This window comes from Comamonas sp. BIGb0124 (assembly GCF_003752175.1).
In the GTDB taxonomy this organism is placed as follows: domain Bacteria; phylum Pseudomonadota; class Gammaproteobacteria; order Burkholderiales; family Burkholderiaceae_C; genus Comamonas_F.
Genome location: NZ_RJVF01000011.1, coordinates 228,418 through 284,309, shown reverse-complemented (window position 1 = coordinate 284,309; position 55,892 = coordinate 228,418). Strand labels below are relative to the sequence as shown.

Annotated in this window: 54 protein-coding genes and 1 pseudogene (2 of these 55 only partly in view); 25 read left to right on the top strand and 30 right to left on the bottom strand. The window is 66.9% G+C overall.

The genetic code is table 11. The features are described 5' to 3' along the window. Window positions 1–60, bottom strand: partial view of a gamma-glutamyltransferase family protein gene (locus EC845_RS13885; protein WP_123298689.1) — the 5' end (the start) only. 1,569 nt of this gene lie to the left of the window's left edge; only the first 60 of its 1,629 coding nucleotides appear in the window; it begins with the start codon at window positions 58–60; the stop codon falls past the left edge of the window. Between the two features lie 109 nt (window positions 61–169). On the opposite strand from EC845_RS13885, the gene EC845_RS13880 reads away from it, so the two are divergent. Further along, entirely contained in the window at window positions 170–1,063 is an 894-nt protein-coding gene (locus tag EC845_RS13880; protein ID WP_123298688.1) for a LysR substrate-binding domain-containing protein, read from the top strand. A gap of 21 nt (window positions 1,064–1,084) precedes the next feature. Here EC845_RS13880 and EC845_RS13875 read toward each other — a convergent pair whose 3' ends face one another. From EC845_RS13875 to EC845_RS13850, 6 genes are all read right to left on the bottom strand, one after another. Further along, on the bottom strand, window positions 1,085–2,233 hold the full coding sequence (locus tag EC845_RS13875) for a Gfo/Idh/MocA family protein (RefSeq protein ID WP_233598063.1): 1,149 nt from the start codon (window positions 2,231–2,233) through the stop codon (window positions 1,085–1,087). After that, entirely contained in the window at window positions 2,230–3,243 is a 1,014-nt protein-coding gene (locus EC845_RS13870) for a sugar phosphate isomerase/epimerase (protein ID WP_123298854.1), read from the bottom strand. The genes EC845_RS13875 and EC845_RS13870 overlap by 4 nt, the downstream gene beginning before the upstream one ends. Window positions 3,244–3,345: 102 nt before the next feature. Then, window positions 3,346–4,317, bottom strand: coding sequence for a substrate-binding domain-containing protein (locus tag EC845_RS13865; RefSeq protein ID WP_123298686.1), 972 nt, complete (start codon window positions 4,315–4,317; stop codon window positions 3,346–3,348). A gap of 64 nt (window positions 4,318–4,381) precedes the next feature. Continuing rightward, entirely contained in the window at window positions 4,382–5,332 is a 951-nt protein-coding gene (locus EC845_RS13860) for an ABC transporter permease (protein ID WP_233598087.1), read from the bottom strand. Window positions 5,333–5,399: 67 nt separating this feature from the next. Beyond that, entirely contained in the window at window positions 5,400–6,941 is a 1,542-nt protein-coding gene (locus EC845_RS13855) for a sugar ABC transporter ATP-binding protein (RefSeq protein WP_123298853.1), read from the bottom strand. 5 nt (window positions 6,942–6,946) lie between these two features. Continuing rightward, window positions 6,947–8,152, bottom strand: a complete 1,206-nt coding sequence (locus EC845_RS13850) for an ROK family protein (RefSeq protein ID WP_370451316.1) — start codon at window positions 8,150–8,152, stop codon at window positions 6,947–6,949. Between the two features lie 329 nt (window positions 8,153–8,481). Between EC845_RS13850 and queA the strand changes: the two genes are divergently transcribed. The 3 genes from queA (at window position 8,482) to EC845_RS13835 (ending at window position 11,798) form a co-directional block, all read left to right on the top strand. Next, entirely contained in the window at window positions 8,482–9,621 is a 1,140-nt protein-coding gene (queA, locus tag EC845_RS13845) for a tRNA preQ1(34) S-adenosylmethionine ribosyltransferase-isomerase QueA (RefSeq protein ID WP_123298851.1), read from the top strand. Window positions 9,622–9,706: 85 nt separating this feature from the next. After that, window positions 9,707–10,879 (top strand): tRNA guanosine(34) transglycosylase Tgt, encoded by a 1,173-nt coding sequence (gene tgt, locus EC845_RS13840; RefSeq protein ID WP_123298684.1) that lies wholly within the window; start codon window positions 9,707–9,709, stop codon window positions 10,877–10,879. Between the two features lie 178 nt (window positions 10,880–11,057). Continuing rightward, on the top strand, window positions 11,058–11,798 hold the full coding sequence (locus tag EC845_RS13835; protein ID WP_123298683.1) for a glycine zipper 2TM domain-containing protein: 741 nt from the start codon (window positions 11,058–11,060) through the stop codon (window positions 11,796–11,798). Between the two features lie 43 nt (window positions 11,799–11,841). Here EC845_RS13835 and EC845_RS13830 read toward each other — a convergent pair whose 3' ends face one another. Beyond that, a complete protein-coding gene (locus tag EC845_RS13830; RefSeq protein ID WP_123298682.1) occupies window positions 11,842–12,984 on the bottom strand; it encodes a DNA alkylation repair protein in 1,143 nt (380 codons plus the stop codon). Window positions 12,985–13,034: 50 nt separating this feature from the next. Between EC845_RS13830 and arfB the strand changes: the two genes are divergently transcribed. Further along, the gene (gene arfB / locus EC845_RS13825; protein WP_123298681.1) at window positions 13,035–13,481 is read left to right on the top strand and encodes an alternative ribosome rescue aminoacyl-tRNA hydrolase ArfB; all 447 of its coding nucleotides are present in this window, start codon (window positions 13,035–13,037) and stop codon (window positions 13,479–13,481) included. A 231-nt stretch (window positions 13,482–13,712) separates the two neighbouring features. After that, window positions 13,713–13,919 carry a dodecin gene (locus EC845_RS13820; RefSeq protein WP_123298680.1) on the top strand — a complete coding sequence of 69 codons (207 nt, stop codon included), beginning with the start codon at window positions 13,713–13,715 and terminating at the stop codon, window positions 13,917–13,919. A gap of 119 nt (window positions 13,920–14,038) precedes the next feature. Here EC845_RS13820 and EC845_RS13815 read toward each other — a convergent pair whose 3' ends face one another. Beyond that, window positions 14,039–14,221, bottom strand: a complete 183-nt coding sequence (locus EC845_RS13815; protein WP_123298679.1) for a hypothetical protein — start codon at window positions 14,219–14,221, stop codon at window positions 14,039–14,041. Between the two features lie 422 nt (window positions 14,222–14,643). After that, the gene (locus EC845_RS13810) at window positions 14,644–15,744 is read right to left on the bottom strand and encodes a zinc ribbon domain-containing protein (RefSeq protein WP_123298678.1); all 1,101 of its coding nucleotides are present in this window, start codon (window positions 15,742–15,744) and stop codon (window positions 14,644–14,646) included. A 194-nt stretch (window positions 15,745–15,938) separates the two neighbouring features. Here EC845_RS13810 and EC845_RS13805 point away from each other — a divergent pair, with 194 nt between their 5' ends. Further along, complete coding sequence (locus EC845_RS13805; RefSeq protein WP_123298677.1) at window positions 15,939–17,363, top strand: FAD-binding oxidoreductase; 1,425 nt, start codon at window positions 15,939–15,941, stop codon at window positions 17,361–17,363. On the opposite strand, the gene EC845_RS13800 is transcribed toward EC845_RS13805, so the two are convergent. Continuing rightward, window positions 17,353–18,447 (bottom strand): PHB depolymerase family esterase, encoded by a 1,095-nt coding sequence (locus EC845_RS13800; protein ID WP_123298676.1) that lies wholly within the window; start codon window positions 18,445–18,447, stop codon window positions 17,353–17,355. The genes EC845_RS13805 and EC845_RS13800 overlap by 11 nt on opposite strands. Before the next feature lie 145 nt (window positions 18,448–18,592). Between EC845_RS13800 and EC845_RS13795 the strand changes: the two genes are divergently transcribed. Then, window positions 18,593–19,297, top strand: a complete 705-nt coding sequence (locus EC845_RS13795; RefSeq protein ID WP_123298850.1) for an alpha/beta fold hydrolase — start codon at window positions 18,593–18,595, stop codon at window positions 19,295–19,297. A gap of 30 nt (window positions 19,298–19,327) precedes the next feature. Here EC845_RS13795 and crcB read toward each other — a convergent pair whose 3' ends face one another. Further along, complete coding sequence (gene crcB / locus EC845_RS13790) at window positions 19,328–19,720, bottom strand: fluoride efflux transporter CrcB (RefSeq protein ID WP_199739802.1); 393 nt, start codon at window positions 19,718–19,720, stop codon at window positions 19,328–19,330. A gap of 43 nt (window positions 19,721–19,763) precedes the next feature. Beyond that, window positions 19,764–20,474, bottom strand: a complete 711-nt coding sequence (locus EC845_RS13785) for a Crp/Fnr family transcriptional regulator (protein WP_123298675.1) — start codon at window positions 20,472–20,474, stop codon at window positions 19,764–19,766. Between the two features lie 81 nt (window positions 20,475–20,555). Between EC845_RS13785 and EC845_RS13780 the strand changes: the two genes are divergently transcribed. Together EC845_RS13780 and EC845_RS13775 are read left to right on the top strand one after the other, a co-directional pair. Then, on the top strand, window positions 20,556–22,232 hold the full coding sequence (locus EC845_RS13780) for an adenylate/guanylate cyclase domain-containing protein (RefSeq protein WP_123298674.1): 1,677 nt from the start codon (window positions 20,556–20,558) through the stop codon (window positions 22,230–22,232). 118 nt (window positions 22,233–22,350) lie between these two features. Continuing rightward, window positions 22,351–22,803, top strand: a complete 453-nt coding sequence (locus EC845_RS13775; protein ID WP_123298673.1) for a DoxX family protein — start codon at window positions 22,351–22,353, stop codon at window positions 22,801–22,803. Window positions 22,804–22,843: 40 nt separating this feature from the next. On the opposite strand, the gene EC845_RS13770 is transcribed toward EC845_RS13775, so the two are convergent. Continuing rightward, on the bottom strand, window positions 22,844–24,538 hold the full coding sequence (locus EC845_RS13770) for a long-chain-fatty-acid--CoA ligase (RefSeq protein ID WP_123298672.1): 1,695 nt from the start codon (window positions 24,536–24,538) through the stop codon (window positions 22,844–22,846). 204 nt (window positions 24,539–24,742) lie between these two features. On the opposite strand from EC845_RS13770, the gene EC845_RS13765 reads away from it, so the two are divergent. The 10 genes from EC845_RS13765 to mnmA all read left to right on the top strand — a co-directional run bounded on the left by EC845_RS13765 (window position 24,743) and on the right by mnmA (window position 34,297). Then, window positions 24,743–25,807: a LacI family DNA-binding transcriptional regulator gene (locus EC845_RS13765; RefSeq protein WP_123298671.1), complete on the top strand. Its 1,065-nt coding sequence runs from the start codon at window positions 24,743–24,745 to the stop codon at window positions 25,805–25,807. 203 nt (window positions 25,808–26,010) lie between these two features. Then, entirely contained in the window at window positions 26,011–26,682 is a 672-nt protein-coding gene (locus tag EC845_RS13760) for an amino acid ABC transporter permease (RefSeq protein WP_123298670.1), read from the top strand. 27 nt (window positions 26,683–26,709) lie between these two features. Then, window positions 26,710–27,363 (top strand): amino acid ABC transporter permease, encoded by a 654-nt coding sequence (locus EC845_RS13755; protein WP_123298848.1) that lies wholly within the window; start codon window positions 26,710–26,712, stop codon window positions 27,361–27,363. Window positions 27,364–27,431: 68 nt separating this feature from the next. Next, window positions 27,432–28,235: a transporter substrate-binding domain-containing protein gene (locus EC845_RS13750; protein WP_123298669.1), complete on the top strand. Its 804-nt coding sequence runs from the start codon at window positions 27,432–27,434 to the stop codon at window positions 28,233–28,235. 61 nt (window positions 28,236–28,296) lie between these two features. Next, complete coding sequence (locus EC845_RS13745; RefSeq protein WP_123298668.1) at window positions 28,297–29,055, top strand: amino acid ABC transporter ATP-binding protein; 759 nt, start codon at window positions 28,297–28,299, stop codon at window positions 29,053–29,055. 37 nt (window positions 29,056–29,092) lie between these two features. Further along, window positions 29,093–29,902: a sugar phosphate isomerase/epimerase gene (locus EC845_RS13740; protein ID WP_123298667.1), complete on the top strand. Its 810-nt coding sequence runs from the start codon at window positions 29,093–29,095 to the stop codon at window positions 29,900–29,902. 13 nt (window positions 29,903–29,915) lie between these two features. Next, a complete protein-coding gene (locus tag EC845_RS13735; protein ID WP_123298666.1) occupies window positions 29,916–30,929 on the top strand; it encodes a sugar kinase in 1,014 nt (337 codons plus the stop codon). 8 nt (window positions 30,930–30,937) lie between these two features. Next, window positions 30,938–31,981 (top strand): D-glycerate dehydrogenase, encoded by a 1,044-nt coding sequence (locus tag EC845_RS13730; RefSeq protein ID WP_123298665.1) that lies wholly within the window; start codon window positions 30,938–30,940, stop codon window positions 31,979–31,981. A 114-nt stretch (window positions 31,982–32,095) separates the two neighbouring features. Continuing rightward, window positions 32,096–32,659, top strand: a complete 564-nt coding sequence (locus EC845_RS13725; protein WP_123298664.1) for an NUDIX hydrolase — start codon at window positions 32,096–32,098, stop codon at window positions 32,657–32,659. A gap of 465 nt (window positions 32,660–33,124) precedes the next feature. Beyond that, the gene (mnmA, locus tag EC845_RS13720; protein ID WP_123298663.1) at window positions 33,125–34,297 is read left to right on the top strand and encodes a tRNA 2-thiouridine(34) synthase MnmA; all 1,173 of its coding nucleotides are present in this window, start codon (window positions 33,125–33,127) and stop codon (window positions 34,295–34,297) included. A gap of 51 nt (window positions 34,298–34,348) precedes the next feature. On the opposite strand, the gene EC845_RS13715 is transcribed toward mnmA, so the two are convergent. Together EC845_RS13715 and EC845_RS22505 are read right to left on the bottom strand one after the other, a co-directional pair. Beyond that, window positions 34,349–35,170, bottom strand: coding sequence for a DUF2076 domain-containing protein (locus EC845_RS13715; RefSeq protein WP_123298662.1), 822 nt, complete (start codon window positions 35,168–35,170; stop codon window positions 34,349–34,351). Window positions 35,171–35,423: 253 nt separating this feature from the next. Continuing rightward, the gene (locus tag EC845_RS22505; protein WP_199739801.1) at window positions 35,424–35,594 is read right to left on the bottom strand and encodes a hypothetical protein; all 171 of its coding nucleotides are present in this window, start codon (window positions 35,592–35,594) and stop codon (window positions 35,424–35,426) included. Window positions 35,595–35,827: 233 nt separating this feature from the next. On the opposite strand from EC845_RS22505, the gene EC845_RS13710 reads away from it, so the two are divergent. The 3 genes from EC845_RS13710 (at window position 35,828) to EC845_RS13700 (ending at window position 38,433) form a co-directional block, all read left to right on the top strand. Then, the gene (locus EC845_RS13710; protein WP_123298661.1) at window positions 35,828–36,556 is read left to right on the top strand and encodes a 16S rRNA (uracil(1498)-N(3))-methyltransferase; all 729 of its coding nucleotides are present in this window, start codon (window positions 35,828–35,830) and stop codon (window positions 36,554–36,556) included. A 132-nt stretch (window positions 36,557–36,688) separates the two neighbouring features. Beyond that, window positions 36,689–37,114 carry a YidB family protein gene (locus EC845_RS13705; RefSeq protein WP_123298660.1) on the top strand — a complete coding sequence of 142 codons (426 nt, stop codon included), beginning with the start codon at window positions 36,689–36,691 and terminating at the stop codon, window positions 37,112–37,114. A 149-nt stretch (window positions 37,115–37,263) separates the two neighbouring features. Beyond that, window positions 37,264–38,433 carry an MFS transporter gene (locus tag EC845_RS13700; protein WP_123298847.1) on the top strand — a complete coding sequence of 390 codons (1,170 nt, stop codon included), beginning with the start codon at window positions 37,264–37,266 and terminating at the stop codon, window positions 38,431–38,433. Window positions 38,434–38,515: 82 nt separating this feature from the next. Here the strand turns inward: EC845_RS13700 and EC845_RS13695 are convergent, their stop codons facing one another. From EC845_RS13695 to EC845_RS13645, 12 genes and pseudogenes are all read right to left on the bottom strand, one after another. Next, entirely contained in the window at window positions 38,516–39,154 is a 639-nt protein-coding gene (locus EC845_RS13695) for an OmpA family protein (RefSeq protein ID WP_123298659.1), read from the bottom strand. 180 nt (window positions 39,155–39,334) lie between these two features. Continuing rightward, a complete protein-coding gene (locus tag EC845_RS13690) occupies window positions 39,335–40,084 on the bottom strand; it encodes a GntR family transcriptional regulator (protein ID WP_123298658.1) in 750 nt (249 codons plus the stop codon). After that, window positions 40,077–40,859 (bottom strand): aspartate/glutamate racemase family protein, encoded by a 783-nt coding sequence (locus EC845_RS13685; protein ID WP_123298657.1) that lies wholly within the window; start codon window positions 40,857–40,859, stop codon window positions 40,077–40,079. Before EC845_RS13685 ends, EC845_RS13690 begins: the two co-directional genes overlap by 8 nt. 89 nt (window positions 40,860–40,948) lie before the next feature. Next, window positions 40,949–41,863: an ABC transporter permease gene (locus EC845_RS13680; RefSeq protein WP_123298656.1), complete on the bottom strand. Its 915-nt coding sequence runs from the start codon at window positions 41,861–41,863 to the stop codon at window positions 40,949–40,951. Then, window positions 41,863–42,768 (bottom strand): ABC transporter permease, encoded by a 906-nt coding sequence (locus EC845_RS13675; RefSeq protein ID WP_123298846.1) that lies wholly within the window; start codon window positions 42,766–42,768, stop codon window positions 41,863–41,865. Before EC845_RS13675 ends, EC845_RS13680 begins: the two co-directional genes overlap by 1 nt. A 142-nt stretch (window positions 42,769–42,910) precedes the next feature. Continuing rightward, the gene (locus tag EC845_RS13670; protein WP_123298655.1) at window positions 42,911–44,206 is read right to left on the bottom strand and encodes a PotD/PotF family extracellular solute-binding protein; all 1,296 of its coding nucleotides are present in this window, start codon (window positions 44,204–44,206) and stop codon (window positions 42,911–42,913) included. Between the two features lie 122 nt (window positions 44,207–44,328). Then, on the bottom strand, window positions 44,329–45,399 hold the full coding sequence (locus EC845_RS13665; protein ID WP_370451324.1) for an ABC transporter ATP-binding protein: 1,071 nt from the start codon (window positions 45,397–45,399) through the stop codon (window positions 44,329–44,331). Between the two features lie 672 nt (window positions 45,400–46,071). Beyond that, the gene (locus EC845_RS13660; RefSeq protein ID WP_370451323.1) at window positions 46,072–46,602 is read right to left on the bottom strand and encodes a pseudouridine synthase; all 531 of its coding nucleotides are present in this window, start codon (window positions 46,600–46,602) and stop codon (window positions 46,072–46,074) included. Between the two features lie 276 nt (window positions 46,603–46,878). Then, complete coding sequence (locus tag EC845_RS22370) at window positions 46,879–47,040, bottom strand: hypothetical protein (RefSeq protein WP_158615697.1); 162 nt, start codon at window positions 47,038–47,040, stop codon at window positions 46,879–46,881. Window positions 47,041–47,666: 626 nt separating this feature from the next. Next, window positions 47,667–48,515, bottom strand: a pseudogene (asd, locus tag EC845_RS13655) (archaetidylserine decarboxylase); the annotation flags it as partial. A gap of 705 nt (window positions 48,516–49,220) precedes the next feature. Then, window positions 49,221–49,655 carry a Cu(I)-responsive transcriptional regulator gene (gene cueR / locus EC845_RS13650; protein WP_255416908.1) on the bottom strand — a complete coding sequence of 145 codons (435 nt, stop codon included), beginning with the start codon at window positions 49,653–49,655 and terminating at the stop codon, window positions 49,221–49,223. Beyond that, entirely contained in the window at window positions 49,652–49,852 is a 201-nt protein-coding gene (locus EC845_RS13645; protein WP_123298652.1) for a heavy-metal-associated domain-containing protein, read from the bottom strand. The genes cueR and EC845_RS13645 overlap by 4 nt, the downstream gene beginning before the upstream one ends. Before the next feature lie 341 nt (window positions 49,853–50,193). Here EC845_RS13645 and EC845_RS13640 point away from each other — a divergent pair, with 341 nt between their 5' ends. Next, window positions 50,194–52,476: a heavy metal translocating P-type ATPase gene (locus EC845_RS13640; RefSeq protein ID WP_370451313.1), complete on the top strand. Its 2,283-nt coding sequence runs from the start codon at window positions 50,194–50,196 to the stop codon at window positions 52,474–52,476. Window positions 52,477–52,595: 119 nt separating this feature from the next. Here the strand turns inward: EC845_RS13640 and EC845_RS13635 are convergent, their stop codons facing one another. Further along, the gene (locus EC845_RS13635) at window positions 52,596–53,720 is read right to left on the bottom strand and encodes an alkene reductase (RefSeq protein WP_123298651.1); all 1,125 of its coding nucleotides are present in this window, start codon (window positions 53,718–53,720) and stop codon (window positions 52,596–52,598) included. 191 nt (window positions 53,721–53,911) lie between these two features. On the opposite strand from EC845_RS13635, the gene ubiM reads away from it, so the two are divergent. After that, complete coding sequence (gene ubiM, locus EC845_RS13630) at window positions 53,912–55,252, top strand: 5-demethoxyubiquinol-8 5-hydroxylase UbiM (RefSeq protein ID WP_123298650.1); 1,341 nt, start codon at window positions 53,912–53,914, stop codon at window positions 55,250–55,252. 63 nt (window positions 55,253–55,315) lie between these two features. Here the strand turns inward: ubiM and gstA are convergent, their stop codons facing one another. Next, window positions 55,316–55,892, bottom strand: the 3' portion of a protein-coding gene (gene gstA / locus EC845_RS13625) for a glutathione transferase GstA (RefSeq protein WP_123298649.1). 32 nt of this gene lie beyond the right edge of the window; the window shows 577 of its 609 coding nt (coding positions 33–609); the start codon falls outside the window, past its right edge — the gene reads right to left on this strand; the stop codon is at window positions 55,316–55,318.

The window sequence follows — 55,892 nt, the reverse complement described above, 5'->3', positions numbered from 1 at the left end:
GCGCGCAAACAGCGGAATGCGGTGGCTCGGATAAGGGTTGCTCCAATTGAACGATTTCATGAGGAATGAGTGTCTGCGGGCGATGAACGGGCAATGAGTCCGCCCAATCTACCGGCAATAAGCCCCAGAATCAAACCGAACCTCTTTGTTTTTAAGACAAACTCTTTTTATGGATGGCTTGCGTTTTTTCCGGACTTTCCTGGCGGTGGCCCGGCACGGCTCGTTTTCCGAGGCCGCCCAACACGTGGGCCTGACGCAGGCGGCGGTGAGCTTCCAGATGCGCACGCTCGAGACCGAGCTGGCACGCAAGCTGTTCGATCGCAGCGGCCGCATCGCGCGGCTCAATGCCGAGGGACGCGAGCTCGTGCCCGAGGTCGAGGCGCTGCTCGGCGCCTACGACCGCATCCGGCAGCCGCGTGCGCGGCAGGGCGAACTGGCCGGTTCGGTCACCATCGGGGCGCTGGTGTCGTGCATGCACACCCTGCTGCGCGTGACCTCGCGGCTCAAGCAGGAGCACCCGGCGCTCGACATCCGCATCCAGCACGGGCAGTCGCATGGGCTGGCCGCGCGGGTCATGGCGGGCGACATCGATGCGGCCTTCGTGGTCGAGAGCAACCACCTCTCGCCCGCCCTGCGCTGGTCGCCGATGTATGCCGAGGCCCTGGTGGTGCTCACGCATGCCCAGGCCGGCGGGACCTGCGCGGCCGAGGTGCTTGCGCTGAATCCCTATCTGCGCTTCGATCCGACCCAGCGCACCGGGGCCCTGGCGGAAAAGGTGCTGCGCGAACTCGGCCTGAACATCGAGCCGTTCATGGAGCTCAACTCCATCGGCGAACTCACCTCGCTCATCGAGCAGGGCGTGGGCGCCACCCTGGTGCCCCGGCTGCGCGACGGCGGCTGGCTCGGCAACCCCCGGCTGCGTGTCCTGCCGCTGCCCCACCCGGTCGAAGCCCCGGCGCGCCACATCGGCATGGTCGAACGCAACGACCACGCGCGCCGGGCCATCACCGACGTCATCCGCGAGCGCTGCGCGCAAGCCTGGCGCGAATCGCCGCCGAACTGAGTGCGGGAACGCGGCGCCGGTTCAGAACGCCGTCCATTTCTCCCGGCTGCGCGCCGACAGCACCGCCCGCTCGATGAAACGCACGCCGCGGGCGCCGTCCTCGAGCGTGGGGTAATCGCCCTGCCCCGGGGTCAGTGCGACACCGTCCCGGCGCGCCCGAAGATCCTGCGCCACGCCCAGGTAGATGTTGGCGAAGGCCTCGAGAAAGCCTTCGGGATGGCCGGGCGGCAGGCGCGACGCGGCGATGGCATGGGGATGCAGCCATGGACTGTGGCGCGTCAGCATCTGCCGCGGCGCATCGAGCGGCAGGTGGTGCAGGATGTTGGGGTCTTCCTGCCGCCACTCCAGCGAGCCGAGCGTGCCCGAGACCCGCAGCCGGATGTCGTTCTCGTAGCCGGTCGCGACCTGCGTGGCCAGCAGCGCACCCCGCGCACCGCCCTGGTAACGCAGCAGCACGCTGCCGTCGTCGTCGAGCGCGCGGCCGGCGACCACCGCATCGAGGTCGGCGCAGATCTGCTCGATTTCCAGACCCGTCACGCTGTGCACCAGGTTCTCGGCGTGCGAGCCGATGTCGCCCAGCGCGCCCGCCAGGCCGCTGCGCGCGGGGTCGGTGCGCCAACTGGCCTGCTTGTTGCGGTCGGCCTCGATCTTCGTCGCCAGCCAGCCCTGGTGGTATTCGACGACCACCTTGCGCACCGTGCCGATGGCGCCGGCCTTCACCATCTCGCGCGCCTGCCGAACCATGGGATAACCGCTGTAGTTGTAGGTCACCGCAAACAGCACGCCGCTGCGCAGCACCGCTTCGCGCAACTGGCTGGCCTGTCCGCTGTCGTGGACCAGCGGCTTGTCGCAGACCACATGGATGCCGGCCTGCGCAAAGGCATGCGCGACGTCGAAATGCAGGTCGTTGGGCGTCACCACCGTCACGAAGTCGATGCGTTCGTCGGCCGGCCGGCGCAGCTCGTCGTCGAGCAGATCCTGCCAGCGGGCATGCGTGCGTGCCGGCTCCAGTCCCAGCGCGGCACCCGATTCGCGTGCCCGCTCGGACGTCGACGACAAGGCGCCGGCCACCAGTTCGATCTGGCCGTCGAGCGCTGCCGCATGGCGGTGGATGGCGCCGACGAACGCGCCCAGCCCACCGCCGACCATGGCATACCTCAGTCGTTTCATGATGCTTGTTTCTTTCTGTCGAAGACGGCGTCGAAAGCGCCCTGCGCAGGCGGGAAATCCAGCTGCCGGCAGAATGCCGCGCTTTCGCTGGCCCCGTGCACCCGGTCCATGCGGCTGTCTTCCCACTCCACGCTCAGCGGCCCGGCATAGCCGATGTCGTTGAGCGCCACGGCGATCGACTCGAAGTCCACCAGGCCGCGGCCCACGCTGCGGAAATCCCAGTGCCGGCGGGCGTCGCCAAAGCTGGTGTGCCCGCCGAAGATACCGACGCTGCCGTCGCCGCGGCCCCACCAGACGTCCTTCATGTGCACGTGATAGATGCGGTCGGCGAACCGGCGCAGGAAGGCCACGTAGTCGACGCCCTGGTAGGCCAGGTGGCTGGGGTCGTAGTTGAAGCCGAAGCGGCGGTGCTGCCCCACGGCCTCGAGCGCACGCGCCGACGTGGCGGCATCGAAGGCGATCTCGGTGGGATGCACCTCGAGCGCGAAATTGACGCCGTGGGTCTCGAAGCTTTCGAGAATCGGCTGGAAACGCCGGCCGAAATCCTCGAAGCCGCGATCCCAATAGGCCTGCGAAGTCGGCGGAAAGGCATAGGCCGTGTGCCAGATCGACGAACCGGTGAAACCCGTGACCGTGCCGACACCCAGGCGCGCCGCAGCCGCCGCCGTGTCGGCCAGTTCACGCGCGGCACGCCGGCGCACACCCTCCGGATCGCCGTCGCCCCAGACATGGTCGGGCAGGATGGCGCGGTGCCGCTCGTCGATCAGGTCGCACACGGCCTGGCCCACGAGATGGTTGCTGATGGCATGGCACTGCAACCCGTGGTCGGCCAGCAGCTCGCGCTGGCGGCGTGCATAACCGGCGTCGGCCAGCGCCTTCTGCACATCGAAATGATCGCCGGAGCATGCCAGCTCCAGGCCGTCGTACCCCATGCGGCGGGCCAGCGGCGCCAGCTCCTGCAAGGGCAGATCGGCCCACTGGCCGGTGAACAGGGTGATCGGTCTGGACATAGGCACAACCCAATGAAGCGACATGCCGACCCGTTCCTCCAGGCCGGCGAACAAACCGGGCATGCTGTCCTGAAAGGTTGCATGCCCGTTTACCGGACAGGATCAGAACGGCGAATCGGGGTGGTAGAAGTCCTTGGCGTTCTGGGGCGTGATCAGCACCGAGGGCACGATGGTCGTGGCCGGCAGCTTCTCGCCCTTCAGCCGGGCCTCGGCGGTGAGCTTGATGGCGTCGTAGATGAACTTGGGCGAATACGACACGTTGGCCTGGATCCGCGGGTCCTTGCCGTCCATGATGGTCTTGACCATGCTCTTGGCGCCGGCACCGCCGAAGACCACCTTGATGTCGGTGCGCTTGGCCTGGTCGATGGCCCGCAGCACGCCCACGGCCATGTCGTCGTCGGCGGCCCAGATCGCGTCGATGTCCTTGAAGCGCGTGAGGTAGTCCTGCGTCACCTTGAAGGCATCGTCCCGGTTCCAGTTGGCGTATTTCGCATCCAGCAGCTGCACGCCCGGGTTCTGCTTGAGCACGGCATTGAAGGCCTCCCAGCGTTCGTTGTCCAGCGTGGTGGGAATGCCGCGCAGCGCCACCACATTGCCCTTGCCGCCCAGCTTCTGCACGATGTATTCGGCGGGAATGCGGCCGAACGCGGTGTTGTCGCCGGCCACGTAGGCGTCCTGCGCGCTGGTGTCGCTCAGGCCGCGGTCGACCACCGTCACATACACGCCCTTGGATTTCACCTGCTGCACGGGTCGCGTGAGCGCCGCCGATTCGAACGGGAAGATCACCAGCGCATTGATGCGTGTCACGGTCGACAGATCCTGCAGCTGATTGGCCTGCTCGGGCGCGTTGGCGGCCGTACGGATGGTGATCTTCAGATCCTTGTGTTCCTTTTCCAGGTCCTTCTTGGCCTGGTTGGCCCAGTAGTTGATGCCGCCCATGAAGCTGTGCGTGGCGGCCGGAATGGACACGCCCAGGCGGACCGGTTCGGCGGCCTGAACCTGGACGCCGGCAGCCAGCAGGGCACTGGCGAAGGCCAGCGTGCGCAACGTGGCGCGGCGATTGAAACGGGTCATGTCTTGTCTCCTTGTGTCGAGGGTGCTGAACCGATAGCCATGAAATGCAAGGCGGGGCGCGGGTTCAGCGCCGACCCCGCTGCAGGAACGCCACGATGATGATCACGAAGCCCTGGACGGCTGCGTTGAGGTACACGCTGATGATGCTGGTGAGGTTGAGCACGTTGCTGATCACCGACAGCAGGATCGCCCCGACCACCGTGCCCGTGATGGTGCCGGCGCCGCCGCGCAGCGCCGTGCCGCCCACGATCACGGCGGCGATCGCCTCGAGCTCCCACAGCAGCCCCGTGGTGGGCGAGGCCGAGCCCAGGCGCGGCACATACAGCAGCGTGGCGATGCCCACGCACACGCCCAGCAGCATGTAGGTCAGGATCTTGACGCGGTCGACATCCACCGCCGCATAACGCGCCACCTGCTCGTTCGAGCCGATCGCCTGCACATACCGGCCATAGGCCGTGCGATTGAGTATGAGCGCGCCCGCCAGCGCCACCGCCAGAAAGACCCACACCGGCACGGGCACGCCCAGCCAGTTGGCGTAGTAGACGGGGCTGTACAGGTCGGCCAGGTCGTTGTCGAGCGTCAGCGCGCCGCCGTCAGCAAAGTAGGTGAGGTAGGCGCGGTAGATGCCGAGCGTGCCCAGCGTCACGATGAAAGGCTCGATGCGGCCCTTGGCCACCAGCAACCCGTGCGCCGTGCCGAACACCGCACCGAGCAGCACCGCCAAGCCCGCCCCCAGCACCACGGCCAGCAGCGGCGAGCCCAGCGCCGGACTCGCACTGTTGATGAACATGATCACCGCGCCGGCAATCAGCGCGGCCATCGAGCCCACCGACAGGTCGATGCCGCCCGAGATGATGACAAAACACATGCCCACCGCGATGATGCCGATGAAGGCGGTGCGCGTGAGCACGTTCATCACGTTGTCGAGCGTGGCGAAGTCGCTGTTGAGCGCGGTCGCCGCCAGGCACAGCAGCACCAGCCCGACCACGGGGCCCAGGCTGTAGAAGCGCTCCATGCGGCGCGCGCGCGCCTCGCTGCGCAGGGCAGCGGCGTGCTGCGAGGATTCGTTGGCAGGGGTCATGTCAGCTCGCACCTGTTGTTCCGGTTGCATGGGCAATCAACTCCTCTTCCGTCAATCCGTCGGCGTCCAGCCGGGCCACCAGGCGCCCCCCGCGCATCACCGCGACGCGGTGGCACAGGCCGATCAGCTCCATCAGTTCCGACGAGATCACCACCACCGCCAGCCCCTGCTGGGCCAGTCGCTGGATCATGAAATAAATGTCGCGCTTGGCCCCGACGTCGACGCCGCGCGTCGGTTCGTCGAGCACCACCACGCGCGGCTCGGGCTGCAGCACCTTGGCCAGCGCCAGCTTTTGCTGGTTGCCGCCCGACAGCGCCGAGGCCCGCACATGCACCGACCCGGTACGGATGCCGTGTTCCTGCACCGCCGAGGTCAGCGCCCGCTCCTCGGCCGCTAGGTCGAGCAGCGGCCGCGCATACTGCTGCAGCGACATCAGCGTGAGGTTCGGCCGCAATGCGAAATCCACGTGCAGGCCCTTGCCCTTGCGGTCTTCGCTCAGGTAGGTGAGCCCATGGCGGGCGGCGTCGCGCGGACTGCGCAGCCGCACCGGCTGCCCCGCCAGCGCCACCTGTCCATGCCCGGGCCGCAGACCCAGGATGCCTTCGAACAGCTCGGTTCGTCCGGCCCCCACCAGCCCTGCGAATCCGAGGATCTCGCCCGGTGCCACCTCGAAATCCGCGCCATGGGCCCAGCCCGGCACGTCGAAGCCCGTCACCTTCAGCGCGGGCTGCAGGCCCTGTGGCCGGGCGCTGCGCGGCGGATAGATATCGGCCAGCTCGCGTCCCACCATCAGGTTGGCCATGGCATGCCGTGTGAGCGAGGCCGTCGCGGCCCGCGTGACGAAGCGCCCGTCGCGCATCACGATCACCTCGTCGGTCACGCGCTCGACTTCATCGAGCTTGTGCGAGATGTAGACGATGGTCACGCCGTCGGCCCGCAGGCGCGCCATCAGCGCGAACAGGCGTTCGGTCTCGCCGGGCGTGAGCGTAGCCGTGGGTTCGTCCATGATCAGCAGGCGCGCGCGGCGCGACAGCGCCTTGGCGATTTCCACCAGCTGTTTTTCGGCCACGATCAGTTGCCGCACCTTGGCCGCCGGATCCACCGACAGGCCGACCTGCGCCAGCACGCGGGCCGCTTCGGCCTGCATCGCCGCATCGTCGAGCAACCAGCGGTGCCTGCGTTTCTCGCGGCCCAGAAAGATGTTGTCGGCCACGCTCAGATCGTCGGCGAGATTGAACTCCTGATGGATCAGCACCACGCCCAGCGCCTCGGCCTCGCGTGACGAGGCGAATTCGCGCGGCTGGCCGTCGATCGACAGGCGGCCGGCCGAAGGCCTTTCATAACCCGACAGGATCTTCATCAGCGTGGACTTGCCCGCGCCGTTTTCGCCCAGCAGGCCGTAGACCCTGCCCGGCGACAGCTCGAAACTCACTTCGTGCAGCACTTGAACGGGGCCGAAGGACTTGCTGACCTGGTCGAAGACCACGGACAGGCCGGAGCCGCCTTCGGCTGCGTCGGGCACCGGCACGCCGGCATGAGACATGAACGTCATGGCGCGACCCCCCTTGTGCGCAGCGTTTCCTGCATCGCCAGCACGCCTGCGCCCGTCACGCCCGTGTGCCCGCCCAGCGGCGAGAACTGGATTTCCAGGTGCCGCGTGGACAGTGCCAGCGAGCGCTGATAGACGCTTTGCCGAACCGCCGCCAGGAACAGCGGCCCGACATTGGTCACGCCACCGCCGATGAACACGTGCGACGGATTGAAGAAATTCACCAGCGAGGCCAGCATCTGTCCGATCAGGCCCCCTGCGCGCTGCACGATGCCGCTGGCCGTGGCGTCGCCCGCCCGGCTGGCCTGCGCCACCTGCTCGGGCAGCAATTGACCGTCGCGCTCGAACCACTCGGCCAGCAACGCGCTGTCGCCCTGGCGCGCCGCCTCTTCGGCCAGGCGTGCAATGGCCGGTCCGGCCGCCATGGCCTCGACGCAGCCGCGATTGCCGCAATGGCACATCGGACCCTGCTGATCGACACAGATGTGGCCCACGTCGCCGGCGGAACCCGTTGCCCCGCGGTGCACCTGCCCGTGGCAGATGATGCCGCAGCCGATGCCCGTGCCCACCTTGAGCACCAGGAAATCGGGCAGCTGGCGCCGCAGCCGCCATTGCTCGGCCAGCGCCATCAGGTTGACGTCGTTGTCGATGAAGACCGGCGCCGTGTAATCTTGGCGGAGATCTTCGCGAATCGAGAAGCCGTCCCACAGTGGCATCAGCGGCGGCGCCACCAGCATGCCCTGGTCGAACGCCACCGGGCCCGGCACGCCCATGCCGATTCCCATCACGTCGCGCGCCTCCAATCCCAGGCGGGCCAGCAGTTCGCGCAGCACGGCACGCACACGCGGCAGCACCACACCCGGGCCGGCCCGGACGTCGATGGCCTCGGCATGGTGGGCGCGGATCGACAGATCGGGCGCCATCAGGGCGACATCGACGCTGGTCGCACCCAGGTCCACCCCGGCCACCACACCCAGGCGTTCGCTCAGGCGCAGGCCCTCGGGCCGCCGTCCGCCCGAGGACGACTGCAGGCCGGCCTCCTGCAGCAGGCCGCGCTCGATCAGGGCCGCCACCGTCGCGTTGGCCTTGCTCTTGGAATAGTCCAGCAACCCCGCCAGCGCGTGGCGTGAGGTGCGGGATGACCAGAACGCGGTTTCGAGCACCGTCAGTTCGGCCATGGACAGATCGTTCCAGGGGGTGAGCACCCGTTGTCTCCTTGGATGGCCGCTGGCGCGAGGCGCTTGGGCCGTGTGTAATCGGACACGTGACGACATGCTAGCCAGACCCGGTTGCGGCGTCCAAGGCCGAAGTTTGGCCAGAACTGGATCAAAGATGGCTTTTACTGGGCCAGCTTTGATGGGTTTCGGTATTAACCCCGATGAAGATTAGATTGGATCCTCAGGCCCCGCGGCAGCATCCACCCCGTTTCTGGGAGAATGTCGGCTTTTGACCCTGCGGACCTGCCGTACGGCTTCGCCGTGACCGTCGAGTCCGCCGTTTTTCCTTGGAACGGGCCCGTCCGGCCCTCAACGGCATGCCGACTTCTGTCTCTGACGCATCCGCACGCGATGCGAACTGGCCCGCTGGCCAGACCCCCTCTCCCGCCAGATCCTTCACCGTCGGCGATTTCGACTTCGAACTGCCGCCGGAACTGATCGCTCAGCACCCTGCAGCCGAACGCAGCGCTTCGCGCCTGCTCGACGGCCGCGCCGGCGGCTCTCCCGTCGATCGCATCTTCCGCGAGCTGCCCGATCTGCTGCAGCCGGGCGACCTGCTGGTGTTCAACGACACCCAGGTGGTCAAGGCCCGGCTCTATGGCGAAAAGCCCACGGGCGGCAAGGTCGAGCTGCTGATCGAACGGGTGCTTCCCGGCGAAGCCCATGGCCTCAACCGGGAGGTCGTGGCGCACGTCAAGGTCAGCAAGAAACCGCCCGTCGGCACCGTGTTGAACATGGTGGGCAGCGCCTCCGCCGAGCCGGCCTTCACGGCCACCCTGCTGGGCCGCTGGCCCACCGAGGACGGCCCGCTGTTCCGTTTTGCCCTGAGCGACGACGCCTACACCTTGATGGAGCTGCACGGCCACGTGCCGTTGCCGCCGTACATCGAACATGCCGACGACGCCGAGGACGAGCGGCGCTACCAGACGGTGTTCGCCCGGACGCCCGGCGCCGTGGCGGCACCCACTGCGGCGCTCCATTTCGACGAAGGCCTGCTCGCCGCACTGCAGGCCCGCGGCATCCATCAGGCCCACGTGACGCTGCATGTCGGCGCCGGCACCTTCCAGCCGGTCAAGGTCGACCGCATCGCCGACCACCACATGCACTTCGAGCGCTACGAGGTGAGCGCGGCCACCCAACAGGCCATCGCCGATTGCCGCGCGCGCGGCGGACGCGTGGTGGCCGTGGGCACGACCTCGGTGCGTGCACTCGAATCGTGGGCCCGGACCGAGACGGCGCAAGGCGACACCAACATCTTTATCACGCCCGGTTTCGACTGGCGGGTGGTCGACGTGCTGGTCACCAATTTCCACCTGCCCAAGTCCACGCTGATGATGCTGGTCAGCGCATTCGCGGGATACGACCATGTGATGGCGCTCTACCGCCATGCGATCGCCCAACGCTACCGCTTCTTCAGCTATGGCGATGCCATGCTGCTGCAGCGCACCGCCCCCTGACCTTTTTTCCCCGATCCTCGCCGGCCCGCATGCCCCCGCAACGGGCGGCCGGCCGGCCCGCCACAGAACTACCGCCCGGATTCCCATGCTGAAATTCGACCTGCTCAAGACCGACCCGTCCAGCCACGCCCGCCGCGGCACCCTCACGCTCAACCACGGCGTGGTTCAGACCCCCATCTTCATGCCCGTCGGCACCTACGGCACCGTCAAGGGCGTCATGCCGCGCAGCCTGCACGAAATGGGCGCCCAGATCATCCTGGGCAACACCTTCCACCTGTGGATGCGCCCCGGCCTGGACATCATGAAGAGCTTCGGCGGCCTGCACGCCTTCGAGAAATGGGACAAGCCCATCCTGACCGACTCCGGCGGCTTCCAGGTCTGGAGCCTGGGCGCGATGCGCAAGATCACCGAAGAAGGCGTGCACTTCTCCAGCCCGGTCAACGGCGACAAGCTGTTCATGTCGCCCGAGGTCAGCATGCAGATCCAGACCGTCCTGAACTCCGACATCGTGATGCAGCTCGACGAGTGCACCCCCTACGAGACCAAGGGCCACCTCACCACCGAGGCCGAAGCCCGCAAGTCCATGGAGATGAGCCTGCGCTGGGCGCGCCGCAGCCAGGACGAGTTCCACCGTCTGCAGAACCCCAATGCCCTATTCGGCATCGTGCAGGGCGGCATGTTCAAGAACCTGCGGCAGGAATCGCTCGAGCGCCTGGTCGAGATGGATTTCCCGGGCTACGCCGTCGGCGGCGTGTCGGTCGGCGAACCCAAGGACGAGATGCTCGACATCATGGCCCACACCCCGCATCGCCTGCCCGCGCACAAGCCCCGCTACCTCATGGGCGTCGGCACGCCGGAAGACCTGGTGCAGGGCGTGGCCGAGGGCGTCGACATGTTCGACTGCGTGATGCCCACCCGCAACGCGCGCAACGGCACCCTCTTCACGCGCTACGGCGACCTCAAGCTGCGCAACGCACGCCACAAGGCCGATCCCCAGCCCATCGACACCACCTGCACCTGCCATGCCTGCGCCGGCGCATCGGGCGTGAGCTGGGACGACGGCGGGCGCGAGGGTTTCTCGCGCGCCTACCTGCACCATCTCGACCGCTGCGGCGAGATGCTGGGCCCCATGCTCACCACCGTCCACAACCTGCACTACTACCTCAACCTGATGCGCGAAGTCCGCGAATCGCTCGAAGCCGGGCAATTCGGGGCATTCCGCCTGCGTTTTGCCGCAGACCGGGCGCGCGGCGTGTAAGACCGGCCTTCGTCGCGCCGCCAGCCCTGTGGCTCAGCCGTCACATCGGCCGCCCGGCCGCCGTATCGACTCGGTAAAGATAGGGAACCCGTCCGCGGCAACGGCATCAAAATGGCAGATCGTCACCAGACCCGCCCACAGGGGACGGCGCCTGCCGTGCGTCACCGAGGTGTTCACCATGAGCATGAATCGTCCATCCTTCTCTCTCCTTGCCCAGGCCAGCCGGCCCTGGCACCGCCAGGCCCTCCTGGTCACATTGGCCGCATGCGGCGCACTGAGCGCCGGCTTGGTCCAGGCCCAGGACCAACCCGTCGGACGCGTGCTGTCCACCTCGCCGGTCGTCCAGCAGGTGGCTCTGCCCAGCCAGGTCTGCAGCCCCGAGCGTTACGTCAGCCGCGAGCCGAGCTCGGGTGCCGGCGCCATCGTGGGGGCCATCGCGGGCGGTCTGCTCGGTAACACGGTCGGCCATGGTTCGGGCCGTGTCGCGGCCACCATGGCCGGTGTGGTGGGTGGCGCGATGGTGGGCAACCGGGTCGAAGGCAACGGCGGCACCCGCGTGCAGGATGTCGACCGCTGCTACAACGAGACCCGCTACGAGGAACGCACCGTGGCCTACAAGGTGGTCTACGAATACGCCGGCCGCCAGTACCAGACCCAGCTCGCCTACGACCCGGGCGAATACATCCCGCTGCAGGTCAGTCCGGCCGGCTCGGTCGCCACCACCGGCGGCACCTACCCGGCCGGCACCACCACCGTCACGACCACCAGCACCGTGCGCCGGGGCCCGCCGGTCTACATCGACGCCTCGCCGCCGCCTGTGACGGTCTACATGTCGCCCGGCTACTACCACCCCGGCCCCCCCGGCTGGGGTCCGCGCTACCACGACCGCTACAACGACCGCTGGGGCGGCGGCTGGTAAGCGGCCGGCCGGCAGAGACTGGCGCCTCGATCGGCCCCGGCTCTCAGACCGTCAGGTCGAAAGCCGCCTGCGCCACGCACTGGCCGTTGATCAGCCACTCGACGCCGTGGCGGCCGGCATAGTGGGTGCGTGTGGTGTAGGCCTTGAAAAGCTGGCGCCGCGTCAGCGTCACCCGCTCCCCCGGAGCCAGGTCCACCGTCTTGAGCTTGAACACCTTGCGTGAGGGCGCATCCGCCCGGCGCCTGTACAGCACGGCATAGTCCACCACCAGGCGTTGTGGCGCACTGCCTGCGGCTGCCGTCGACTCCAGCGTCAGGGACAGGCCCAGGTGCTCGCCCAGCGCCAGGTGCGAGGGCGTCGCCTCGGCCGCCGCCACACGGACTTGCGGCGCCGGATGGGCCCCCAGCAGTGCCAGCGCCCGCGCGTCGCCGCGCTTGACGAGCGTGCGCAGGCCACGCCGGATGATCCAGTCGGTGCGGTTGGTGCGCGGATCCGACACGCTGCGCTCCCCCACCGCCCACTCCTGCAGCCAGGCCAGCAGATAGTCCTCGTGGTCCTTGGCGATGTCGTTGAGATGGTTGGCCACCGACTTGCGCACATACAGGCTGTCGTCGGCCCGCAGATTGTCGAGCAGCGCCCGGGTCGGGCCCGGATCGGCCACCAGCGCCTCGAGCCGGAACGACCACGGCAGGCGCGGGCGGCTGCCTTCGCTGGCCAGACGCCGCACGTGTTCGTCTCCGTCGCTCGACCAGTCCAGCATGAAACGCATGCCGCGCGCCAGGTCTTGCCGCAGGAAAGGCCGCACGCCGAACTCCGACGAGCCGTAGACCGTGAAATCCCGCAGGGCCTGCATGGACGCCTCGAAATCGTCGAGCCCGTAACGCGCCACATACTCGGGCAGCACCAGGGTCACGAACCGGTTGTTGATGCGCGGTGCCAGGGCCCGCAGCACATCGAGCCGGCTTCGGTAGGCGGCGGGCGGCAGGCTGGCATGCAGCGCCTCGCCGACCCGACGCAGACGCTGCATCAGCGACAGCGCGTCGAGATCGTGTGTGGTGAGATGCAGAAAGGTCTGCGCATCGAAGTCCGTGCTCACGGCGGCGGTCTCTTCCGCCAGATGCCGCATGCGGGCGGTGTCGAAGATATGCCGCAGTTCGGGCGCGGCGGAGTCGGTTTCTGCAGTCATGTCGAAGCACCGGGGTGGCGCGAGTGGCGAGTCATCTGCACAATCCTGCCATGAGCGACTCTCCCCCGTCATCCCGTTTCTTGCTTTTGCATCTCGATGCACTGCGCGTGCTGCCCGAAGATGTGACCTGGACCGCCATTCGTGCCCAGGGCGCCGGCGGGCAGAACGTCAACAAGGTTTCGAACGCCATCCACCTGCGGTTCGACATCTCGGCCAGCCGCTTGCCCGACGACGTCAAGCAACGCCTGCTGGCCGTGCGCGACCAGCGCATCACCGCGCAGGGCGTGGTGGTGATCAAGGCCCAGAGCAGCCGCAGCCTCGAATCCAATCGCACCGAGGCCCTGGCGCGTCTGCAGACGCTGGTCGACAGCGTGGCAGCCGTGCCCACCGTGCGCAAGCCCACCCGGCCCACCCGGGGGTCGCAGCAGCGCCGGCTGCAGGGCAAATCCCTGCGCGGCGACGTCAAGCGCGCGCGTTCGCGCGTCCAGCCGGATTGAAGACCGGCGCCCTGTAGGCCGGACCCCCGGCCTACCGGTAAAAAAGGCGCAAACACGCGCACAGGGCCTGCCGGCGGTTGGCAGGGTCCGCGTGCTCCCGCATGATGAGACGGACGGGCTCGACCGGCGCGGCACACCGCCAGACCCGGTCCGAAAAGGCCATCGCAAGGCCATGGGCCCGCGCGATCCCGAAGGGATCTTTGTTTCGATCACATCCTCAGGAGCAACGACATGAGCAGCCACACCTACAAGACCATCGAACTGACCGGCTCGTCCACCGTGGGTACGGACGACGCGGTCAAGAACGCCATCGAAAAAGCGTCCGAGACCGTGCGCAACCTGCAGTGGTTCCAGGTCACCGAGACCCGCGGCCACATCGAAGACGGCCGCATTGCCCATTGGCAGGTCACCATCAAGGCCGGTTTCACGCTGGAATAAGGCCCCGCGCCCAGGCTTCGGGCGCCTCCCAAGCAAAAGACCGCGGCCAGCCCCTTTGGGCTGGCCGCGGTCTTGCGGGCGTCGTTCAGCCGGCCCGTGCAGGCCGGCTGCCTCGGCAATCAGGCGACGTAGCTGTCGAGCAACAGTTGAGCCTGTGCCGCACGGCGCAGGTCGTAGGCGTAGGCAGGGGTACGGCCGGCATAACGCTCGGCGTTTTCCATGAGCCGCTGGGCTTGCGTGGGCTCGCCCGTCCGAGTCGACGAGGCGGTGGTACTGATCCGGTTCCAGATGGTGTTGAACATGATGGGATTCCTTTGGAGGGTGGCGCCGAGCGCCTATTTATTCATTCGCCCTTCGTGACCCGACGCCTTCGTTGGCTGCGTCGGGCCCCGCATCAACCGATGCAGGAGGGCATGGACTGAAGGATAAGTCCACCCTCTCGAAACCCAAGGGTTTACCCTATGCTCTTTGTGCATGGGCTCTGCCGGTGCCCGACATGGCATCCCGCCGAGAGGCGTGCGGCTGCAACCTCGCCGGCTGGCGCTGGCCCTGGGCAGGCCCCGGGAAGACCCCTCCGTGGACGAGGGCCTCGTCGCCTCGACAGGCGGAATCCGGGTTTTTTCGGCCCCCATGCCGGCAAGGGCGAAGCTGTGGCCCGAGGGCAACGCCCCCGACCGGAATCTGCTCCGGGACCCGCCACATGCCCGGCGACCGCGACGCGGCCCTAGGCCGCCGGCGCGGCCGCTGCCGTTTCGGCCCTTTCGCCAGCAGCCGTCTCGCGCCCGGTCGAGCCCGGCGCTGCGCAGCCGCAAGCCTGGCAATAAGCGGCAAACGTGCTCTTGCGGGCCGCGCAGGCCGTGCAGCGATCGAACAGTCCCATGCCGCAGTGCGGGCAGAAATCGGTGCGGCCGTCCTTGAGGTCGACCGAGCGCTCGCAACCCGGGCACACGCCCTTGGCCAGCCGGGCCTGCGCCTTGTCGTAGTCGAGCGCCTCGCGCCGCTGGGCATCGGGCATGCGTTCGGCCTGCCGCTGGCGTTGCATGTAGCGGTTGAGCGCCACGATGGCCTGGCGTCCGATCGCCACCGTGAGCACGATGCCGACGACCGAGCGCACATAACCGCCGTAGCTGGGCAGATATGGCACCAGCTCGACAAAGAACGTGAAGCCGGCGAACAGGATGAAGCCCCAGACGAAGGGCCAATAGGTGCTGCGGCGCTTGCGCACGAAAAGCCAGGCCGCCAGGCCCAGCAGGGGCAAGGTCAGCGCCAGGCGGTACAGAAAGACCCTCAGCTCGGCGCTCCGCCGGGCGGTCAGCCAGCGCGCATCGGCGGCCTCGGTTTCAGTGGCCAGGCTGCGCTGTGCGGCCGCCATCGCCTGCCGGGTGTCGAGCGCCTCCTGGCGCAGGGCCTGGACTTGCTGGCTGCGCGTGCGCTCCTCGGATTGCAGCGCATCCAGCGCACGCGTGCGTTCGATCAGTGCCGTGTCCTGGCTGGGCTGTGCGGTGGCCTCGCGGGTGGCGATCCAGGCGGCGAAACTCTGCCGGGCGGACTGCGTCGCCTGCTGGGCGGCACGCAACTGCAGCTCGGCCTGCTCGCGCCGGTCGTCGATCCGTTGCTGGGCCAGCTCGCCTTCGTCGAGGGTCCGCTTCAGCGGCGCGGCCACGGCCGGGTCCAGGAAATCGTCTCGCAGCACGGGCTCCTCGACCCGTGGCAGATCGCCCACCACCGCGCTGCCCAGGCCGATCAGAAACGAGGCAAACACCAACGCCACCAGCCACAGGCCCCGACGGAACCACTTCTCCGACCACCGCAAGGATTTGCTCATGAATGCCGTCTCCTGTTGCAGGCCGCCGCGGGCCCGTTGTGTCCGATCTTACGTGCTGCGTGCAACCCGGCACGGCGCAGACCCGGGCACGTGAACCGTTCGGTCGGCTCTACAATGGCCGCGACTTTTACGGCGTCCCGCAGTGGCCCGCGCTTCCCTGCCCGCTGCCGCGCACGCCCCCTGGAGACTCCCTCATGAATGCCCCCTCCTCCCTCGACAGCCTGGTGCCCGACGTGCAACCGCGCGAGGTCCCCGATGTCCTGATCGACGCCCTGAAGACCGTGTTCGGCGACCGCTGCAGCACCGCCCGAGCCGTGCGCGAACAGCACGGCCGCGACGAGTCCTCGTTCGACGTCCCGCCCCCCGCCGCCGTGGTGTATGCCGAGAGCACGGCCGACGTCTCGCGGCTCGTGCAGCTGGCCGGCCAGCATGCCGTGCCCGTCATTCCGTACGGCGCGGGTTCGTCCATCGAAGGCCAGCTACTGGCCGTGCAGGGCGGCATCAGCCTGGATCTCAGCCGCATGGACCAGGTGCTGTCGGTCAACCCCGAAGACCTGACGGTGACGGTGCAACCCGGCGTCACGCGCCGCCAGCTCAACGACGTGCTCAAGAGCGATGGTTTCTTTTTCCCGATCGATCCCGGCGCCGACGCCAGCATCGGCGGCATGGCCTCGACCCGGGCCTCGGGCACCAACGCCGTGCGCTACGGCACGATGCGCGAAAACGTGCTGGCGCTCGAAGTGGTGGCGGCCAGCGGCGAAGTCATCCGCACCGGTACACGCGCCAAGAAGTCGAGCGCCGGCTACGACCTCACACGCCTGATCGTCGGCGCCGAGGGCACACTGGGCGTGATCACCGAGATCACGCTGCGCATCCATCCGCTGCCCGAAGCCGTCTCGGCCGCCATCTGCTCGTTTCCGTCGCTCGACGCGGCCGTGCAGACCACGATCCAGACCATTCAGCTGGGCGTGCCCATCGCGCGCTGCGAACTGCTGGATGCCAACACGGTGCGGCTGGTGAACCGGCATTCGCACACCGAACTGCCCGAATCGCCCATGCTGCTGATGGAGTTCCACGGCTCGCCCACGGCCGTCAAGGAACAGGCCGAGCTGGTGCAGGAACTGGCCACCGATCTCGGCGGCAACGACTTCGCCTGGGCCACCACGCCCGAAGAACGCACCCGCCTGTGGACTGCGCGGCACAACGCGTATTTCGCGGGTGTGCAGTCGATCCCCGGTGCCCGCGCCGTGACCACCGATGTGTGCGTGCCCATCTCGCGGCTCGCCGATTCACTGGGCGCGGCCATCGACGACGCCAATGCCAGCGGCATCCCGTACTTCATGGTCGGCCATGTGGGCGACGGCAACTTCCACATGGGCTACCTGATCGATCCTGCGGATCCCGCCCAGCGCGAAGGCGCCGAGCGCCTCAACCAGACCCTGGTCGAGCGGGCCATCGCCATGGGCGGAACCTGCACGGGCGAGCACGGCATCGGACTGCACAAGATGCGATTCCTGGCCACCGAAACGGGCGAAGGCTCGGTCGCGATGATGCGGGCCATCAAGCAGGCGCTCGACCCCAAGAACATCCTCAATCCGGGCAAGATCTTCAGTCTGTGACGGGCCGTGCGCGGGCAAACTGACGCCGCGCGAAGGCGACGATGAGACGGCTCGCATCCGGTCCGGCCGGGTCGCTGTAGGGCCGGTCCGCCGCCCCTCCGCTCCAGGCGTGGCCCAGCGTGTCGATCTCGCACAGCGTGACGGCCGCACGGCCGGCCAGGCGGTAGTCGGTGACGTGCATGGCATGGCGCTTGCCCCGCTGCACGGTTCGCGGCAAACCGGGCAAGGCACCCATCGCATGGGCCCAGGCCTGGGCCGCCGCACGGCCGTTCGAGGCCGCCACCACGCCGTCGCGCCGGCCCTGCAGCACCAGCAAGGGCGGCAGCCGTCCGGCAGCGCCTGGAGCAACATGGCCAGCCTGCAGCACGGGCTGGCGGCGGCCCTGCATGGCCGCCAGTGCCGTGGCCTGCGACTGCGCGGCACCCGGTGCCACGCCCGAATGCATGGCCACCGCCCGGAACCGGCCGGGCGCACGCTCGGCCATCAGAGCGGCCATGCCCGCGCCGGCAGACAATCCCGCCAACGCCACACGGTCCGGGTCGCATCCCGGTTGCGCAGCGACCTGCTCGATCATCGCCAGCAGGGTCTGCGCCTCGGCCTGTGCCCGGCCCGTCCGCACCCCATACCAGTTCCAGCAGCCTTGAGGATGGGCCAGGCGATCCTGCTCGGGCAACAGCAGCATCCAGTCCTGCTGATCGGCCAGCCTGTCCATGCGGCTCACGGCCGCCAGCTCGGCCGCCGACTGCCGGCAGCCGTGCAGCATCACCAGCAAAGGCACGGCCTGCCCGGCCAGCCCCGCAGGCCGGTACAGCCGATAGCGCCGCGCACCGGCCGCGCCCACGGTCACGCCCTCGGACCAGGTGCCCCGGGCTTTCACCGGCGGGCGGACCGCTGCGGTCCGGCCAGCCGGAGCGGGCGCAGGCGCCCGTGCCGGACGGCGCGCCGCGGGACGGGCAGGCGGTGCCGCTTTCTTGAGCGCCCGGGCGCCGGCCTTGCCGGCACGGGCCACGGCGCGCCCCATGGCCTGCAGACTGCGCTGGTAAGCGCGCAGCAGGGTCGAGGGGGAAGCGCGTCGGCGTGCCATGCCGCACAGTATGGCCCGGCATTGCGCCGCACGCCTGCACATTCCGTGCAACCGCTCCAGAATGCACGGTTGTGCCGCCGGCCGTTGTGCCCAGGCGACCCTACACCGGTCTTTCCCGTTCCTCATCTCCTTGCCTGTCATTGCCATGTCTTCTGCTCAACCCCTGATCCTGGTGCCCGGCCTGCTGTGCGATGCCCTGCTGTGGCACCACCAGGTCACCGGACTGGCCGGCCGCGCCAGTTGCTGGGTGCCCGACCACACCCGCCACGACAGCATCGCCGCCATCGCCAGCGCCATCCTGCAGGAATCGCCCTTCCCCCGGTTTGCCCTGGCCGGCCTGTCGATGGGCGGCTACATCGCCCTGGAAATCGTGCGCCAGGCGCCCGAACGCGTGCAGCGCCTGGCATTGCTCGACACCACGGCCGCCCCCGACTCGGAGGAGGCCGGCGACATCCGCCGCGCCCAGATGGCGCTGTGGCGCGAAAAGGGGGCGGACGCCGTGGTCGAGGCCACCCTGCCACGCGCCGTGCGCGCCTCGGCCCAGGGCGATGCCGGGCTGCGGGCGACCATCGCCACCATGGCCCTCGACACCGGCTACGACGGCTTCGTGCGCCAGCAGACCGCCATCATGACCCGCATCGACAGCCGGCCCGGCCTGGCGGCCATCGCCTGCCCCACGCTGGTGCTGTGCGGCCGCGAAGACGTGCTGACCCCGCCCCTGGCCCACGCCAGCATGGCGCGCGCCATCCCCGGTTCGACCCTGGTGCAGGTGCCCGATGCCGGCCACCTGAGCACGCTGGAACAGCCCGAGGCCGTCACCCAGGCCCTGGCCGAATGGCTGCAGCGCTGAGCCCCTCGCAACCCCACTCTGCGGTGTGACTCAGGCCGCGGGTCCCGCGAGCCACCAGCCCAGCGCCACCAGCGCCAGCCCGAGCACCACGCTGCCCAGCACATAGGCGGCGGCCAGGCCCCACTGCCCGCCCTTGAGCAGCATCACGGTCTCGAGGCCGAACGACGAAAAAGTGGTGTAGCCGCCCAGCACGCCCGTGACCAGGAAGAGCCTCAGTTCGGGCGAGAGCGCGGCGTGCTTGTCGGCCATGCCGGCGACCAGGCCGATCAACAGGGAGCCCAGCAGATTGACGGCAAACGTACCCAGCGGAAACCGGCTGCCCCAGGCGGCTGCGGCGTGCGCCGTCATGGCCGTGCCCATCGCATAACGCAGCACCGAGCCGAGCGCACCGCCGACCGCAACAGACAGGATAGGGGTCATCATGGCCGCCATGATAGTGCCAGCCGGCCGCCGCCGCGCCGGGGCTTCAACCGCCTGAGCGCACCTCGTCGACCAGGCGCTGCAGCCGCGCCACATCGCAGACGATCAGGCGGCGTCCCTGCTTGTCGAGCAGCCCCGCACGCTGCAAGGCACCGAGCTCGCGCGTGACCTGCTCGCGATTGGTGCTGATGAGGCTTGCCAGTTCGGCGTGATGCGGCGCCGGGTCGATGACCGCTTGGTTGTCGGCCACCCCGGCCTCGCGGGCGAGCCGCAGCAGCTCGCCGTGCAGCCGGTTCTGCACGGCCAGGGTGCTGAGTTCGACGACCCGCTCCGACAGCTGGCGCACCAGCGACGCCAGCCGCTGCATGACACGCCTCGCCACCCGCGGTTCGTCGTCGAGCAGTTGCAGGAAATGCGGCCGCTCGAGGCCCGCCAGCACGCTGTCCTCGAGCGTGACGATGTCGACCGAGCGCTGCAGTCCATCGAGCGCAGCCAGTTCGCCGAAGTAGTCTCCCGCCTGCAGATCGCGAAACGTCACCTGGCGGCCGTTGCTGCCGTAAGTGGTCACTCGGACCCGGCCGGCCGCCAGGAAAAACACATCGCCGCGGTCGGCCTGGCGCGCCAGCACCGGCTGGCCGGCCCCGACATGGCGCCAGTGGCACTGCAGCGCCAGTGCATCCAGACGTGCGGCGGACAGCCCCTCCAGAAGAGCGACGCGGCGCAGGGCCAGGCTGGAGCGGACGGGCGGCAGGTTCATGGACAAACACTCGGGCGGTTGGAAGAAAACGGGAGCACGCCCGCCTTGCGGGTATCCTCAGGCGCGAATGTACCCGACCCCATGACAGCCCCAGCCCGACTCTCCTGGATCCCCACCCGCCGCGACTGGCGCTGGTACAGCGGCCTGGTGCTGCTGGCCTATGTGCTGCTGCACCTGCTCAACCATGCCATGGGCCTGGTCTCGCTCGACGCGGCCGAAGCCATGCTGCGCGTCGTCCACCGAGGCTGGCGCAGTCCTGTCGGCACAGTGCTGCTGTACGGCGCCGCCTCCGTGCACGTCGCCCTGGCCTTCTACGGCCTGTGGGAGCGGCGCACGCTGAGCATGCCGGCCATCGAGGCCTGCCGCCTGCTGCTGGGCTTCGCCATGCCGCTGCTGCTGATCGGCCACGTCACCAGCACCCGCTGGGCGCTCGAGAGCTTTGGCCTGGATGCCTCGTACACGCGGCTGGTCGCCGGTCTCTGGTCGCCGGGCGACGCCGCGCTGCAGCTCGGACTGATGACGGCGGCCTGGGTCCACGGCTGCATCGGCCTGCACCTGGCCCTGCGGCGGCACGCGGCATGGCGCCGCATCCGATGGGCCTGGACCCTGGCGATGGTGCTGGTGCCGCTGCTGGCCGCACTGGGTTTCCTGGCCATGGGCCGCGAGATCGTCTGGACCGGCGCCGTGGCCCTGCACAGCCCGACGGCCGAACAATCGGCGATCAATGCCGGCCGCACCGCCGATGCCCGGCTGGCCTATTTGCTGGCGGTGGTCGCCGTGCTGCTGGCCCGCCTGCTGCGCACCGGTCCGTGGGTCAGCGCCCGCACGCTCACCCTCGACTATGGCTCGCGGCGCATCCGCGTGCCGCAGGGCTGGACCGTGCTCGAGGCCAGCCGCGCCCACGGCGTGCCCCATCTGTCGCTGTGCGGCGGACGCGCCCGCTGCTCGACCTGCCGGGTGCGGGTGCACGGCCCGGCAGCCCACCTGCCGCCGGCCGGCGTGGACGAGCGGCGCACCCTGCGCCGGGTGGCGGCGCCGGACGATGTCCGCCTGGCCTGCCAGTTGCGTCCCGAAGGCGATCTGCGCGTGACACCGCTGTTCACGGCCTCGGTCGAGCCCGCCACCGCCAGCCATCTCGGCCACGAACGCGAGGTCGCCATCCTGTTCGTCGACCTGCGCCGCTGGTCCAACCTGTCCGACGGCCAGTGGCCGGTGGACCTGGTCTACGTGCTCGACCGCTACTTCGCCCTGGTCGGCGCCGCGGTGCGGGAACAGGGCGGTGTGCCCAACCAGTTCATCGGCGACAGCGTGATGGCCATCTTCGGTTTGGACGGCACGCTGCCGCAGGCCTGCCGGCAGGCCCTGCGTGCCGCCGCGCTCATCGAGCAGCGCATGGATGCCTGGCGCGACGAGTTCGGTCTTCAGTTCGGGCATGTCCTGGATTTCGGCATGGGCCTGCACGCCGGCTCGGCGGCCGTGGGCGAGGTCGGCTACCTGGACACCACCACCTTCACCGCCGTGGGCGAGGTGGTCAACACCGCCAGCCGGCTGCAGGACCACAGCAAGGCGGCGTCCGCGCGCCTGGTGGTGTCCCACAAGGCCATGCGCACGGCCGGCATCTACTCCGCACCGGGGCCGTCGCAGCGCCTCTCCGTGCGGGGGCGCGACCGGCCGCTCGACGTCTACGCCATCGCCCACCCCGCGCAACTGCCACCCGAATGGCTGCGCGACGGGGCAGCGGTCGACCGCCGGGCCTGACCGCGCGGGCCCGGCCCGCCGTCCGGTGTGCGCTAGCGCACAGACAGCGGCCGGCCGGTCTGGAACACTGCAGCGCCTGCCCGTTTCCGGGCTTTTTCCCAACCGACAGGACCGACTTGTGACCCCATCCACCCTCTCCAACGAGCCCCGCCTCATCGTGCCCGCGCTGGCCCCCGCCTACAACGGCCTGCATGACGTGGCCTACACCCTGCTGCGCGTGATCGCCGGCGTGCTGCTGGCCACGCATGGCTGGACCAAGATCCAGGATCCGATGAGCCTCGTGGGCATGGTCGAAGGCCTGGGCTTCTACCCCGGCTTCATCTGGGCCCCGCTGCTCGCCGGTACCGAATTCTTCGGCGGCATCCTGCTGGCCATCGGCCTGCTGACCCGTCCGGCCGCACTGGCCTCCAGCATCGTCCTGCTGGTCACGGTCTACTTCCACTGGATCGTCAAGAGCCAGGGCCTGGCCGGCGCCGAGAAATCCATCCTCTGGCTGGCCATGACCTTCCTGATCCTGGTGCGCGGCTCGGGCCGCTACGCCGTCGACCGCCTGATCGGCCGCGTGTTCTGAGCATCCTCCGGCAACGGCCGCCGTGCAGACGGCCGGCCGTTCAGCCTGCGGCCGCTTCGCGCAGTTCGCGCCGCAGGATCTTGCCCACGGGCGTCTTCGGCAGTTCCTGCCGGAACTCGATGACACGCGGGCACTTGTAGGCCGTCAGGTTGGCCTTGCAATGCTGGCGGATGGTCTCCTCGTCGAGACCGGCATCCTTGCGCACCACCACCAGCTTGACCACTTCACCGGTCTTGTCGTCGGGCACGCCCACGGCCGCGCATTCCGCGACACCCGGCAGCAGGGCCACCACGTCCTCCACCTCGTTGGGATAGACGTTGAAGCCGCTGACCAGGATCATGTCCTTCTTGCGGTCGATGATGCGGAAAAAACCGCGTTCGTCCATGATGCCGATGTCGCCGCTGCGGAAATAACCGTCGGCGGTCATCGCCTTGGCGGTTTCGTCGGGACGCTGCCAGTAGCCGGCCATCACCTGCGGCCCCTTGATGACGATCTCGCCGGGCTGGCCCAGCGGCACCTCGCGCCCCTCGTCGTCCACGCACTTCATGTCGGTGCTGGGCAGCGGCACGCCGATGGTGCCGGTATAGGCCGTGTTGGTCACCGGATTGCAGCTCGCCGAAGGACTGGTCTCGGACAGACCGTAGCCCTCGCAGATCGGGCAGCCCGTCCGCTCCAGCCAGCGCTGCGCCACCGCCCCCTGGACGGCCATGCCGCCGCCCACCGAGACCTTGAGGTGGCTCCAGTCGACGGTCTCGAAATCGGCATGGTTGAGCAAGCCGTTGAAGAGCGTGTTGACGGCCGGAAAGCTGTGGAAGGTGTGGCGCGACAGCTCCTTGAGCGTGCCGGCCAGATCGCGCGGGTTGGGGATGAGGATGTTCTTGCCCCCGGTGCGCATGCACATCATCATGTTCACCGTGAAGGCGAAGATGTGATACAGCGGCAGTGCGCATACGCTGGTCGGCTGTTCGGTGGACGGCACCTTGCGCATGGCCGGTTCGTTCCAGGCCTCGGACTGCAGCACGTTGGCGATGACGTTGCGATGCAGCAGAACGGCCCCCTTGCTCACCCCGGTGGTGCCGCCCGTGTATTGCAGCAGCGCCACGTCGTCCGAGCCGATGTCGGGTTGCTGCATCCGGCCGTCGAGCAGGCTTCGCGACCCCTGCGCCAGCGCTTCGTTGAAGCGCACGGCCTGCGGCAGCTCGTAGGCTGGCACCAGCTTCTTGACCTTGCGCACGACGTAGTTCACCACGTGGCCCTTGAGCCAGCCCAGCCGATCGCCCATGCTGCAAAGCACCACATGGCGCACCGGCGTGGCACGCAGGCAGCGTTCGAGCGTCGCGGCGAAGTTCTCGACGATGACGATGGCCTTGGCGCCCGAATCCCGGAGCTGATGCTCGAGCTCGCGTGCGGTGTACAGCGGGTTGACGTTGACCACCACCAGGCCGGCACGCAGCACCGCCGCCACGGCGACCGGATACTGCGGCACATTGGGCATCATCAGCGCCACGCGATCGCCCTTGCTCAGACCCAGGCTCTGCAGGTAGGCACCGAGCGCCTGGCTCTGCGCGTCGACTTCCCGGAAGGTCACGTCTCGACCCATGTAGCTGTAGGCGACACGGTCGCTGAAACGCTGGAAACTTTCCGCCATCAACTCCACCAGCGAGCGGTACTGCGAGGCATCGATCTCGACCGGTACGCTGGGCGGGTAGGCATCGAGCCAGGGGCGGCTGCTCATGTCGGGTACTCCTAGATTCTTCATTGGACATTGTGAAACTGCCGGGGTGCACGGGCCATCCTGTGTAACCCGGTGTCGCCCAGGCGGCAGGACTGGGCCGACATTGTTGTCGTCCGAGCTCACCACAGCCGGCACACACCGACTAACATGCGCACTGAAACTGGTTTCAGCCAGCCCCCGATACGGCGCAGACCGCAGCAAGCCATGCATCCTCTTCCTCCCTCCCCCGGCGACGTCCTCCCGCAGACAAGAGGCCGAGCCACCATCGCCGACGTGGCTCGCCATGCCGGCGTTTCCAAGGCCACCGTCTCGCGTTTCCTCAACCGGCGAGACGACCTGCTCACGCGCGACATCGCCGCGCGTGTCGAACAGGCCATCGCCGAACTGGCCTACAAGCCCAGCGCCATGGCCCAGGGACTCAAGCACGGCCGCACGCGCCTGGTCGGGCTGGTGGTGGCCGACATCACCAATCCGTTTTCCATCGCGGTCCTGCGCGGCGCCGAAAAGGCCTGCCAGGAAGCCGGCTACCTGCTGGTGCTCTTCAACCTGGGCAACGAAGCCGGCCGCGAACAAGCGGCCATGCAGGCGCTCAGCGCCTACCAGGTCGACGGCCTCATCCTCAACCGGGTCGACGCCAGCGTGCAGAGCTGGCGCGACGATGCCCTGCACGGCAAACCCGTGGTCCTGGTCGACCGCCGCCACCCGGGGCTGAACGCCGACTTCATTTCCATCGACAACCGGCAGGCCGTCTCGCTGGGCCTCGATCACCTGCGGCAAGCCGGCTACACCGACTTCCTGCTGGTCACCGAACCCTATGGCCATGTCAGCTCGCGTGCCGAACGTGCCTCGGCCTATGCGGATGTGCTGGCCGACGTGCCCGCGGCACGGCGACAGGTGTTCGAGAGCACGGCCGATCACGAGGGCCCCCAGGCTCTGGCCGACGCGCTGCGGGCCCTGCGCCGGCGCGCCGGTGCACGCCCGGCCGCCATTCTTTCGGGCAATGCGGTGACCACGCTGCGTGTGGCCGCGGCGATGGCGCAACTGGGCTGGTCCTTCGGCCGCGAGCTCGGCTTCGTCGGATTCGACGAGACCGAGTGGGCTGCGCTGATCGGCACCGGGCTGACCACCATCGCCCAGCCGACCGACGATCTGGGCAGCCGGGCCGCACGCTGCCTGATCGAAAGACTCGGCGGGCTGCAGTCGCCTGCCCGCCACATCGAGTTACCAGGGAGCCTCATCGTTCGCGGCTCGTCGCAACCCCTCGCCTGAGCCCTCTTCCCAGGAGATCGGCCCGGGACAACCCTGAAACCTCGGGTTTCTACTAGTACCCTCCCGGTAACTCGTCAGTAGACTGCGAAGCTCTCTGAAACCGGTTTCAGACGCATCTGGCGACCTGCCCTCCGGCACGCCGACCGTGCGTCTGCAGCCCCGACCGGCGGCCTGCCTCCGGTCTGTCCCGAGCTCCGAGCGCGATGAACTACACGTTTCAATTCGGCGATGTCTTTGCGGCCTGGCCTCTGCTTCTGCAGGGCACCTGGGTCACCATCCAGCTGTCGTTTTCCGCCATGGCCATCGGCCTGGCGCTGGCCATCCTGTGCGCCTGGGGCAAGACCTCGGGCCCGGCGCCGCTGCGTTTTGCAATCAACACCTACATCGAGCTGATCCGCAACACGCCTTTCCTGGTCCAGCTGTTCTTCTTCTTTTTCGCACTGCCGGCCATCGGCCTGCGCTGGTCGCCCCAGACCGCCGCCCTGACCGCCATGGTGGTCAACCTGGGCGCCTACGCCACGGAGATCATCCGGGCCGGCATCGAATCGATTCCCAAGGGCCAGATCGAGGCCGGCCTGGCGCTCAACCTCAAGCGCTGGGAGATCTTCCGTTTCGTCATCCTCAAGCCCGCGCTCAAGGCCATCTACCCCGCGCTGTGCAGCCAGTTCATCCTGCTGATGCTGAGCTCGGCCGTGGTCTCGGTGATCTCGGCCGACGACCTCACCTCGGTGGCCGCCAACCTGCAGTCCCAGACCTTCCGCAGCTTTGAAATCTACATCGTGGTCGCCGTGGTGTACCTGGCCCTGTCGATGGCCTTCTCGGGCCTGTTCAAGCTGATCTATCAGTGGGGCCTGAACTACCCCGACCGCCGCTGAACCCCTGCCTGAAGGAGAAAAAACATGATGCGCACCTTCGGCTGGCCCGAATTCCTCTTCATTCTCGAAGCCGCGAAATGGACGATCGCACTGTCGGCCATCGCTTTTGCCGGCGGCTCCATCGTCGGCCTGATGGTGGCGCTCGCCCGCACCGCCGAGTCCCGTGTGCTGCAGTTCGCGGCCACCGTCTTCACCCAGATCTTCCAGGGCACGCCGCTGCTGCTGCAATTGTTCCTGGTGTTCTTCGGCGCCCCGATCCTCGGGCTGGACATCAACCCCTGGCTGGCCGCGGCTGCCGCGCTCATCCTCAACAGCGGCGCGTTCCTCGGCGAGATCTGGCGCGGCTGCATCCAGGCCGTGCCGCGCGGCCAGCTCGAGGCCGCACAGGCGCTCAGCCTCTCGTACTACTGGCGCATGCGCGACGTGGTCCTGCCCCAGGCCATGAAGATCGCCGTGGCGCCGACCGTGGGCTACCTGGTGCAGATCATCAAGGGCACCTCGCTCGCGGCCATCATCGGCTTCACCGAAATCACGCGTGCCGGCCAGATCATCAACAACGCCACCTTCCAGCCGCTGGTGGTGTTCGGTGTCGTCGCCGCGATCTATTTCGTGCTGTGCTGGCCGCTGTCCCTGCTGGCAGCCCGCATGGAGCGCCGGCAGGCCGCCGCCCTGGCACGCTGACCGCCCTCCCCCGCTTTTTTCCGCCGCAGTAAATCCTCACCATCCCATCCAACAGACTGGAGACTGACATGGACCGCAATTTCTCTCGCCGCGCCTTCAACGGCGCGCTGGCCGCCACCGCCCTGGGCTCGCTGTCGCTGTTTGCCGGCGCCGCCGGCGCGCAGACCGTCGAAGAACTGAAGAAAAAAGGCAAGCTGACGGTGGGCATGCTGGTCGATTTCCCGCCCTACGGCATCACCAACACCCAGAACCTGCCCGACGGCTACGACGCCGACGTCGCCAAGCTGCTGGCCAAGGACCTGGGCGTGCCGGTCGACATCGTGCCCGTCACCGGTCCCAATCGCATCCCCTTCCTGCTGACCAACAAGGTCGACATGCTGATCGCCTCGCTGGCCATCACGCCCGAGCGCGCCAAGCAGGTCCTGTTCTCCAAGCCCTACTCGGCCGCCTCCATCGTGCTGTACGGCCCGACCAAGACCAGCATCAAGGGTCCCGAAGACCTCAAGACCCTGCGCGTGGGCGTGGCCCGTGCCAGCACCCAGGACGTCGCCGTGACCAAGATCGCACCGGAAGGCACGCAGATCCGCCGCTTCGACGACGACGCATCGGCCATGCAGGCCCTGCTGTCGGGTCAGGTCGATGCCATCGGCTGCTCGGTCACCGTGGCGGCGCAGATCGCCAAGCGCGTGCCCGCCGGCACCTACGAAAACAAGTTCCAGCTGGTTCAGCAGAACATGGCCGTTGCCCTGCGCCCCGGCCAGGACGAACTGGTGCAGGCCGTCAACGCCTTCGTGGAACGCAACACCGCCAACGGCGAGCTCAACAAGCTCTACCGCAAATGGCTGGAATCCGACCTGCCCAAGCTGAACTGACCCGAAGAACCGTACGGGAGGCGCCCACCGGCCTCCCCCCAATGAGACCGCCGGAGTTTCCATGACGAGCACATCCCCCGACCAACCCATCATTCGCCTCGAAGGCGTCGAGAAATGGTATGGCAGCTTCAAGGTGCTGACCGACATCAACCTCGACGTCCGGGCCGGCGAGCGCATCGTCGTCTGCGGCCCGTCGGGCTCCGGCAAGTCCACGCTCATCCGCTGCATCAACCGGCTCGAGACCGTGCAGAAGGGCCGCATCACCGTCGACGGCACCGACCTCACGGCCGGCGGCTCCAACGTCGACACCGTCCGCCAGGAAGTGGGCATGGTGTTCCAGCAGTTCAACCTGTTTCCGCACCTGACCATCCTCGAGAACTGCACGCTGGCGCCCATGCGCTCGCGCGGCCTCAAGAAGGCCGAGGCCGAGGAACTGGCCATGAAGTACCTCAAGCGCGTGCGCATCCCCGAACAGGCCGGCAAATACCCGGCCCAGCTCTCGGGCGGCCAGCAGCAGCGCGTGGCCATCGCCCGCGCCCTGTGCATGACGCCCAAGATCATGCTGTTCGACGAACCCACTTCGGCGCTCGACCCGGAAATGGTCAAGGAAGTGCTGGACACCATGATCGGCCTGGCCGAGGACGGCATGACCATGCTGTGCGTCACCCACGAAATGGGCTTTGCCCGCAGCGTGGCCGACCGCGTGATCTTCATGGCCGAAGGCCAGATCATCGAGCAAGGTCCGCCGGCCGAATTCTTCGGCAATCCCCGCCACCCCAAGACCCAGGCCTTCCTCGGCCAGATCCTGACCAACCATTGATCGCAGCGCGGGCCCGCATGCGGTCCGCGTCCCCGCCATGTCCCACTCGTCGCACACGCCGGCTCCGGTTCTGATTTCCCTGACCTCGTTCGGCGCCGCCGAAGTCGGCCGTCACGGCCAGCTCTGGTTTGCCCGGCTCAGTGTCGAGGCCGGTGCCGACGGCGTCGAAGTCCGCGGCGAGCTGCTGCGCGATGCCGCGCGCGAGCTGCCCGAGCTCGCGGCCTGGAGTCAAGGCACGGACCGCATCCGCGTCTACTCCAGCCCCGATCCCCTGTGGCTGCCGAACGGCGAACTGCACACCGCCGCGCTGGCCGAAGGCCTGGCACGCGCCCAGACGCTGCGCGCGCCCCGCCTCAAAATGGCCATCGGCGACTTTGCCGCCCAGGGCACGCAGGAAGCGGCCCGGGACTTTGCCGCACTGGCCGGCCGGCTCGACGGCAGCGGCGTGGAACTGCTCATCGAAAACGACCAGACCGTGCGCGCAGGCACGCTGGACGCGCTGCAGCGCTTCTTCGCCCTGGCCGACCAATCGCACCTGCACCTGCCCATGACCTTCGACATGGGCAACTGGCACTACCAGGGCGAATGCCCGCTGCTGGCGGCTCGTGCGTTCGGCGCCCGCGTGGCCTATGTGCATGCCAAGGGCGTTCAGCGCCTGCCCGCCAAATGGGTGGCCGTGCCGCTGCTCGAATCGGCGGCCCCCTGGCGCAGCGTGCTGCGCAGTCTGCCCACCGGCGTGCCGCGCGCCATCGAATACCCCCTGGCGGGCGACGACCTGCTGGCCGTCACCCGCCAAGAAATCCAGTGCCTGCGCGACGCCACGGCGCAGTGCATCGCCCACCCCTGATCTTCCGCCCACCATGTCCGTCACCTCCCTCACGCCTGCCGCTCCGCCCTCCGCTCACAGCGCCGGTGGCGCCTCGCCCGATGTGGTCCTGTTCGGCGAAGCCATGGTGCTGCTGATCGCCGACCGACCCGGTCCGCTGGAAGACGCGCAGGCGTTCACCAAACGCATCGCCGGCGCCGAGATCAACGTCGCCATCGGTCTCTCCCGTCTGGGTTTCCGGGTCGGCTGGGCCAGCCGCCTGGGCGACGATTCGATGGGCCGCTACCTGCTCGCCGAAATGCGCAGCGAAGGCGTGGACTGCAGCCGGGTCGTGAGCGATGCCACGCAACGCACCGGCTTCCAGTTCAAGGGCCGCGTCACCGACGGCAGCGATCCCCAGGTCGAATACCACCGCAAGGGCTCGGCCGCCAGCCAGTTCGAGCCCGGCCAGATCGACGAGCCCTGGCTGGCCTCGGCCCGCCACCTGCATGCCACCGGCGTCTTCGCGGCGATCTCGGCCACCAGCCTCGCGACCGCCCGGCGCACCCTGGACGTCGCACGCGCCGCCGGCCGCACCATCTCGTTCGACCCCAATCTGCGCCCCTCCCTGTGGTCCTCGACCGAGGCGATGCGCGAGGCCATCAACGGCCTCGCCGCACAGGCGGACTGGGTGCTGCCCGGCCTGGCCGAAGGCGAATTGCTCACCGGCCGGACCACGCCCGAAGGCGTGGCCCGTTTCTATCTCGACCAGGGCGCCAAACTGGTGGTCGTCAAGCTGGGTGCCGACGGTGCCTACTTCGAAGGCACGCACCAGGGCCTGGCCGTGGCCGGTTATGCACCCGGCTTCCCGGTGCAGCAGGTGATCGACACCGTGGGCGCAGGCGACGGCTTTGCCGTGGGCGTCATCAGCGCCCTGCTCGAAGACCGCAGCATCGACGAAGCGGTGCGGCGCGCCTGCTGGATCGGGGCACGTCAAGTGCAGGTCCTGGGCGACTCCGAAGGCCTGCCCACCCGCACCGAGCTGCACGCGCTCGAAGCCACGGCCTGACGCTCGCCATGAACAGCCCCGACTCGAACACGCCCCGCCGCCAGCACGTGCTGGTGTTCCGTGAACTGCCCGCCGATCAGTTGGCCCGCCTGCAGGCCTTGCACACGGTCACCGTCGCCAATCCTCGCCTGCCGGCGCAGCGCGAGGCCTTTCTGCAGGCCCTGCCCACCGCCGACGCACTGGTGGGCTCGAGCTACGCCATCACCGACGAACTGCTCGACCAGGCGCCGCGGCTGCGGGTCGTTTCCAGCATCTCGGTCGGTGTGGACAACTACCCCGTCGCCTCGCTCGCGCGCCGCGGCATCCTGCTGTGCCACACGCCCGGCGTGCTCACCGAGACCACGGCCGACACGCTGTTCGGCCTCATCATGGCCACCAGCCGGCGCATCCCCGAGCTGGCGCAATGGGTGCGCGAAGGCCACTGGACCCGCAACATCGCCGAAGACCTTTTCGGCTGGGACGTGCACGGCAAGACCCTGGGCATCCTGGGCATGGGCCGCATCGGCCAGGCTCTGGCCCAGCGGGCCGCACTGGGCTTCAACATGCGGGTGCTGTACAGCAACCGCAGCCCGGTGGACGACGCCCAGTTGGGCGCCCTGCGCGGCCACGTGCATTTCACCGACCGCGACGCCCTGCTGTCGGCAGCCGACTTCGTGGTGCTGGCACTGCCGCTCACGCCCCAGACGCGCGGTCTGATCGGCCAGCGGGAACTCGGCCTGATGAAACCCGGCGCCATCCTCGTCAACGGTTCGCGGGGCGCCATCGTCGACGAGGCGGCCCTGCTGCAGGCGCTGGACCACGGCAACCTGCGCGCCGCCGGACTGGACGTGTTCGCCACCGAACCGCTGCCCCACGACTCGCCCCTGCGCACCCACCCCCGTGTGGTGGCACTGCCCCATATCGGTTCGGCCACGCACGAAACCCGGAAGGCGATGGCCGAGCTGGCCACCACCAATGCCATAGAGGCCCTGGCCGGACGTCGGCCGCCCGCCGCCTACGCCTACGCCTACGCCTACGCCTACGCCTACGCCTACGCCGCAGCCTCGGCCTGAGGAGGGCCGGCACCCGCCGTTTTCAGCGGGTGCGGGGCCCCAATTTCCGGCGAGTGTGGCGTGCAGGCCGCTATCCGTGCACACGATGCGCCGGGACACGACATAATCCGCGCCATGACTCACGCCGCTTCCCTCGATCTGGCGCCTCTTGCGTCAACTCCAGCCGCCGCCTTGACCTCCAAGTTCGCAGCCGACCGCTGGAAACCCAACACCACGGTCGCCGCCATCGTCGAGCGCGATGGACGGTATCTGCTGGTCGAAGAAGACACCGCCGACGGCCTGCGGCTGAACAACCCGGCCGGCCACCTGGACCAGGGCGAGTCGCCCGAAACCGCCTGCGCACGCGAGGTTCTCGAGGAAACCAAACACCACTTCACGCCCACGGCGCTGGTGGGCGTCTACATGTCGCGCTTCACCAAGACCAACACCGGCGAGGACGTCACCTACCTGCGCTTCGCCTACACGGGTGTGCTCGGCGACGAAGAACCCGGCGCCCACTACGACGAAGGCATCGTCGGCACCGTGTGGATGACCTACGAGGAAATCCTCGCCAGCACCGACCGCCACCGGACGGCCCTGCTGCTGCGCGGCATCGAAGACTACCGGGCCGGCAAACGTTACCCGCTCGACCTCGTCCATGTGCACGACAGCGTGGTGCAAAGCCCTGCCCGGGCCTGACACCCCTCAGAGCCGCCGTCCTCGCTGCGCCGGGTTCGCCCTCCGGCGAGCGGTTCGCGGGCGATCCGCTCGCCGGCAAAGCGGGTGGGCGCACCGAAGCGATCCTGCGCATCGACCAGACCGGCCTCTATGCCGACATGCTGCCAACGCCGGGCCTCAATCGCCCGAACCCTCTTTAAGAGACAGACACCCATTTATTTCGCTCCATCCTCGAACCTTGAAAGACGTTCGAACATCAAGGAATCGCCCCCTCCCCCGGGCAGGAGCTCTGCAGGATCCCCGGACGCCGGACCCTGTCCCATCGGACGTTTCCGTGGCCTTTCCCATCGCCGCAGGCCTGTCGCACGGGCCCCGAGACCCGGCCTCGGCGCCGCAGAGGCATGCACGTCGACCGGCATGAACGAGGTTGTCGGGGCTTTTTCGGCCTTCCGCACACCGGCCGGCTCGGGAAACGATAATTGAGCCATGTCCCATCCGGTCCCACCTTCTTCCCTGTCTTCTTCTCCTGCGCCCACCCGGGTCGTCGTCGGCCTCAGCGGCGGCGTGGATTCGGCCGTGTCCGCCTACTTGCTCAAGCAGCAGGGCTACGAGGTGGTCGGTATTTTCATGAAGAACTGGGAAGACGACGACAACGATGAGTTCTGCTCCTCGCGGCAGGATTTCATCGATGCGGCCAGTGTGGCCGACGTGCTGGGCATCGAGATCGAACACGTCAACTTCGCCGCGGAGTACAAGGACCGCGTGTTCGCCGAATTCCTTCGCGAGTACCAGTCGGGCCGCACGCCCAATCCCGACGTGCTCTGCAACGCCGAAATCAAGTTCAAGGCCTTTCTCGACCACGCCATGCGGCTGGGCGCTGAAAAGATCGCCACCGGCCACTATGCCCGCGTCCGCCTGAACGAGGCCACCGGCCGCCACGAATTGCTCAAGGGGCTCGACCCGCTCAAGGACCAGAGCTATTTCCTGCACCGCCTCAACCAGGCCCAGTTGTCGAAGACCTTGTTCCCCGTCGGCGAACTCGAAAAAACCGAGGTGCGCCGCATCGCCGAAGAAATCGGCTTGCCCAATGCCCGGAAAAAAGACTCGACCGGCATCTGTTTCATCGGCGAACGCCCTTTCCGCGACTTCCTCAACCGCTACATCAGCAAGGAGCCCGGTCCCATCAAGGACAGCCGCGGACGGGTGCTGGGCCAGCATGTCGGCCTGAGCTTCTACACCCTGGGCCAGCGCCAGGGACTGGGCATCGGCGGCGTGAAAGAGAAGGGCGCGCAACGCGGCGCCGGCGACCACGCGCCATGGTTCGTGGCGCGCAAGGACATTCCCAGCAACACCCTGTGGGCCGTGCAGGGCCACGACCACCCCTGGCTGCAGTACGACAGCCTGGCGGCCGACAACGCCAGCTGGACGGCCGGCGTGCCCCCCCAGCCGGGCCTCTACGGCGTGAAGACCCGCTACCGGCAGGCCGATGCCCCCACGCAGTTCTCGGCCGCGACCGAAGCGGGTTTTTCGCTCGCGTTCGGCGACCATCCGCAATGGGCCGTCACGCCCGGTCAATCGGCCGTGCTCTATGACGGCGATGTCTGCCTGGGCGGCGGCGTGATTGCAGCCGGCCAGGCACGAGGCGGCCCCAAGGCCTGATGGCACAGGCCGCGACGAGGCCAGGGTGGCCCGCCGCCAGCCTGGACGGCTTCAGACCAGCTCGTCGTCGCCGCCGAAAAAACCGCCGTCGTCGAACCAGCCGCCATCGTCGGCTGCGGCGTCTCCCGCATCCGCCAGCGTCGTGTCGTCGGCAGGGGCCTGATCGGCCGCCGCACTCTGGCTGGCCGGGGCGGTGTCGGCACTGCTGTCTGACGCATGGGCCGCATCGGCGGGCGGCTCTTGCGCCGCCACGGACTCTTTGCCGCCGTTCATGAGATGTTCGATTCCATTGAACAGGAACATGCCGCCGGCCACCCCCGCCGCGGCCATCGCGGCCTGGCCGAGGAAGCCGCCCATGCCGCCGCCGCCCATGCCCGCACGTGCCCCTGCGGGTGCAGCGGCCATGGCCGCACCGCCCTGGGGTGCCGCCGTGCCGCCGAACGCAGACGAGCCGCCCTGCCCGATCTGGCTGCCGATCAGCGAGCCCGGACGGGCGGCCGCAGGCTCGGGCACCGCGGGTGCGGGCTCGGGAGATCGTCCCCACCCGCTGGCCGACAGGGAGCCCAGAAAGCTGCGCGGTGCAGGTGCAGGTGCAGGTGCAGGTGCAGGTGCAGGTGCCGGAGCAGGCGTGGCCGCGCGTGCGGCATCCTGCAGTTGCCCGACCTGCTGCTCCAGCGCCTGGATACGGGCCTGCGAGGCCTCCAAGGCCTGTTCCTGCAGCAGGCTGCGCTGGATGACGAGATACAGCGCGTCGGGCTGGCGCGCGGCCTGCTGACGGATCAGGGCATCGGCATCGGGATCCTTGTCCACGCCTTGCACACGGGCAAGTTTGCTCAGGAAATCCTCGAGCAGCGTGCGTTCCTGGGGAGTCATGGTTCTGTCCTTTATGGCGGGTCGTCGTCGGGCCTCGAGCGGTCTTGGGGCCAGGGTTCACACATCGTGCCGGGTCAAGCTTAATTCAAGCTGATGGCAGGGCACGCCTGCTCCGGTGGACCTTGCCGGCGGCGCTTGGTTCACCGGCTGCCGCATCGACCCCCACCTTGGACAAAAAAAGAGCCAGCCGGATTGCTCCAACTGGCTTTCTGTGCAGGGCCTGTCGATGAAGGACAGGACCGAGACACGCGGATCAACCGCCCTTGTGGGTGCGCTTGCCAGGGTTCTTCTTGCTGCGCGTGTGGCTGCCGCGCTCGAGGCTCGAACGCTGGCCGCGACCCGCGGTGGGCAGCACGAAGCCAGGCAGAGGGGTGGGTGCGGGGGTGCGCTTGCGATCCGCTTCGGTAACGATCTTGTTGCCCATGTCAGCTCCTGTGGGAATTCAACTCTGGTGGAAGGAAAACCCGCCATTAGGCCACAAGTCGTGGCATTTGAGGTTCTCGCTTTTGTTTTCCAACCGTCATTTCCATCGATTAGACACGTCTTTTCATGAACTTCATGCTACTAAAAAAGATGACTCCAAAACGCGACGACATGCTCTGACCCGCGCTGCACGCCTTGGTGCGCAGGCCCGTCCGCTTGCGCGATACTTGCCACATGCCCCGTTTTCACTGCCCCTTGCCTGCTGCGGCGCTGCTGCCGGGCACCGATGTCGACTTGCCTGCAGGCGCCGCGCGCCATGTGCAGGTGCTGCGCATGCAGCCCGGTGACAGCCTCACGCTGTTCAACGGCGAAGGCGGCGAGTACACCGCCACCGTGACCCGAATGGGCCGCAGCGACGTCGCCGTCCGCATCGACACCCACACGCCGACCGAACGCGAGATCGGCCGGGCCGTCCACCTGGCCGTCGGCATGCCCGCCAACGACCGCATGGACTGGCTGGTCGAAAAAGCCACCGAGCTGGGCGTGACCAGCATCTGGCCGCTCATGACCGAACGCAGCGTGCTGCGCCTCAAGGGCGAACGCGCCGACAAAAAGCAGGCCCACTGGCAGGCCATTGCCGTGGCGGCCTGCGAACAATGTGGCCGCAATCGTGTGCCGCTCATCCATGCGCCCCTCGATCTGGCACGTTTTGCAGCCCAGAAGGCCTGGCCCGATGGGCAGCGCTGCGTGCTGTCGCTGGCCGAAGGCAGCCGGCCCTGGTCCAGCCCCTCGGATGCCGCCACGCCGGTCGTGCTGGTCAACGGACCCGAGGGTGGCCTGAGTGCAAACGAGGAAGGGCTGCTGCTCGCTCAGGGCTTCCTGCCCGTGAGCCTCGGCAGCCGGGTCCTGCGTGCCGAAACCGCACCGCTGGCCGTCCTGGCCGCGCTCGGCCTGGCTGGCTGATCGCCGCTGCCCCGGCTCCGGGCACGGCCGTCGCCCGGCCAGCCGTTTGCGTGTGCGCAACACCCCTTCGGCAACCCCTCTACGCAAGCCGTCCAACTCGTTCTAAGATGTCCGGTTTTTCGGGAGAAAACCATGGGTCTGCTTGACTCCGTGCTCAGCGTCGGCACTGCTGCCATCGGCCGAAGCGCGACCGCCGACAGCGGACTGCTGCCCGTGCTCATCGATCTGCTGTCGAACAATGGCGAAATCGGTGGCCTTCAGGGCTTGATCGCCAAATTTCAGCGGGCCGGTCTGAGCCCCATCATCGAATCGTGGATCAGCCAGCAGGCCGCCAATCTGCCGATTACCGGCGAGCAGCTCCAGCAGGTTCTCGGCAGCGAGCTCGTGCAGTCGATCGCGGGTCGCATGGGCATCGATGTGCCGCACCTGCTGCCGCAGCTCAGCCAGTTCCTGCCCGTCGCCGTCGACCGACTGACGCCCAACGGCAGCATTCCCGCCGCCGGTGCCAATCCGGCCGGTGAACTGCTCGGGCTGTTCGGCAACTTCCTCAAGACCTGAACACAGCCGCGAGCCCCTGGACATGACAGGGCCTTGACCTTGTCACGGGGTCAAGGTGCATGATGCGCGACATCTTCGCTGCACCGTCTGGACCTGCCATGTTCCCCTCCACCGCGCGCTCGGCGCCCCCTTCGGCGCCTGCACCGGGCATGAACCGCAACCTGTGGCTGCTGACCCTGGCCCAGGGCCTGTTCATGACCAACAACGTGACTTTCATCGCCATCAACGGCCTGGTCGGTTTCAGCCTGGCCCCGCTGGGCTGGATGGCCACCCTGCCCGTCATGGCCTACGTGCTGGGCGGTGCGCTGTCCACCGGCCTGGTGGCACGCTCGCAGCGGCGCTTCGGTCGCCGGGGGGCGTTCCAGAGCGGCCTGCTGGTGGCCGTGCTGTCTTGCCTGCTGTGCGCGCTGGCCGTGGCCTGGCAGCACTTCTGGCTGCTGTGCACGGCCACGCTGGTGGCCGGTTACTACAGCGCCAATGCAGGCCTCTACCGTTTTGCCGCAGCCGAGCTGGCTGTGCCCAGCTACAAGGAAAAAGCGATTTCGCTGGTGCTGGCCGGCGGCCTGCTCGGTGCCGTCGCAGGCCCCAATCTGGCATTGGCCACCCGTTCGCTGGGCAGCTATCCCTTCCTCGGTGCCTACCTGGCCCTGGCCGTGCTGGCCTTGCTCTCGCTGGCCGTCGTCAGTGCCATCCGTTTCCCTGAAACAGGGGCCGCCAATCGCCAGGACAGTGGACGGCCGCTGTCCGAGATCGTGCGGCAGCCCGTCTTTGTGGTCGCCGCGATGGGCAGTGCTTTGGGTTTCGGCATCATGAACCTGCTGATGTCGGCGACCCCACTCGCCATGCAGACCTGCGGTTTCACTTTCGACAGCACGGCACTGGTCCTGGAATGGCATGTGATCGGCATGTTTGCACCCGGATTCTTCACGGGTCACCTCATCCGCCGGTTCGGTGTGCGCGCCATCATGGCCTGCGGCCTGGGGCTCAACGTGGCCTGCGTCGTCATCGCGCTCAACGGCGTGGAGCTGCACCATTTCCTCATGGCATTGTTTGCCTTGGGCGTCGGCTGGAACTTCCTGTTCACCGGCGGCACCACGCTGGCTCTGCAGGCCTACCGGCCCGAAGAAAAAGACAAGGCACAAGGCGCCCTGAACTTCTGTGTCTTCTCGGCCACGGCACTGTCCGCCTTCACCGCAGGCGCGCTGGTGACCACGCAAGGCTGGTTCTGGATCAATCTCGCCTCGCTGGTGCCCCTGGCCGCCGTCGCCGTGGCGCTGGCCCTCCTGGGCCGTATCCGGCCGCAGCAAACCGCAGCCTGAAAAAGAAACAGGCCTCGCTAGGAGGCCTGTGTGCCGATCCGAACCCCTTGCGCAGCGCGAGCCGCGCGAGGGTCGTCGACCATCAGCTGGGCGCGCTTTCGCCGGTGTAGATCTCGACGCGGCGATTCTGTGCGCGGCCTGCTGCAGTGTCGTTGCTGGCCACGGGCTGCCGCGAACCCACGCCGTCGATGGCGATGCGGCTGATCGGCACGCCCCGTGCCACCAGATAATCGCGGGTGCTGGCGGCACGCTCCATGGACAGCGGGTTGTTGATGGCGTCGGTGCCGCTGGCATCGGTGTGGCCGATGATGCGCACCGTGGTGTTCGGGTTGGCGACCAGGCCCGAAGCAAAGCGGTCCAGGATGGGCGCGAAGTTGGACTTGACGTTGGCGCGGTTGACGTCGAACGAGACATCGCTGGGAATGTCGAGCTTGAGCTGGTTGTCCTGCGTCTGGCTCACCGTCACGCCGGTGCCGGCCGTTGCCTGTTCCATCTGGCGTTTCTGGTTTTCCATGCGGCTCGACCAGATGTAGCCACCCGCACCGCCGATGCCGGCACCGATGGCCGCACCGCGTCCGCCGCCGATGAGGCCGCCTACAGCGGCACCCGCGACCGCACCGATGCCGGTGCCGGTGGCTTTGGTTCGTGTGGAATCATCCATGTTGGCGCAGCCGGTCATGATGAAGGCGGCCGCTGCCGAGGCCAGTATGATTTTTCGCATGAGTTTCTCCTACGGGTTGTTGGATTCGGCTCCGCACGCAAACCATTGCAGACAGGCTGGATAGACCATCACCGCCACGGGCAGGGCCGTTGGATGGATTTTGCAATTGGCCGCAGCCGGTTCGATGTAGGACTGCAGGACTATCATTTTTTGCCGGCTGCAGGGGATTTTCAAGGCTCGTCAGCGCGGCCGAAAGAGCTCCCGCAGGCGAACGGGCTTCTCGGAAACATCGCAGAAATGCAGGGAGCCCTCGATCTCGTCAAGGTGCTCCCGCATGAGATTCAAGGCCTGTGCACGCGCCCCAAGCCGCATCGCATCCAGCAAGGCGCGGTGGGCATGGCAGCCGCAGCCCGCGGCCGGAACGTGTTGCGGAGGGCCCCACGCCATCAGCACCAGAGAGGTTCGCGACACCAGCGCCGACAGGATGCGCGCCAGGGTTTCGTGCCCGGTCGCACGGGCGATCGACAAATGGAAATCACCCGACAGCCGGATGGCCGATTGCCGGTCGCCACGTTCGCGTGCCGCTTCTTCTGCATCGATGCAGGCCGTCAGATCCGCCAGGCAGCGCGTTGGCGATTTCTCCATGAACAGCTCCAGCAGGCGGGACTCGATCAGGCGGCGGGCCTCGAAAACCTCGCGAGCCTCGGCGGCATCCGGCCTTGCCACACGGGCGCCGCGATTGGGCGTCAACGTCACGAGTTGCTCGCCTGCCAACCGTGCCAGGACCGGCCGGATACGGGTCCGCGAAACACCGAATGCCTGCGCCAGTTGATCCTCGATCAATTTGGTGCCGGGTGCCAGCCGGTGATCGAGCAAGGCATCGACGAATCGCCTGTAGATCTCGTCGTCGCTCACGGCACGTAACGGCAGCGTCTCTGCCTCGAACGACGGCTCTGCCGAGCCCGGTCCGTATGCCGTGACGTCAGGCATGCGATCGCCCCTCGGGCCAGGCCAGAAGTTTCGGATGCGGAGCCAAAGGGGAGGGCACACCGCCCTCGGCCTCGAAACGCACGATGCGTTGCGCCAGCATGCGAACACCGGCGTCCACGCTGTCGATCACCGGAACACGCAACGAAGACGACCACGCATCGGCCAGTCCGGTCAGACCGGCGCCGCCCAGAATCACCGCATCGGCCCCGGTGGCAGCGATCGCTTCGACGCAAGCCTGCCGCAGCCGGTCGCTGGCCTGAAGCGGATGGGCGGCCAGTTCGTCGCCGGTCTGATCCAGCACATGCACGTCGAGCAAACGCTTTCCGTAGCCCAGTGAAGCGGCCAGCTTCTTCAGCATGGGTTTCCAAAGCACGCCGCCCGTCACGATGACAAAATGTCCGAAAACACAGGATTCCTCGAAAGAAGCTTCGGCAAGCCCGGCCACCGGAATGCCCGATATTTCCTGAAGTGCCGCACATCCCGGGTCGCCGAAACAACCGACCAGAATGCCTTTCAACGGCGTTCCTGCAGGCACAAGTCCGTCTTCATATGGGTCTACCGCAAGCGACTCGTGAATGCGGCCTTGGTTCTGCCAGGCATCGAGAACGGCATGGCCGGCCACCGCATAGCTGGATTCGCTGGCGATATAGGGTGCGCCGAAGCGCGCGGTTTCCGCACGCAGTTCGACATTGCCATGCGCGACGCGGCGGATGCGGGCAACCAGCCGATCCGTCACATCGACCGACGTGTTGGGATTGATGACAAGCCAGGTCATGGGAATCGCATGCAGTTCAGTGAAAAACCCGAAAGATCCGTTCGGCAACGGGTAGGGCAGGGCAGGGGCTGCACAGTCTCCAGTCCGTCTCAAGCCGGCGTCCGTCTGGCAGAGCGGCGCTTGAGGATCAGCACCAGCAGCAGCGTGAGCGCCATCACCAGGAAAGAAACCAGGGTGGTGACCGTCCCCAGTGCATAGATGGAAGGCGTGGTGACCGTACTGGTCAGCCCCTGCAGTTCGAGCGGCAGCGTGTTCACATCGCCGATGGCTTGCGAGGTCCGTGCGATCTCGTCCCAAGACAATGTGAAGCCAAACATGCCGACACCGATCACCGAAGGCGCGATCAGCGGCAGAACCACATGCCGGAAGCCCTGCCAGGGCGTCGCACCCAGATCGCGTGCGGCCTCTTCGTAGGCTGGATTGAAGCGGTTGAACACCGCAAACATGATGAGAAGTCCGAAGGGGAGGGTCCAGGTGAGATGGGCCCCCAGGGCGGATGTGTAGAGCCCCATCGCCGTACCGTAGTTGGCCAGCGTTTCTTCCGCTCCGAGCCTGCCCAGACCCCATTGGATGATGCCGTCGAGCAGCCGGAACTCGAGCCCGATGCCCAGCGACACGATGATGGACGGCATGATGAGGCTGGCGACGACCACAAAGAACAGCACGCTTGCGCCCACCAGCCGCTTGCGAAAGGCCAGGCCGGCCAGCACTGACAGCAGCACTGTCGCCAGCATCACCGCAATGCCCAGCGTGAGCGATCGGCGCAGCGCGGCGGCGATGTCCACCACGCCCAGCCCCTTGGCCAGCTCCTGGTACCAATGCAGCGAGAAACCCCGCATCGGAAAGGTCAATCCGCCCTCGGGCCCCTGAAAACTCAGGGTAAAGATCACCAGCATCGGCCCGTACATGAACAGAACGAACAGCGAAAAGAAACCGGCCAGCAACCAGAATCCCGGTGAACGTCGATCGTGGCCGGTTTTGTGGCCTGTCGCATGTCCCGCCATCACAACTCCTTGCGTATGTCGACCAGCCGTGTCAGCGACCAGATGATGAGAAGAACCACCGCCAGCAGAATCACCGCATTGGCCGCGGCCAGGGGAAACTGCAGATAAGAGGTCTGGACCTGGATGATCTTGCCCACCGAAGCGATCTGCTGTCCCCCCATGACACCGATGGTCACGAAGTCGCCCATCACGATGGTGACCACAAAGATCGAACCGATGATGATGCCGGTCCGCGAAAGCGGAACGATCACGTTCCACAGCGTCTTCCAGCCCGATGCACCCAGATCGCTGGCGGCCTCGAGCAGGCCCCGGTCGATGCGCATCATGCTGTTGAAGATGGGGACGATCATGAACATCGTGTAGAGATGGACAAACGCCAGAACCACGGAAAAATCCGAGAACAGAAGCCACTCCACGGGCTCGTCGACCACGCCGACGGCCTGCAACCCCTGATTGACCAGCCCGTTGCGCCCGAGCAGGGGAACCCAGGAGATCATCCGGATCACATTGGATGTCCAGAACGGAACCGTGCACAGAACAAAAAGCAGCGTCTGCATGCCGACCGAACGAACATGGAAAGCCAGGAAGTACGCGACTGAAAATCCTACAACCAACGTTATCAGCCAAACCAGAAAACTGAACTTGACCGTCGACGCATACGTTCTCAGCGTGACGCACCAATCCCCTGTATTTCCGCAACCCTCGAAAACAGACAAATAGTTTTCAAACGTGAAACCGGGTATCAACTGGTACTGGTCGTAGTGCCAGAAGCTCACCATGAGCACCAGGGCCAGAGGAATCACGAAAAACACGATAAAAACCGCGCTCAGGGGCAGCGCCTGCCACCAGGCAGCCAGGCCCCGCCCGGGTCGTTCCGATGCGGCTTGCGTGCGATGGGATGCCATCGTTGAATCACCTTTGGCGATGTACGCCGTTTGCGCCTCGGGCCCGGGCCGGTCGGCAAAATCGAAGGCGCCACCGGCGGATTCCACGGCATCCATCGTGCGCAGCCTTCGGCCTGGGGTCTTTAGGTGTTCGCGTGGCCGCTCAGGCCGCCACGAACTGGTTCCATTTCTGGACCATGTAGTTGTTCTCGTCCATCACCGAGTTCCAGCAGGCGATGCCGCCCATGCGCTGTTCGTAGCTGCCGCCGTCGCGCACGCTGCCGGCCTTTGCGATCACCACGCCTTGCGGGCTCTTGATGTCCTGGGCAGCGGGTTTGCCTTCCATCCAGTAGGCCCATTCATAGGCTTCCATCTGCGTGCGGGCGGTTTCCAGCACGGCGCTGTAGTAGCCCTGGCGGTTGAGGTACGCACCCGCCCAGCCGTCGAGAAACCAGTTGATGAACTCGTAGGCCGCATCGAGCTTTTTGCCGGTCAGCGACGTGGGCAGGCCAAAACCCGAAGCCCAGGCGCGATAGCCCTCCTTGAGGGGCTGGAACACACAGTCGATGTTCTTGCTGCGCACGGCCGTCACGGCAGGGCTCCACATCGACTGGATCACCACTTCGCCCGAAGCCATGAGGTTGACCGACTCGTTGAAATCTTTCCACAGGGCCCGGAACTGTCCGGCCCGCTTGGCTTCGATCAGCGTCTTGATGGTCAGGTCGATCTCGGCCCGGGTCATGTTGCCCTTGTCCGCGTAGGTGTGCAGGCCCTGGGCCTCGACCACCATGGCGGCATCCATGATGCCGATCGACGGGATGTTGAGGATGGCGGCCTTGCCCTTGAATTCGGGGTTGAGCAGTTCGGCCCACGAGGCGATCGGGCGCTTGATCAGATCGGGCCGGATGCCCAGCGTATCGGCGTTGTAGGTGGTCGGGATCAGCGACATCCACTGCGTCGGCGATTTGGCGAACGTCTTGCTTTTCTCGCCTTCGAGGTAGATCACTTTCTTGGGCGCGGTGCCCTGGTCGCCCACGGCCTTGCCGCCGACCATGCCGGTGGTGAACAGCGAGGTGATCTTGCCGGCGTTCTTCACGCGGTTGGCATCGATGCCCTTGAGGTTGCCGGTGGGCACGATGTTGCGCAGCGAGAAGTACTCGGTGTCGATGAGGTCGAAGCTGTTGGGGGCCGTGACGGCCCGCTTGGTGACGTCGTCGGTGGTCACGGCCACGTATTGCAGCTTGATGCCGGTATCGGCTTCGAACTTCTCGGCAATGGCCTTGTCCTGATTGACTGCGGTTCCGAGGTAACGCAACACCACCTTCTCCTGCGCGTGCACGGCCGGGAACAGGCCTGCAGCCAGTACGCCGGCAGTGCCCTTGAGCAGGGATCGGCGCTGCAGCGGCAGCGAGGCGCCGGCGACGGCAGACGGATCTGTCGGAAAGGGTCGGTGGGACATGTCGAACGCTCCTCGAAGGGTGATGAACCTGAAACCGTCAGGCCGGAAAAAGACCCTGGTTCATGCCGTGTCCTCGACGGACTGGGGGCAAGCTGTGCACAGGGTGTGAATTTGCTGTTGAATCAGGCGGCCAGCGCGTGGGCCTGGGCCGTTTTCCAGCTCACCAGGACCGATTCGCCGATCTCGAAAGGTCGGGCCAGGAAAACGGATTCGTGGAGCACGGCAGACAGCGCAGCCGGGCGGAAAGCCGGGTTGTCGAGTGCCTGCAGTCCGAGCAGGACATACGTGCCCTGGTACTCCACGTCGGTCACCCGGGCCGGCAAGACTGTGGATAAGTCGGGTTGGCCCGCCGGCTCGAGGTGGAGCCCCGGCGGCAGGGGCCGGACCTCGAGGTGGTCGTTGCGCACAGCGACCCGTGCCGGCTGCGGCAGGCCCTCGTGGCGATGCAACACGTTGTGACCCCCCATGAACCGCGCCACGAACTCGCTGGCGGGCTTGTTGTAGACCTCGTGGGGGGGACCGACCTGTTCGATCAGCCCCTGGTTCATGACCACCATGGTGTCGGCCAGCGCCATGGCTTCTTCCTGCGAATGGGTGACGTGGATGAAGGTCAGGCCCAGCTCCTTCTGCCAGCGCCGCAGTTCCGCACGCATCTGGACACGCAGGAAAGGATCGAGAGCCGAAAGAGGCTCGTCGAGCAGCAGAACCTTGGGCTGGGTGATCAGGGCCCGCGCCAGTGCGACCCGTTGCTGCTGACCGCCCGAGAGCTCGGCGGGCTTGCGGTCCACCAGGTGACCCATGGCCACCCGTTCGAGCAGGTCCCGAGCCCGTGCATGCCGCGTGGACTTGTCCACACCCTTCATCTTCAGGCTGAAGGCCACGTTGTCCAGAGCCGAAAGATGTGGAAAAAGCGCAAAGCTCTGGAACATCATGGCGGTGCCCCGGTCGGCAGCCGCCAGATCGGTGATGTTGCGGTTGTCGAGCAGGATGTCCCCACTGCTGGCCGACTCATGGCCGGCAATCATGCGCAAGGTCGTGCTTTTGCCGCAGCCCGAAGGGCCCAGCAGGCAGCAGTAACTGCCGCTTCGTATTTTCAAGTCGATGTTGTCCACAGCGACGTTGCCTGAACTGTAGCGTTTGCTCAACGCAATCAGTTCAATGGCGTAAGGGCTGTGGAGAACGGCCGATGCCACGGCGGAGGCGCCAAGTCCGGGGGTCGCGGCAGGCGGCTGGGATGGGCTGGATAAGGACATGCCGGGCATTACGCACAATCCATGCCTGCTTTGTACGCATTATTGCATGCAGTCTGTGCACGATTTTGGGCATGGCATGCCAATGCCGATGCGTCCATCCCGAAAAGGCACGATGTCTGTGCAAAGAAGCGGTGAACGGTGCACCGCGAATCGTCTGAAATGCAGGCCATGCGGTCGGGATCCCGGCTGCCGTTCCGCTGCGCTTCGAGTTATCCTCTCTTTCCTTGTATGTCTATTAAATAGGATAGTAGTAGTAGGTAAGGCTTGTGGATAAGCCTGATTTTCTGAAAAAGCCTATTTTTATCAACAGCTTCCGTCGAAAAAACGATGTGCAGATGTGCACTCGAGTCAGGCGGCCGAAAGGGGATAAATGCAGGGCTCGAGGAAGTTCTGTGGATATCTCTGTTTTTCCAGCCGATCTATCCACAGGCTTGTGCATAGATGCGATTATTCCAGCCTTTGATTGCTCACAGGCGGCGTAAAATATTGTTCTAGGTATAGAAAAAAGAGAGCAGTTTGCGGGATTGAACCGGCCTGCTCACGATCGGCTGCGCAAAGGCGCTGCACGCATGCCCACGCGCGGCGAAACGGGGAACTGCCCGCTGCGCGTCCTCAGAATCCGTCGAGCTCGCGCCAAGAGCCGGGCTGCAGATCGGCGAGCGTCCATGGCCCGATCGCCACGCGGACCAGTCGCAAGGTGGGCAGGCCGACGGCGGCCGTCATGCGTCGCACCTGGCGGTTGCGGCCTTCGCATATCGTGATCTGGAGCCAGCTGGTCGGCACGCTTTTGCGGAAACGCACCGGGGGATGGCGTGCCCAGAGCAGGGGTTCGGCCAGCCTGTCGACCTCGGCAGGGGCCGTGCGGCCATCCACCAGGTCGACGCCTTGGCGCAATTGCGCGAGTTGACGCTCGATCGCTTCGTTTTCGACTTGAACCCAATACGTCTTGGGCATCTTGTGCCGGGGGTCGGCGATGCGCGCCTGCCACGGTCCATGGTTGGTGAGCAGCAGCAGGCCTTCGCTGTCGCGGTCCAGGCGGCCCGCAGGGTACAGGCCGGGCTGATCGACGTAGTCCTTGAGTGTCCGACGGTCGTCCTGGCTCGTGAACTGGCACAACACGTCGAAGGGTTTGTTGAGCATCACCAGGCGCGGGGACTCGGCGGATGGGCGCACCGCCGGCGCGACCGGGCCGGATGGCCCCCCTGATGAATCGTGGCCCGCCGGACGGCGTCTGGCCGGGGTGCTCTGCCTGAATTGTGGATAACTCTTGCGCGTGCTCATGCGCCGTATTGTCCACGGCAGGCTGGTGGCGGACACAGGAAGAGACCGGACTTTTTCAGCGCAAAGCGGCTGCAAGACGGTGTCCGGGCGATGCACAACAACTATGCAGTTTTTGTGGATAGTTTTGTGGAGAAATCTTCATAAGCTCCATCGAAATGCACGGATGAGCGGCTTGCGGGCCTCGTCGAAGCCGTTCTTGCCCGTCTTTCCGTCGAAAGATGCGTAATTTCGTGGCGCTGTTTTTTGTGCTTTGCAACACGATGCGAGTTTTCGGATGAATTCTGCATCTTGTTGATTCATATGAAGAAAATTCTCAAATTAACACTAATGACTGTGTTCCAGAAGATCTGAAAAAACAAGTTTTCCACAGCTTGTCCAGTTTTTGGCGGTTTTTTGGGTGACTTTCCGTGCGTTGAGGGCTCGGACAGCCAGTCTTCGGGCCTGAACACTCATTCTGTGGACAGATGTGACAGGGTTATCCCTGATCCAAAGGGGCCTACTAGGGGATAACCTGCGACGTCTGCGGCCATTGCGGCACAGGACGGCCTTGACAGCGCGTCGTTTGGCGATGCGCACGTGAACCCGGTACAAGATGCAAACCCGAGATCGGCCGGATCTTATCCACAGGTTTATCCCGAGCCGAATTCAGCGGCGGGTGCGGTCGCCGCGCGACCTGGCCGCTGGACGGCTTCACGAACCGATCGGCCGGCGACGGCCGGTCTAACCGATCCGGAATCTGGCTCGGCCTGCCGCTTCGAAGAGACCGGTCAAGGGGCCGGGGAAGCCGGTGGCAGCGGAGGATGGCCTTCGGATGGGGCCGCGGGGGCCGTGTCCACCGCGCCGGCGGCATCGAGCGACGGCTCCGCCGGGCCCGGTGCAGGGGCCGCAGAGGGCTCTGGCGGCTCTTCGGGGACGGGCTGGTAGCTGGCCATGGGATGGCCCAGACGAACCGCCCCCTCGGGCGCCCAGCTGGGATTGAAGTTCATGCCGAAGCCTTCGGGACGCGGCATCAGCAGCACGACGGTGGAGCCGAGCATGAAGCGGCCCATTTCCTCGCCCTTGCGCAAGACGATGGGCGCACCGTGCGTTTCGTAAGTCCAGCGCCTGACCTTGCGGCCGCGCGGTGGATTCACCACGCCATGCCAGACCGTGGCCATGCTGCCGACGATGGTGGCGCCGACCAGGACCAGGGCGATCGGCCCATAGGCTGTGGAAAACTCGCAGACCACCCGCTCGTTGCGGGCAAAGAGACCCGGTACACCCCGTGCCGTCGTCGGATTGACCGAAAACAGAGCCCCCGGCACATACGTCATCGACTCGAGCTTGCCGTCGCAGGGCATGTGGATGCGGTGGTAGTCGCGCGGGCTGAGGTACAGCGTCGCGAACCAGCCGTTTTCGTAGCGCATCGCGCTGCTTTTATCCCCACCCAGCAAAGCCGTGGTGGTGTAGCTGTGGCCCTTGGCCTGGTAGATCGTGTCGCGATCGATGGCGCCGAACTGGCTGATGGCGCCGTCGACCGGGCAAATGAAGTCGGAATGCGCCATTTCGCGTGAACCCGCCTTGAGTTCGCGCGTGAAAAAGTCGTTGAAGGTCCGGTAGTCGCGGATGTCGGCGAAAGCGGCTTCCTGCATGTCCACACCGTAGCGCTTGACGAACCAGCGGATCACGCCTGTGGTCAACGCCCCTGCTTCAGCTCTGGCAAAGGCACCGGCCAATGCAGTCAATGTCTTTTTGGGCAGCAGGTATTGGGGAAGAACGGCAAGACGGGCAGGCACGAAATGGACTTTTCCAGCAAAAGGGAGCGATTTTAACGACGCAGTCACGAAAACCGAGTCGCGATGGGCAAGCGACAAGCCGGTTTTCTCAACAAATACACGCAGATCTGCTCGTTTTTCGCTCGGGACAACAAACGCGTGTATGGGCTAGAGCGCGGCTCGTGCAAAAAGTGCCGCGCCTGCGGCTGTGTTTTGCCGGCAGTCGCTGCGCCGGAAGGACTGCCGGTGCGGGGGAGGGCGCGGCGACGTGTTTTGGACTTATCCCTTAAATGCACTAATTTAAGTTAGTAGTAATAGTAGAGTCGGCGCGATCCTGTGGATAAGTCTGGTTTGCTGTTTTTTTTCAACAGCTTGCCGGTCGTGAAAAGCTGTGGCCGCCGGTGTGTTCCGCTGTCGCGCAAAAATGAACAAATCGCGACTTATCCACTTTTGTGTGGATAAGTCGAACTTGTCATTGTTTTTATCCACAGACTTGTTGATCGACGGCTTTGATGGCTCGATTCGACGTGGATTCCGTGTTTTTTCAGTGTTTTTGGGTCGCTGAAACGCAAAAAAGCCCGATGCAGAGCCTGCATCGGGCGAGGAGCCGGCGGGATCGACGGGGGCTGCCCGGCTCGGCGAGCGGGCAGGGCGATGCCCCGGTTATGCACAGATTGTTCTTCTCGAGCTGTGAACAACCGTTTTTTTGTTCGTTGAATCAGTGACTTACGAAGCGGTTTCCGGATTGCCGGCGAGTGTGTCGAGGATGGGACATTCGGGTCGGGCATCGCCATGGCAGCAGGACACCAGGTGCTGCAGCGTGTTCTTCATGTCCTGCAGTGCCGTGATGCGCTCGCTCAATTGCTGCACATGGCGGGCGGCGATGGCCTTGACCAAGGTACTGGGACGGCCCTGGTCATGCCAGAGCGCGAGCAGGTCCGCGATCTCGGCCATCGAAAAACCGAGGTCGCGGGCGCGTTTGATGAAACGCAGGTTGTGGACGTCGTTGTGGTTGTAGACCCGGTAACCGCTGTCGGTGCGTTGAACCGGGCTCAGCAGTCCCAGGCTTTCGTAATGCCGGATCATCTTGGCCGAGACACCCGACGCCGCTGCGGCGGCGCCGATGTGGACCGGGCTTCCGCCGAGCGCACCGGTGGTCACTCGGCGACCTCGTAGCCTTCCGCGCGGATGGCTGCGGCCAGGGCGAGCGGATCGGCCTGGGTGTTGGCGATCTCCACACGATGCGCTGTGCGGTCGATCCTGACCTCGGCCTGCGGATCGACCGCACGCACGGCCCGGGTCACGGCGCGTTCGCAATGACCGCATGTCATGCCGCGTACTTCGAGAATCTGTGTCATGGCGTTGCCTTTCGGGTTCGGGTTGTTGATAACAAGCTGTGTACAAGTCAAATGGATTGCCCACAGCTTGTTCGGGACTTGTCCCGGGAGTTGGTCAGTATGAACCTTCCAATGGTGGGAAGGTCAAGGCTGTCGCCGCAGATGACGTGGAACATCGCCCATCCGAATGCCCCTGTCGCTGCCGAAGCAAGGAAGAGGCTTGATCTGCATGGCTTTTTCACGGCATTGTTTTTTGGATAACAGGCTTGACTTTGCCATGATGGCAAGGTTTAGGCTTGATTCCCTTGGGGTCGATCCGTGCTGGACGGATGGTCGAACCTCACGCATGTTGGAACGCGATCATGAATCAAACAGTTTTTCCACAGAATCCGACAGCGTCGAAAGCGCGGTCCTCGCCCGCCGATGCCGAACTTGTCCACAGCCTTGACCTGGTGATCGGCGGCATGACGTGCGCCTCGTGCGTCGGCCGGGTCGAGCGCGCCTTGCGCAAGGTGCCGGGGGTGCAGGATGCCTCGGTCAATCTGGCGACGGAGTCGGCACGGGTGTCTTACGGCGCCGGCCAGGCGCCAGCCGCCGGTTCATGGGAAGCGGTGCTGAGCCGGGCCGTGCGGGATGCCGGTTACGAGGCCAGGCCGGCCGAGCAGGCCGCCGAGGCCGGACCTGTCTCCGCCTGGGCCGGTTTTGCGCCGGTGGCGGTGGGATTGGCGCTTTCGTTCCCGCTGGTACTGCCGATGGTGACGGGCTGGCTGGGCCTGCCGTTCATGCTGCCTGCGTGGCTGCAGTTCCTGCTGGCGACGCCGGTGCAGTTCGTGCTGGGTGCGCGCTTCTATGCCGCGGGCTGGCGTGCCGTGCGGGCGGGCGCGGGCAACATGGATGTCCTGGTCGCGGTGGGTACCTCGGCGGGCTGGGGGCTTTCGGTCTGGCTGTGGCTGACCGGATCGGCGGGCGACATGCCGCATCTGTATTTCGAAGCGTCGGCCGTGGTCATCACGCTGGTGTTGCTGGGCAAGTGGCTCGAGGCACGGGCGAAACGGCAGGCCACTGCGGCGATCCGGGCGCTGCATGCCCTGCGGCCCGCGACCGCTCGCCTGCTCGGCGACGAAGGGGAGGTGGAGGTGCCGATCGCCGAGATCCTGGTGGGCGATGCCCTGGTGGTGCGTCCCGGTGAACGCATCCCGCTCGACGGCGTGGTGAAGCAGGGAGAGACACAGGTCGACGAGTCGATGCTGACCGGCGAATCGCTGCCGGTGGCCAAGTCGCCTGGATCGGCGCTGTCCGGGGGATCCATCAACGGCGACGGCCGCATCGTGCTGGACGTGACCGCAGTGGGCACCGAGACGGTGCTGGCCCGCATCATTCGGCTGGTCGAAGATGCCCAGGCGGCCAAGGCGCCCATCCAGCGTCTGGTCGATCGGGTCTCGGAGGTGTTCGTGCCCGTGGTGCTGCTGGTGGCGCTGGCCACGGGGGTGGGCTGGTGGTGGACGGGCGCGGCGATGGAAATCGCCGTGATGCACGCGGTGGCCGTGCTGGTGATCGCCTGCCCGTGCGCGCTGGGCCTTGCGACGCCGGCGGCGCTGATGGCGGGCATGGGGGTGGCGGCCCGCCACGGCATCCTGATCCAGGACGCACAGGCGCTGGAACTGGCCCGGCGAGTGGACACGGTGCTGTTCGACAAGACGGGCACGCTCACGGTGGGCCGGCCCCGGCTGATGCATGTTTCCGGAGCCGGTCTCGCGGGGGGCACGGACGAGGTGGCCGGCCTGCTGGTGCTGGCGGCCGCGTTGCAAGGCGGCAGCGAGCATCCGCTGGCCCGGGCCGTGGTGGCGCATGCGCAAGCGCAGGGCCTGCCGTCCATTCAGCCCGAACAGGTCCGTGCCGTGGCCGGGCGCGGCACCGAAGGCGTGGTGGAGGGGCGCACGCTGCTGCTGGGCAGCCTGCGCTGGATGGACGAACTGGGTCTGCCGGCCGGCCCGTGGCAGGCCCAGGCGCAGGCCTGGCAGTCACAGGGCTGCACGGTGTCGATGATGGCCGAACGTGTCGACGGCGAGGTCAAGGGCCTTCTGGCGATGGCTTTTGGCGACGAGCCCAAGCCGGGCGCCGCGCAGGCCCTGGCGGCGCTGAAGGCCCGCGGACTGCGCATCGTCATGGTCTCCGGCGACAACCGGGGCGCGGCCGAAGCCATGGCACGCCGGCTGGGTCTGGATCCGGCCGCGGGTGAAGTCGAGGGCGAGGTGCTGCCCGCCGACAAGGCCGCGCGGGTCGCTGCCTGGCGCCAGGCAGGCCATGTGGTGGCCATGGTGGGCGACGGCATCAACGATGCACCGGCCCTGGCGGCTGCCGATGTCGGCATGGCCATGAGCAACGGGACGGACGTGGCCATGCAGGCGGCGGGCGTGACGCTGATGCGGGGCGATCTCGCGCTGGTGGGCGCGGCGCTCGATATCTCTCACCGCACGGTGGCCAAGATCCGGCAGAACCTGTTCTGGGCCTTCGCTTACAACGTGGCCGGTATTCCCCTGGCCATGCTGGGCTACCTCAGCCCCGTGGTGGCGGGGGCGGCGATGGCCCTGTCGAGCGTGAGCGTGATGGCCAACGCCTTGTTGCTGAGACGCTGGAAACCCTGAGGAGCGGGACGCGCACAGGGATTCATGCACAGATTGCCCACAGGTAATCCGGACTTATTCCCGGTTCTTCAACGGTTTTCCACCGGGTTGCCCACAGGCCGTCCTCCGTGCCTCTGGGGTCATCCGGCCTGCTGGGCCAGCGTGGGATAGTCGGTGTAGCCGTGCTCGCCGCCGCCGTAGAAGGTGGATGCGTCCCAGGCATTGAGTGGCGCATCCTGCCGCAGGCGCTCGACGAGGTCGGGATTGCTGATGAAGGCTTTGCCGAAAGCGACCAGATCGGCTTCGCCGCTGGCCACGGCCTGTTCGGCCAGCGCCCGGTCGTAGCCGTTGTTGAGCATCCAGGCGGCCTGTCCGCCGGCCTGGCGGTAGGCCTGTTTGTAGGCGGCGTAGTCGAACGGCTGGTCACCTTGCTGATGATCGCGCGGACCGCCGGTGGCGCCGACGATGGTGTGCACATAGGCCAGCGGATACCGCGCCAGTCCCCGGATCACGTGCTCGAACAGCGGCTGTGCATCGGGGTCGCTGGCGTCGTTGGCCGGCGTGACCGGCGACAGCCGGATGCCGGTGCGCTCGGCTCCGATCTCGTCTGCAATGGCCTGCACCACTTCGAACAGGAAACGGGCGCGATTCTCGATGCTTCCGCCATAGGCATCGGTGCGATGGTTGGAGCCCGAACGCAGGAACTGGTCGATCAGGTAACCGTTGGCGGCATGGATCTCGACGCCGTCGAAGCCGTGGTCGACCGCTGCCCGCGCGGCGCGGCGGTAGTCGCCCACGATGCCCGGCAATTCGTCGAGCGCCAGCGCGCGGGGCAGCGAGGTGGGGGCGAAATGGCCCTTGCCGTCGGCGTCGATGAGGTAGGTCTTGCCTTTGGCCTGGATCGCGGAGGGCGCGACAGGCGCCTGTCCGTCGGGCTGCAACTGATTGTGCGAGATCCGGCCCACATGCCACAGCTGCGTGACGATCTTGCCGCCTTCGGCATGCACGGCGTCGGTCACGGCCTGCCAGCCGTCGAGCTGTTCGGGTGCGTACAGGCCGGGTACGTCGGCATAGCCTTGACCCTGATGGGAGATGGCCGTGGCTTCCGTGACGATCAGACCGGCGCTGGCGCGTTGCGCGTAGTACGTGGCGGTCACGGGGCCGGGAATGGCCTGGGGCGAGCGGTTGCGCGTCAGGGGCGCCATGACGACGCGGTTGGCGAGCGTCAGGCCGGGCAGGGCCAGCGGATCGAAGAGTGTGGTCATCTGAGAAGTCCTGTGGGGTGGGGGCATCGTCGGTAGGACCGATGCATGGACTGACCTTAAACCGGCAGGCAAAAGCCTGCAGGGCATGGGGACATCCTGGCGCAGTGCCGGTTTTCCGACTTTGACACGGGTCAATCCTGCGCAGGCGGCAGCACCCGTCTGCAGTGCAGTCGGCCATAAACTACAGGGCTATGGAAAACACATCCGCTCAAGCCCCTTTTGCCGCGCCGCCCGATGCGGCCTCGCCCCTGGCTGCGCCCCGTACGCTGCAGGCCGACGTGGCCATCGTCGGGGCCGGTCCGGTCGGCTTGTGCCTGGCCCGTGGACTGGCGCTGGCGGGCCTGTCCGTGATCCTGGTGGAAAAGCAGCCGCGTGCCGCGCTGGCCGAGGCGGCTTTCGATGGCCGCGAGATCGCGCTGACCCAGGCCTCCTGCGCAATCCTGCGCGAGCTGGGCCTGTGGTCGCATTTCAATGCCGCCGACTGCTCTCCGCTGCGCGATGCGCTGGTGTTGAACGGTTCGGCCGGCGGTGCCGCCATGACGATTTCCGCGCAGTCGCGCCAGCGCGAGGAGCTGGGTTTCCTGGTGCCCAACTATCTGATCCGGCGTGCGGCCTACCAGGCTGCGCTGGGCGACAAGGCTTTGGCTTCGAACGTGACGTTGCTCGACGGTTGCGGTGTGGAGGCGGTGCAGCGGGATGGCCGGTCGGCCCGCCTGCAACTCAACGGCACGCAGGCCGGCACCGAGGTGCATGCGCCCTTGCTGGTCGCGGCCGACAGCCGTTTTTCGCAAACCCGCCGCCTGCTGGGCATCGGCGCGCAGATGCGCGACTTCGGCAAGACCATGCTGGTCTGCCGCATGACCCACGAGCAGACGCACCGCCATGCGGCCTGGGAGTGGTTCGGTTATGGCCAGACCCTGGCCTTGCTGCCGCTCAACAGCCGTGTGTCCGGCTCCGATGTCGTGCATCGTTCCTCGGTGGTGCTGACGCTGTCGGGCGACGAGATGCAGGACGTCATGCAGCTCGACGACGACGCGTTCTCCGAAGCGATGTCGCGGCGTTTCGAGCATCGCCTGGGGCGCATGACCGTGGATCGCGAAGACCCGGTCAGCCAGGGTTCGCGCCACACCTATCCGCTGGTGGGGGTGTACGCCGACAGCTTTGCCGGCCTGCGCTGTGCGATGGTGGGCGATGCTGCCGTGGGCATGCATCCGGTGACGGCCCATGGGTTCAACCTGGGCCTGCAAGGGCAGAACGTGCTGCTGCAGGCCGTGGTCGAGGCCCGGCGGCAAGGGGTCGACATCGGCGCGCCGCAGGTTCTGAGCCGGTACGACCGGACCCATAAACGAACCGCGTGGCCGCTGTATCAGGGCACCAACTTCGTCGCCTCGCTGTACACGCAGGATGCCCCCCCGGTGCGTTGGGTGCGACAGGCCGTGCTGAGTCTGGCCGACCGTTTTGCGCCCATCAAGAACACGATTGCGGCCCACCTGGTGCAGGAACCCGCCGGCGTGCCGCGCAGACGCCGCTGAACGCGGTGCCGCAGGGGGCACGGGGGCAGGGTCTGGCGACGGCCTGGGACCCCGCCGCGACGGTTACTTGAGCAGGCCTTCGGCCTTGAGGGCCGCCTGCACGGCCGGACGGGCCGCGACGCGTGCCTGGAAGGCCTGCAGGTGTTCGTAGCCCGACAGATCCAGGCCGGTGAACTTGGCCCAGCCCGTGACCGTGAAGAGGTAGGCATCGGCCGCCGTGAAGGTCTCGCCCAGGAGATAGGTCTTGCCGGCCAGCTGTTCGTCGACCCACGCGTAGCGCTTGTCGAGGTGTTCGCGCGCGATGGGCTTGTATTCCTCGGGCGTGCTGGGCTTGAACAGCGGGCTGTAGCTTTTGTGCAGTTCGGTGCCGATGAAGGTCAGCCATTCCTGCAGGCGGTAGCGCTCGAGCGTGCCGGCCGGCGGGGCCAGGCGCTTGTCGGGGACCTGGTCGGCCACGTATTGCACGATGGCCGGACCTTCGCGCAGCCGTTCGCCGCTGTCGAGCTCGAGCAGCGGCACATAACCCAGCGGGTTGAGGGTGTAGAAGTCGGTGCCGTCCTGCAGCTTGTGGCTTTTGGTGCTGGCCAGGATGGCCTCGTAGGGCAGGCCGGATTCCTCGAGCACGATGTGGGGCGAAAGC

Excerpts from the sequence above, each read along its gene's own strand:
- EC845_RS13880 (WP_123298688.1), top strand. The coding sequence starts at position 170 with ATGGATGGCTTGCGTTTTTTCCGGACTTTCCTGGCGGTGGCCCGGCAC.
- EC845_RS13875 (WP_233598063.1), bottom strand. The coding sequence starts at position 2,233 with ATGAAACGACTGAGGTATGCCATGGTCGGCGGTGGGCTGGGCGCGTTC.
- EC845_RS13870 (WP_123298854.1), bottom strand. The coding sequence starts at position 3,243 with ATGTCCAGACCGATCACCCTGTTCACCGGCCAGTGGGCCGATCTGCCC.
- EC845_RS13865 (WP_123298686.1), bottom strand. The coding sequence starts at position 4,317 with ATGACCCGTTTCAATCGCCGCGCCACGTTGCGCACGCTGGCCTTCGCC.
- EC845_RS13860 (WP_233598087.1), bottom strand. The coding sequence starts at position 5,332 with ATGGAGCGCTTCTACAGCCTGGGCCCCGTGGTCGGGCTGGTGCTGCTG.
- EC845_RS13855 (WP_123298853.1), bottom strand. The coding sequence starts at position 6,941 with ATGTCTCATGCCGGCGTGCCGGTGCCCGACGCAGCCGAAGGCGGCTCC.
- queA (WP_123298851.1), top strand. The coding sequence starts at position 8,482 with ATGCCGACTTCTGTCTCTGACGCATCCGCACGCGATGCGAACTGGCCC.
- tgt (WP_123298684.1), top strand. The coding sequence starts at position 9,707 with ATGCTGAAATTCGACCTGCTCAAGACCGACCCGTCCAGCCACGCCCGC.
- EC845_RS13835 (WP_123298683.1), top strand. The coding sequence starts at position 11,058 with ATGAGCATGAATCGTCCATCCTTCTCTCTCCTTGCCCAGGCCAGCCGG.
- EC845_RS13830 (WP_123298682.1), bottom strand. The coding sequence starts at position 12,984 with ATGACTGCAGAAACCGACTCCGCCGCGCCCGAACTGCGGCATATCTTC.
- arfB (WP_123298681.1), top strand. The coding sequence starts at position 13,035 with ATGAGCGACTCTCCCCCGTCATCCCGTTTCTTGCTTTTGCATCTCGAT.
- EC845_RS13820 (WP_123298680.1), top strand. The coding sequence starts at position 13,713 with ATGAGCAGCCACACCTACAAGACCATCGAACTGACCGGCTCGTCCACC.
- EC845_RS13815 (WP_123298679.1), bottom strand. The coding sequence starts at position 14,221 with ATGTTCAACACCATCTGGAACCGGATCAGTACCACCGCCTCGTCGACT.
- EC845_RS13810 (WP_123298678.1), bottom strand. The coding sequence starts at position 15,744 with ATGAGCAAATCCTTGCGGTGGTCGGAGAAGTGGTTCCGTCGGGGCCTG.
- EC845_RS13805 (WP_123298677.1), top strand. The coding sequence starts at position 15,939 with ATGAATGCCCCCTCCTCCCTCGACAGCCTGGTGCCCGACGTGCAACCG.
- EC845_RS13800 (WP_123298676.1), bottom strand. The coding sequence starts at position 18,447 with ATGGCACGCCGACGCGCTTCCCCCTCGACCCTGCTGCGCGCTTACCAG.
- EC845_RS13795 (WP_123298850.1), top strand. The coding sequence starts at position 18,593 with ATGTCTTCTGCTCAACCCCTGATCCTGGTGCCCGGCCTGCTGTGCGAT.
- crcB (WP_199739802.1), bottom strand. The coding sequence starts at position 19,720 with ATGATGACCCCTATCCTGTCTGTTGCGGTCGGCGGTGCGCTCGGCTCG.
- EC845_RS13785 (WP_123298675.1), bottom strand. The coding sequence starts at position 20,474 with ATGAACCTGCCGCCCGTCCGCTCCAGCCTGGCCCTGCGCCGCGTCGCT.
- EC845_RS13780 (WP_123298674.1), top strand. The coding sequence starts at position 20,556 with ATGACAGCCCCAGCCCGACTCTCCTGGATCCCCACCCGCCGCGACTGG.
- EC845_RS13770 (WP_123298672.1), bottom strand. The coding sequence starts at position 24,538 with ATGAGCAGCCGCCCCTGGCTCGATGCCTACCCGCCCAGCGTACCGGTC.
- EC845_RS13765 (WP_123298671.1), top strand. The coding sequence starts at position 24,743 with ATGCATCCTCTTCCTCCCTCCCCCGGCGACGTCCTCCCGCAGACAAGA.
- EC845_RS13760 (WP_123298670.1), top strand. The coding sequence starts at position 26,011 with ATGAACTACACGTTTCAATTCGGCGATGTCTTTGCGGCCTGGCCTCTG.
- EC845_RS13755 (WP_123298848.1), top strand. The coding sequence starts at position 26,710 with ATGCGCACCTTCGGCTGGCCCGAATTCCTCTTCATTCTCGAAGCCGCG.
- EC845_RS13750 (WP_123298669.1), top strand. The coding sequence starts at position 27,432 with ATGGACCGCAATTTCTCTCGCCGCGCCTTCAACGGCGCGCTGGCCGCC.
- EC845_RS13745 (WP_123298668.1), top strand. The coding sequence starts at position 28,297 with ATGACGAGCACATCCCCCGACCAACCCATCATTCGCCTCGAAGGCGTC.
- EC845_RS13740 (WP_123298667.1), top strand. The coding sequence starts at position 29,093 with ATGTCCCACTCGTCGCACACGCCGGCTCCGGTTCTGATTTCCCTGACC.
- EC845_RS13735 (WP_123298666.1), top strand. The coding sequence starts at position 29,916 with ATGTCCGTCACCTCCCTCACGCCTGCCGCTCCGCCCTCCGCTCACAGC.
- EC845_RS13730 (WP_123298665.1), top strand. The coding sequence starts at position 30,938 with ATGAACAGCCCCGACTCGAACACGCCCCGCCGCCAGCACGTGCTGGTG.
- EC845_RS13725 (WP_123298664.1), top strand. The coding sequence starts at position 32,096 with ATGACTCACGCCGCTTCCCTCGATCTGGCGCCTCTTGCGTCAACTCCA.
- mnmA (WP_123298663.1), top strand. The coding sequence starts at position 33,125 with ATGTCCCATCCGGTCCCACCTTCTTCCCTGTCTTCTTCTCCTGCGCCC.
- EC845_RS13715 (WP_123298662.1), bottom strand. The coding sequence starts at position 35,170 with ATGACTCCCCAGGAACGCACGCTGCTCGAGGATTTCCTGAGCAAACTT.
- EC845_RS22505 (WP_199739801.1), bottom strand. The coding sequence starts at position 35,594 with ATGGGCAACAAGATCGTTACCGAAGCGGATCGCAAGCGCACCCCCGCA.
- EC845_RS13710 (WP_123298661.1), top strand. The coding sequence starts at position 35,828 with ATGCCCCGTTTTCACTGCCCCTTGCCTGCTGCGGCGCTGCTGCCGGGC.
- EC845_RS13705 (WP_123298660.1), top strand. The coding sequence starts at position 36,689 with ATGGGTCTGCTTGACTCCGTGCTCAGCGTCGGCACTGCTGCCATCGGC.
- EC845_RS13700 (WP_123298847.1), top strand. The coding sequence starts at position 37,264 with ATGAACCGCAACCTGTGGCTGCTGACCCTGGCCCAGGGCCTGTTCATG.
- EC845_RS13695 (WP_123298659.1), bottom strand. The coding sequence starts at position 39,154 with ATGCGAAAAATCATACTGGCCTCGGCAGCGGCCGCCTTCATCATGACC.
- EC845_RS13690 (WP_123298658.1), bottom strand. The coding sequence starts at position 40,084 with ATGCCTGACGTCACGGCATACGGACCGGGCTCGGCAGAGCCGTCGTTC.
- EC845_RS13685 (WP_123298657.1), bottom strand. The coding sequence starts at position 40,859 with ATGACCTGGCTTGTCATCAATCCCAACACGTCGGTCGATGTGACGGAT.
- EC845_RS13680 (WP_123298656.1), bottom strand. The coding sequence starts at position 41,863 with ATGGCGGGACATGCGACAGGCCACAAAACCGGCCACGATCGACGTTCA.
- EC845_RS13675 (WP_123298846.1), bottom strand. The coding sequence starts at position 42,768 with ATGGCATCCCATCGCACGCAAGCCGCATCGGAACGACCCGGGCGGGGC.
- EC845_RS13670 (WP_123298655.1), bottom strand. The coding sequence starts at position 44,206 with ATGTCCCACCGACCCTTTCCGACAGATCCGTCTGCCGTCGCCGGCGCC.
- EC845_RS22370 (WP_158615697.1), bottom strand. The coding sequence starts at position 47,040 with ATGAATCAACAAGATGCAGAATTCATCCGAAAACTCGCATCGTGTTGC.
- EC845_RS13645 (WP_123298652.1), bottom strand. The coding sequence starts at position 49,852 with ATGACACAGATTCTCGAAGTACGCGGCATGACATGCGGTCATTGCGAA.
- EC845_RS13640 (WP_370451313.1), top strand. The coding sequence starts at position 50,194 with ATGAATCAAACAGTTTTTCCACAGAATCCGACAGCGTCGAAAGCGCGG.
- EC845_RS13635 (WP_123298651.1), bottom strand. The coding sequence starts at position 53,720 with ATGACCACACTCTTCGATCCGCTGGCCCTGCCCGGCCTGACGCTCGCC.
- ubiM (WP_123298650.1), top strand. The coding sequence starts at position 53,912 with ATGGAAAACACATCCGCTCAAGCCCCTTTTGCCGCGCCGCCCGATGCG.